General features: G+C 59.9%; 53 protein-coding genes, 12 pseudogenes and 1 riboswitch. Of the genes and pseudogenes, 47 read left to right on the top strand and 18 right to left on the bottom strand.

Annotated elements, in window-relative coordinates; genetic code table 11:
* Positions 1 to 1,508, top strand: a 1,508-nt coding sequence (locus JCM21793_RS08025; protein ID WP_025030035.1) for a heavy metal translocating P-type ATPase, incomplete at its 5' end; no start/stop codon positions are given.
* Positions 1,509 to 1,776: 268 nt separating this feature from the next.
* The gene (locus tag JCM21793_RS08030; protein ID WP_025030036.1) at positions 1,777 to 2,010 is read left to right on the top strand and encodes a hypothetical protein; all 234 of its coding nucleotides are present in this window, start codon (positions 1,777 to 1,779) and stop codon (positions 2,008 to 2,010) included.
* 45 nt (positions 2,011 to 2,055) lie between these two features.
* On the opposite strand, the gene JCM21793_RS08035 is transcribed toward JCM21793_RS08030, so the two are convergent.
* Together JCM21793_RS08035 and JCM21793_RS08040 are read right to left on the bottom strand one after the other, a co-directional pair.
* Entirely contained in the window at positions 2,056 to 2,379 is a 324-nt protein-coding gene (locus tag JCM21793_RS08035; protein ID WP_025030037.1) for a YnfA family protein, read from the bottom strand.
* A gap of 2 nt (positions 2,380 to 2,381) precedes the next feature.
* On the bottom strand, positions 2,382 to 2,795 hold the full coding sequence (locus tag JCM21793_RS08040; RefSeq protein WP_025030038.1) for a MerR family transcriptional regulator: 414 nt from the start codon (positions 2,793 to 2,795) through the stop codon (positions 2,382 to 2,384).
* Positions 2,796 to 2,871: 76 nt separating this feature from the next.
* On the opposite strand from JCM21793_RS08040, the gene JCM21793_RS08045 reads away from it, so the two are divergent.
* The 6 genes and pseudogenes from JCM21793_RS08045 (at position 2,872) to JCM21793_RS08065 (ending at position 6,482) form a co-directional block, all read left to right on the top strand.
* A complete protein-coding gene (locus tag JCM21793_RS08045; RefSeq protein ID WP_025030039.1) occupies positions 2,872 to 3,270 on the top strand; it encodes a mercuric transporter MerT family protein in 399 nt (132 codons plus the stop codon).
* A 10-nt stretch (positions 3,271 to 3,280) separates the two neighbouring features.
* Positions 3,281 to 3,613 carry a heavy-metal-associated domain-containing protein gene (locus JCM21793_RS08050; RefSeq protein WP_025030040.1) on the top strand — a complete coding sequence of 111 codons (333 nt, stop codon included), beginning with the start codon at positions 3,281 to 3,283 and terminating at the stop codon, positions 3,611 to 3,613.
* Between the two features lie 5 nt (positions 3,614 to 3,618).
* A complete protein-coding gene (locus JCM21793_RS30900; RefSeq protein ID WP_081784666.1) occupies positions 3,619 to 3,852 on the top strand; it encodes a GDCCVxC domain-containing (seleno)protein in 234 nt (77 codons plus the stop codon).
* Positions 3,853 to 4,164: 312 nt separating this feature from the next.
* Positions 4,165 to 4,833, top strand: coding sequence for a DUF6088 family protein (locus JCM21793_RS08055; protein WP_025030041.1), 669 nt, complete (start codon positions 4,165 to 4,167; stop codon positions 4,831 to 4,833).
* Positions 4,830 to 5,875: pseudogene (locus JCM21793_RS24805) on the top strand (nucleotidyl transferase AbiEii/AbiGii toxin family protein). The gene JCM21793_RS08055 and the pseudogene JCM21793_RS24805 overlap by 4 nt, the downstream one beginning before the upstream one ends.
* Positions 5,876 to 6,041: 166 nt before the next feature.
* Entirely contained in the window at positions 6,042 to 6,482 is a 441-nt protein-coding gene (locus JCM21793_RS08065; protein WP_025030042.1) for a hypothetical protein, read from the top strand.
* A gap of 317 nt (positions 6,483 to 6,799) precedes the next feature.
* On the opposite strand, the pseudogene JCM21793_RS31415 reads toward JCM21793_RS08065, so the two are convergent.
* A pseudogene (locus tag JCM21793_RS31415) lies at positions 6,800 to 7,168 on the bottom strand (transposase family protein); the annotation flags it as partial.
* 4 nt (positions 7,169 to 7,172) lie between these two features.
* Positions 7,173 to 7,416 (bottom strand): annotated as a pseudogene (locus tag JCM21793_RS28655) (transposase); the annotation flags it as partial.
* A 149-nt stretch (positions 7,417 to 7,565) separates the two neighbouring features.
* On the opposite strand from JCM21793_RS28655, the gene JCM21793_RS28660 reads away from it, so the two are divergent.
* From JCM21793_RS28660 to JCM21793_RS08100, 7 genes and pseudogenes are all read left to right on the top strand, one after another.
* A complete protein-coding gene (locus tag JCM21793_RS28660; protein ID WP_081784662.1) occupies positions 7,566 to 7,880 on the top strand; it encodes a S8 family serine peptidase in 315 nt (104 codons plus the stop codon).
* Between the two features lie 839 nt (positions 7,881 to 8,719).
* The gene (locus JCM21793_RS29170) at positions 8,720 to 8,959 is read left to right on the top strand and encodes a hypothetical protein (RefSeq protein WP_155983397.1); all 240 of its coding nucleotides are present in this window, start codon (positions 8,720 to 8,722) and stop codon (positions 8,957 to 8,959) included.
* A pseudogene (locus JCM21793_RS24810) lies at positions 8,956 to 10,466 on the top strand (TolC family protein); the annotation flags it as partial. The gene JCM21793_RS29170 and the pseudogene JCM21793_RS24810, both read left to right, overlap by 4 nt.
* Positions 10,467 to 10,488: 22 nt before the next feature.
* Positions 10,489 to 11,880 (top strand): multicopper oxidase family protein, encoded by a 1,392-nt coding sequence (locus tag JCM21793_RS08085; protein WP_025030044.1) that lies wholly within the window; start codon positions 10,489 to 10,491, stop codon positions 11,878 to 11,880.
* Between the two features lie 33 nt (positions 11,881 to 11,913).
* On the top strand, positions 11,914 to 12,396 hold the full coding sequence (locus tag JCM21793_RS08090; protein ID WP_025030045.1) for a cupredoxin domain-containing protein: 483 nt from the start codon (positions 11,914 to 11,916) through the stop codon (positions 12,394 to 12,396).
* A 41-nt stretch (positions 12,397 to 12,437) separates the two neighbouring features.
* The gene (locus JCM21793_RS08095) at positions 12,438 to 12,719 is read left to right on the top strand and encodes a copper-binding protein (RefSeq protein WP_025030046.1); all 282 of its coding nucleotides are present in this window, start codon (positions 12,438 to 12,440) and stop codon (positions 12,717 to 12,719) included.
* A gap of 67 nt (positions 12,720 to 12,786) precedes the next feature.
* Positions 12,787 to 13,392: an acyltransferase gene (locus JCM21793_RS08100; protein WP_025030047.1), complete on the top strand. Its 606-nt coding sequence runs from the start codon at positions 12,787 to 12,789 to the stop codon at positions 13,390 to 13,392.
* Between the two features lie 18 nt (positions 13,393 to 13,410).
* Here the strand turns inward: JCM21793_RS08100 and JCM21793_RS08105 are convergent, their stop codons facing one another.
* Entirely contained in the window at positions 13,411 to 14,133 is a 723-nt protein-coding gene (locus JCM21793_RS08105; protein WP_025030048.1) for a CbtA family protein, read from the bottom strand.
* Positions 14,134 to 14,144: 11 nt separating this feature from the next.
* Positions 14,145 to 14,351: a CbtB domain-containing protein gene (locus tag JCM21793_RS08110; protein WP_025030049.1), complete on the bottom strand. Its 207-nt coding sequence runs from the start codon at positions 14,349 to 14,351 to the stop codon at positions 14,145 to 14,147.
* A 26-nt stretch (positions 14,352 to 14,377) separates the two neighbouring features.
* A riboswitch (adenosylcobalamin (AdoCbl) riboswitch) is annotated at positions 14,378 to 14,492 on the bottom strand.
* Positions 14,493 to 14,685: 193 nt separating this feature from the next.
* Here JCM21793_RS08110 and JCM21793_RS31420 point away from each other — a divergent pair.
* Positions 14,686 to 15,108 (top strand): histidine phosphatase family protein, encoded by a 423-nt coding sequence (locus JCM21793_RS31420; RefSeq protein WP_370671631.1) that lies wholly within the window; start codon positions 14,686 to 14,688, stop codon positions 15,106 to 15,108.
* Between the two features lie 422 nt (positions 15,109 to 15,530).
* Here JCM21793_RS31420 and JCM21793_RS31425 read toward each other — a convergent pair whose 3' ends face one another.
* The 3 genes from JCM21793_RS31425 to JCM21793_RS08135 all read right to left on the bottom strand — a co-directional run bounded on the left by JCM21793_RS31425 (position 15,531) and on the right by JCM21793_RS08135 (position 18,056).
* Positions 15,531 to 15,758, bottom strand: a complete 228-nt coding sequence (locus JCM21793_RS31425) for a cyclic nucleotide-binding domain-containing protein (protein ID WP_370671629.1) — start codon at positions 15,756 to 15,758, stop codon at positions 15,531 to 15,533.
* Positions 15,755 to 16,866, bottom strand: a protein-coding gene (locus JCM21793_RS08125; RefSeq protein ID WP_155983398.1) for an IS3 family transposase whose coding sequence is annotated in 2 segments (ribosomal slippage) — positions 15,755 to 16,611 and positions 16,611 to 16,866 — 1,113 coding nt in all. Because the reading frame shifts where the segments join, the coding sequence is not laid out codon by codon here. The genes JCM21793_RS31425 and JCM21793_RS08125 overlap by 4 nt, the downstream gene beginning before the upstream one ends.
* Positions 16,867 to 17,204: 338 nt before the next feature.
* Positions 17,205 to 18,056 carry a DUF6692 family protein gene (locus JCM21793_RS08135; RefSeq protein WP_025030054.1) on the bottom strand — a complete coding sequence of 284 codons (852 nt, stop codon included), beginning with the start codon at positions 18,054 to 18,056 and terminating at the stop codon, positions 17,205 to 17,207.
* 337 nt (positions 18,057 to 18,393) lie between these two features.
* On the opposite strand from JCM21793_RS08135, the pseudogene JCM21793_RS24815 reads away from it, so the two are divergent.
* From JCM21793_RS24815 to JCM21793_RS08205, 16 genes and pseudogenes are all read left to right on the top strand, one after another.
* Positions 18,394 to 20,663: pseudogene (locus JCM21793_RS24815) on the top strand (heavy metal translocating P-type ATPase).
* 202 nt (positions 20,664 to 20,865) lie between these two features.
* Positions 20,866 to 21,260, top strand: a pseudogene (gene cueR / locus JCM21793_RS24820) (Cu(I)-responsive transcriptional regulator).
* On the top strand, positions 21,257 to 21,643 hold the full coding sequence (locus JCM21793_RS24825) for a c-type cytochrome (protein WP_306306737.1): 387 nt from the start codon (positions 21,257 to 21,259) through the stop codon (positions 21,641 to 21,643). Before cueR ends, JCM21793_RS24825 begins: the two are co-directional and overlap by 4 nt.
* A 51-nt stretch (positions 21,644 to 21,694) precedes the next feature.
* Positions 21,695 to 22,057, top strand: coding sequence for a hypothetical protein (locus JCM21793_RS08150; RefSeq protein WP_025030056.1), 363 nt, complete (start codon positions 21,695 to 21,697; stop codon positions 22,055 to 22,057).
* A 153-nt stretch (positions 22,058 to 22,210) separates the two neighbouring features.
* Positions 22,211 to 22,708: a c-type cytochrome gene (locus tag JCM21793_RS08155; RefSeq protein WP_081784667.1), complete on the top strand. Its 498-nt coding sequence runs from the start codon at positions 22,211 to 22,213 to the stop codon at positions 22,706 to 22,708.
* Between the two features lie 3 nt (positions 22,709 to 22,711).
* The gene (locus JCM21793_RS08160; protein ID WP_025030058.1) at positions 22,712 to 23,605 is read left to right on the top strand and encodes a cytochrome c; all 894 of its coding nucleotides are present in this window, start codon (positions 22,712 to 22,714) and stop codon (positions 23,603 to 23,605) included.
* Positions 23,598 to 24,983 (top strand): multicopper oxidase family protein, encoded by a 1,386-nt coding sequence (locus JCM21793_RS08165; RefSeq protein WP_025030059.1) that lies wholly within the window; start codon positions 23,598 to 23,600, stop codon positions 24,981 to 24,983. The genes JCM21793_RS08160 and JCM21793_RS08165 overlap by 8 nt, the downstream gene beginning before the upstream one ends.
* A gap of 67 nt (positions 24,984 to 25,050) precedes the next feature.
* The gene (locus JCM21793_RS08170) at positions 25,051 to 25,365 is read left to right on the top strand and encodes a hypothetical protein (protein WP_155983399.1); all 315 of its coding nucleotides are present in this window, start codon (positions 25,051 to 25,053) and stop codon (positions 25,363 to 25,365) included.
* 58 nt (positions 25,366 to 25,423) lie between these two features.
* Positions 25,424 to 25,981, top strand: a complete 558-nt coding sequence (locus JCM21793_RS08175) for a L,D-transpeptidase (protein WP_370671630.1) — start codon at positions 25,424 to 25,426, stop codon at positions 25,979 to 25,981.
* On the top strand, positions 25,981 to 26,292 hold the full coding sequence (locus tag JCM21793_RS08180; protein WP_025030062.1) for a hypothetical protein: 312 nt from the start codon (positions 25,981 to 25,983) through the stop codon (positions 26,290 to 26,292). Before JCM21793_RS08175 ends, JCM21793_RS08180 begins: the two co-directional genes overlap by 1 nt.
* Positions 26,289 to 26,765 (top strand): DUF411 domain-containing protein, encoded by a 477-nt coding sequence (locus JCM21793_RS08185; protein WP_025030063.1) that lies wholly within the window; start codon positions 26,289 to 26,291, stop codon positions 26,763 to 26,765. Before JCM21793_RS08180 ends, JCM21793_RS08185 begins: the two co-directional genes overlap by 4 nt.
* Positions 26,762 to 27,427, top strand: a complete 666-nt coding sequence (locus JCM21793_RS08190) for a L,D-transpeptidase (RefSeq protein WP_025030064.1) — start codon at positions 26,762 to 26,764, stop codon at positions 27,425 to 27,427. Before JCM21793_RS08185 ends, JCM21793_RS08190 begins: the two co-directional genes overlap by 4 nt.
* Positions 27,428 to 27,504: 77 nt before the next feature.
* Positions 27,505 to 27,621: pseudogene (locus tag JCM21793_RS31430) on the top strand (c-type cytochrome); the annotation flags it as partial.
* A 26-nt stretch (positions 27,622 to 27,647) separates the two neighbouring features.
* A complete protein-coding gene (locus JCM21793_RS30190) occupies positions 27,648 to 27,938 on the top strand; it encodes a c-type cytochrome (RefSeq protein WP_244439698.1) in 291 nt (96 codons plus the stop codon).
* A gap of 37 nt (positions 27,939 to 27,975) precedes the next feature.
* On the top strand, positions 27,976 to 29,469 hold the full coding sequence (locus JCM21793_RS08200) for a multicopper oxidase family protein (RefSeq protein WP_025030065.1): 1,494 nt from the start codon (positions 27,976 to 27,978) through the stop codon (positions 29,467 to 29,469).
* Positions 29,470 to 29,500: 31 nt separating this feature from the next.
* Positions 29,501 to 30,427 carry a cation diffusion facilitator family transporter gene (locus JCM21793_RS08205; protein ID WP_025030066.1) on the top strand — a complete coding sequence of 309 codons (927 nt, stop codon included), beginning with the start codon at positions 29,501 to 29,503 and terminating at the stop codon, positions 30,425 to 30,427.
* 119 nt (positions 30,428 to 30,546) lie between these two features.
* On the opposite strand, the gene JCM21793_RS08215 is transcribed toward JCM21793_RS08205, so the two are convergent.
* Positions 30,547 to 31,011 carry a hypothetical protein gene (locus JCM21793_RS08215; RefSeq protein WP_025030067.1) on the bottom strand — a complete coding sequence of 155 codons (465 nt, stop codon included), beginning with the start codon at positions 31,009 to 31,011 and terminating at the stop codon, positions 30,547 to 30,549.
* A gap of 218 nt (positions 31,012 to 31,229) precedes the next feature.
* On the bottom strand, positions 31,230 to 32,015 hold the full coding sequence (locus JCM21793_RS08220; RefSeq protein ID WP_025030068.1) for an HNH endonuclease signature motif containing protein: 786 nt from the start codon (positions 32,013 to 32,015) through the stop codon (positions 31,230 to 31,232).
* Between the two features lie 352 nt (positions 32,016 to 32,367).
* Here JCM21793_RS08220 and JCM21793_RS08225 point away from each other — a divergent pair, with 352 nt between their 5' ends.
* From JCM21793_RS08225 to JCM21793_RS24835, 6 genes and pseudogenes are all read left to right on the top strand, one after another.
* Entirely contained in the window at positions 32,368 to 32,616 is a 249-nt protein-coding gene (locus JCM21793_RS08225) for a hypothetical protein (RefSeq protein WP_155983400.1), read from the top strand.
* A gap of 8 nt (positions 32,617 to 32,624) precedes the next feature.
* Entirely contained in the window at positions 32,625 to 33,224 is a 600-nt protein-coding gene (locus JCM21793_RS08230; protein WP_244439699.1) for a cytochrome b, read from the top strand.
* A 431-nt stretch (positions 33,225 to 33,655) separates the two neighbouring features.
* Positions 33,656 to 34,630 (top strand): DUF3991 and toprim domain-containing protein, encoded by a 975-nt coding sequence (locus tag JCM21793_RS08235; RefSeq protein ID WP_025030071.1) that lies wholly within the window; start codon positions 33,656 to 33,658, stop codon positions 34,628 to 34,630.
* 127 nt (positions 34,631 to 34,757) lie between these two features.
* A complete protein-coding gene (locus tag JCM21793_RS08240) occupies positions 34,758 to 35,354 on the top strand; it encodes a DUF1419 domain-containing protein (protein WP_025030072.1) in 597 nt (198 codons plus the stop codon).
* A gap of 8 nt (positions 35,355 to 35,362) precedes the next feature.
* Positions 35,363 to 35,761 carry a DUF3085 domain-containing protein gene (locus JCM21793_RS08245; RefSeq protein ID WP_025030073.1) on the top strand — a complete coding sequence of 133 codons (399 nt, stop codon included), beginning with the start codon at positions 35,363 to 35,365 and terminating at the stop codon, positions 35,759 to 35,761.
* An 86-nt stretch (positions 35,762 to 35,847) separates the two neighbouring features.
* A pseudogene (locus JCM21793_RS24835) lies at positions 35,848 to 40,948 on the top strand (helicase-like domain-containing protein).
* A 5-nt stretch (positions 40,949 to 40,953) separates the two neighbouring features.
* Here the strand turns inward: JCM21793_RS24835 and JCM21793_RS08255 are convergent.
* Positions 40,954 to 41,778, bottom strand: coding sequence for a hypothetical protein (locus JCM21793_RS08255; protein WP_025030074.1), 825 nt, complete (start codon positions 41,776 to 41,778; stop codon positions 40,954 to 40,956).
* A gap of 313 nt (positions 41,779 to 42,091) precedes the next feature.
* On the opposite strand from JCM21793_RS08255, the gene JCM21793_RS08260 reads away from it, so the two are divergent.
* From JCM21793_RS08260 to JCM21793_RS24840, 4 genes and pseudogenes are all read left to right on the top strand, one after another.
* On the top strand, positions 42,092 to 43,756 hold the full coding sequence (locus JCM21793_RS08260; protein ID WP_025030075.1) for a ParB/RepB/Spo0J family partition protein: 1,665 nt from the start codon (positions 42,092 to 42,094) through the stop codon (positions 43,754 to 43,756).
* A gap of 87 nt (positions 43,757 to 43,843) precedes the next feature.
* The gene (locus JCM21793_RS08265; protein ID WP_025030076.1) at positions 43,844 to 44,305 is read left to right on the top strand and encodes a UCP036055 family protein; all 462 of its coding nucleotides are present in this window, start codon (positions 43,844 to 43,846) and stop codon (positions 44,303 to 44,305) included.
* The gene (locus tag JCM21793_RS08270; RefSeq protein WP_025030077.1) at positions 44,302 to 44,649 is read left to right on the top strand and encodes a hypothetical protein; all 348 of its coding nucleotides are present in this window, start codon (positions 44,302 to 44,304) and stop codon (positions 44,647 to 44,649) included. The genes JCM21793_RS08265 and JCM21793_RS08270 overlap by 4 nt, the downstream gene beginning before the upstream one ends.
* Positions 44,650 to 45,007: 358 nt before the next feature.
* Positions 45,008 to 45,594: pseudogene (locus JCM21793_RS24840) on the top strand (hypothetical protein).
* Positions 45,595 to 45,659: 65 nt separating this feature from the next.
* On the opposite strand, the gene JCM21793_RS08280 reads toward JCM21793_RS24840, so the two are convergent.
* Positions 45,660 to 46,325, bottom strand: a complete 666-nt coding sequence (locus tag JCM21793_RS08280) for a hypothetical protein (RefSeq protein WP_025030078.1) — start codon at positions 46,323 to 46,325, stop codon at positions 45,660 to 45,662.
* 390 nt (positions 46,326 to 46,715) lie between these two features.
* Between JCM21793_RS08280 and JCM21793_RS08285 the strand changes: the two genes are divergently transcribed.
* From JCM21793_RS08285 to JCM21793_RS08300, 4 genes and pseudogenes are all read left to right on the top strand, one after another.
* Positions 46,716 to 46,901, top strand: coding sequence for a hypothetical protein (locus tag JCM21793_RS08285; RefSeq protein WP_025030079.1), 186 nt, complete (start codon positions 46,716 to 46,718; stop codon positions 46,899 to 46,901).
* Positions 46,902 to 47,177: 276 nt separating this feature from the next.
* Positions 47,178 to 48,107: an ArdC family protein gene (locus tag JCM21793_RS08290; RefSeq protein ID WP_025030080.1), complete on the top strand. Its 930-nt coding sequence runs from the start codon at positions 47,178 to 47,180 to the stop codon at positions 48,105 to 48,107.
* Positions 48,107 to 48,972: pseudogene (locus tag JCM21793_RS24845) on the top strand (hypothetical protein). The gene JCM21793_RS08290 and the pseudogene JCM21793_RS24845 overlap by 1 nt, the downstream one beginning before the upstream one ends.
* A 622-nt stretch (positions 48,973 to 49,594) precedes the next feature.
* Entirely contained in the window at positions 49,595 to 49,912 is a 318-nt protein-coding gene (locus tag JCM21793_RS08300; protein WP_025030081.1) for a DUF736 domain-containing protein, read from the top strand.
* Between the two features lie 68 nt (positions 49,913 to 49,980).
* On the opposite strand, the gene JCM21793_RS08305 is transcribed toward JCM21793_RS08300, so the two are convergent.
* The 5 genes and pseudogenes from JCM21793_RS08305 to traC all read right to left on the bottom strand — a co-directional run bounded on the left by JCM21793_RS08305 (position 49,981) and on the right by traC (position 53,926).
* Positions 49,981 to 50,241 (bottom strand): WGR domain-containing protein, encoded by a 261-nt coding sequence (locus JCM21793_RS08305; RefSeq protein WP_025030082.1) that lies wholly within the window; start codon positions 50,239 to 50,241, stop codon positions 49,981 to 49,983.
* An 83-nt stretch (positions 50,242 to 50,324) separates the two neighbouring features.
* Positions 50,325 to 51,401 (bottom strand): hypothetical protein, encoded by a 1,077-nt coding sequence (locus JCM21793_RS28170; protein ID WP_051556140.1) that lies wholly within the window; start codon positions 51,399 to 51,401, stop codon positions 50,325 to 50,327.
* Positions 51,402 to 51,528: 127 nt separating this feature from the next.
* Positions 51,529 to 53,456: pseudogene (gene traG, locus JCM21793_RS24855) on the bottom strand (Ti-type conjugative transfer system protein TraG).
* A complete protein-coding gene (gene traD, locus JCM21793_RS08320; protein WP_025030084.1) occupies positions 53,443 to 53,658 on the bottom strand; it encodes a type IV conjugative transfer system coupling protein TraD in 216 nt (71 codons plus the stop codon). The pseudogene traG and the gene traD overlap by 14 nt, the downstream one beginning before the upstream one ends.
* Before the next feature lie 4 nt (positions 53,659 to 53,662).
* Entirely contained in the window at positions 53,663 to 53,926 is a 264-nt protein-coding gene (gene traC, locus JCM21793_RS08325; protein ID WP_025030085.1) for a conjugal transfer protein TraC, read from the bottom strand.
* Positions 53,927 to 54,180: 254 nt separating this feature from the next.
* Between traC and JCM21793_RS08330 the strand changes: the two are divergent.
* Positions 54,181 to 55,476, top strand: a pseudogene (locus JCM21793_RS08330) (MobA/MobL family protein); the annotation flags it as partial.

A 55,476-nucleotide genomic window follows, 5' to 3' on the forward strand; every position in this document is an offset into this window, starting at 1 on the left:
CGACGGAGGTGCCCGCCGATGAGCTCGCCATTGACGATCTCGTCGTTGTCCGGCCCGGCGACCGCGTGCCGTCTGACGGAGAGGTGGTCGAGGGCAGTTCCGAGCTGGATGAGGCGCCGGTCACCGGCGAGTCGGTGCCGGTGCTGAAGGAGGCGGGCAGCACCGTCTATGCCGGCAGCATCAACGCCAATGGCGTGCTTCGGGTGCGGATCACCCGCACGGCCGCCGACAACACGATCGCCCGCATCATCCATCTGGTCGAGGAAGCGCAGGGCTCGAAGGCACCGACCGCCCGCTTCATCGACCGCTTCAGCGCATACTACACGCCCGCCGCCATGGTGGTATCCGCTCTTATCATAGTCGTGCCACCGCTGCTCTTCGGCGCCGAATGGTCGACGTGGATCTATCGCGGGCTGGCGACGCTGCTCATTGCCTGCCCGTGCGCGCTGGTCATCTCCACCCCGGCGGCGATCGCCTCGGGCCTTGCCGCCGGGGCGCGGCACGGGTTGCTGGTCAAGGGTGGCGCGGCGCTCGAAACGCTCGGCAAGGTGCGCACCGTCGCCTTCGACAAGACGGGCACGCTGACGGTTGGCAAGCCGCGGGTGACCGATATCATCCCGCTCGAAGGCGAGGAGGCAGACATCCTGGCAAGGGCGGCTGCGGTCGAATGCGGCTCCAGCCATCCGCTTGGCGAGGCGATTGTCGAGGCAGCCGAGCAGCGCGATCTCGAACTGCCAAAAATGTTCGGTGGGGCGATGGCGATACCCGGCAAGGCCGTCACCGCGCGGCTGCGTGAAGGCTTCGTCTCCGTCGGCTCGCCGCGCTATGCGGCCGAGCAGGGTAACCTCTCGCCGGAACTCAATGCCAGGCTTGAAGCGCTGGAGGCTGCGGGCAAAACAGCCGTGGTCGTGCTGTCCGGCAAGCGAGCCGTGGGGGTCATAGCGCTCCGCGACGAGCCGCGCGAGGATGCCGCGACCGGAGTTGCGCGCCTCAATGCCCTCGGTATCCGCACAGTGATGTTGACGGGCGACAATCGACGCACAGCAGACGCGATCGCCGGCAGTCTCGGCCTGGAGGCCAGGGCGGAGCTGTTGCCCGACGCCAAGCTTTCGGAAATCGCCGCGCTCAGGGAACATGGCGGTATCGCCATGGTCGGCGACGGGATCAATGACGCCCCGGCGCTCGCGGCATCCTCGGTCGGCATCGCCATGGGTGGAGGCACCGACGTCGCTCTGGAGACGGCCGATGCGGCTCTGCTCAAGAACCGCGTGACGGGCGTTGCCGAACTGATCCGGCTCTCGCGGGCAACACTCGGCAACATCCGGCAGAACATCGCGCTGGCGCTCGGGCTGAAAGCGGTCTTCCTGATCACGACCCTGACCGGCGTGACGACGCTGTGGATGGCGATCCTCGCCGATACCGGTGCGACTGTGCTTGTCACAATCAACGCATTGCGTCTTCTGCGTTTCCAGGGTGATCACTTGACCGATCCGGGTGACGAGCGTTGAGAAAATCTTGGTGGATTGTGAAGTGCGCGGAGCCTGATCGTGTCTTTCCATCACCTTGGAGGGGACAAGGGCAAGTGCCGGGGCGGGCTGGCACAAGTCGAATTGGCGATTGCCGCGGGACCTAGACTTTCAGAACTGCGGCTGTCTTTCCGAATTCGCGTTTTCGCCTCTTTGTACCGTTCTGATCCTGTCGTCGATCGACCGAGTGCTGCCCGAGGAACGTTGAAGAATTAGTGACTTGACCTTCCCATCGCTGGATAGCGCAGGCTTGAATGAAGGCAAGGAGCCCACCGCGATGCCCTTAGATTCCGGTCAGTTGGAGCGTGATATTCTGCAAGTGTTCAGGTGTGCCTGTCAGCAAGACCGGCCAGACATCGCGGAATTCATGCTGGCGGCGTTGGAGAAACTGGACGATGAATGGGGGAGCTCTGTCGCGAGCGATCGTCCGCTGATCGATGGCTATCGCGATCTGATCGGGACCTGCGGTTATAGGAAGTCCTGAATTCCTCGGGCCGGCGGCGCTGGCCATCGATTTGGGTTCCAAGCGTCAAATGGATCGCGGGCCCCACAGAATGAGTGCGGCGCCCAGAAGACATGCCGCAGCACCTGTGACGTCCCAGCGGTCCGGTCGTTGGGACTCGATTACCCAGAGCCAGACAAGCGATGCGGCAATGTAGACGCCGCCATAGGCTGCATAGGCACGACCGGCGAAGTCGCTGTCGATGCGCGTCAAAAGCCAGGCGAAGACGGCAAGACTTGCCATGCCCGGAATGAGCCAGAGCGGCGAGCGATCCAGGCGCAGCCAGGCCCAGAAAGTGAAACAGCCGGCGATTTCCGCAATTGCCGCGCCGATATAAACCGCCAACGTCATCGTCACGATGCCAACGCCTCCAGAACAGGACATTCCGGCACGTCCTCGCCGGAACACTGCGCGGCGGTCGCAGCCAGCACCTGCTCGATCCGTTTCAGGTCGGCGATCTTGGCCCGGATATCGGCGAGGTGTCGCTCTGTCCGCTCCTTCACTTCGGCGCAGGTCTGCGTACCGCCATCGACGAGGTCGAGCAGGCCGCGAATCTCATCGATGGAAAAGCCGAGCTCGCGGGCGCGCAGGATGAATTGCAGCCGCGCGACGTGGGCTTCGTCGTAGACGCGGTAACCCGACGCCGTGCGCGGCGGATCGGGTATCATGCCCGTCTTCTCGTAGTAGCGGATGGTTTCGAGATTGCAGCCCGTGCGCCTTGCCAGTTCGGCGCGCTGCAATCGCTTCCCGGAAACGTGATCGGCCATTGTTCGGATTCTTCCTTGAGTCTGTAGCTACTACAGACCTTAACTTGCCCTGGAATGAAATTCGAGGGTGAACCGCATGAGCGAGACCAAAATCGAAACCGCGACGTTAGGCGGACCAACGCACGTGGCGGATCGAAAGAAGGAATGGTTTGCCGCCGGCGGTGTCGTCGGCGCGATTCTGGCGTCCACCTGCTGTATCGCGCCGCTCGTCCTGTTGTTGCTCGGCGTATCGGGGGCCTGGATCGGCAATCTGACCGCGCTCGAGCCCTACAAGCCGATCTTTGCCGGCGTGGCGCTTGTTTTCATCGGGCTCGGGTTCCGGCAGGTCTATTTCAAGGCCAAGCCCGCCTGCGCGGACGGATCCTACTGCGCCCATCCCGAATCCGCCCTCATCACCAAATCGGCCCTGTGGCTTTCGACGGTTCTGGTCGTCGTCGCGCTGACCATCAACTGGTGGGCGCCGCTTTTCTACTAGGAGAATTGACATGAAACGACTTCTCATCGCTACGGCGGGATTGCTGGTTATCGGCGTGTCCGGTCTTCCCCTGATCGGCCTGGTTTCCTCACCGGTTCTCGTGTCGGTCGCGCAGGCGGCGAACGTCGAACAGACCGCCACCTTTGATGTGCCGGGTATGACCTGCGCGCTCTGCCCCGTCACCGTTAGAAAGGCGATGGAAGGTGTTGAAGGCGTAAGGTCCGTGGTGGTCGACTTCGATTCCAGGACAGCGACCGTGACATTCGATCCGTCGGTCACGACTGTCGTAGCCATTGCCGCCGCCTCGGCCAATGCCGGTTACCCCGCAAAGCGAGCTTTGTGATAGTCGTGACCTGCGCTCTCAAGACGGTCTCGACAATTACCTGCCCGGTTTGCGGACACCGTGCGACGGAGACGATGCCGACGGATGCCTGTCAGTATTTCTATGAATGCAACAGTTGTGGAAACACGATCAAACCCAGAGCCGGAGACTGTTGCGTGTTCTGCTCCTATGGCGATGTTCCCTGTCCGCCGGTCCAGAGCTCGGAGAACGGCGTCGATTGCTGCGCCAATCGAACTTGATTGTAGCAAGCCTGCGAGACAATAGGCCGTTGTGTCTTGTTCGCCGGCCATCGCGGCTCAAGCTGACCTGGGCCGACGGCTTGCCATAGTCTTTGACGGCATCCCCAGGGGAGAATATGGCTCGCGCATGTCGGAACCTCTCCGATCCAATCGGTCTGCGATGCACGGAGATACCGTGCTGCCGTTCTTGGCTTCCTGGCGTTCGTAGGTTGCTTCGGTCTGTAGTTAATTGCCATTGCTTGGCTTGTCCGAAGAGTGCCGCATTTTTCGGACTCACTTGCCGGTGTCCGAAAAATGTAGCATATTTCGGACATGACGGATCCAAATCAAGATACAGATCTGCGTTCCAAACTGCTTGCTCGGGTTGCGTCTCAGCCCGACGAGGTCTGGACGCCTGCCGATTTCGCCGATCTCGGCGGGCGTGCCGCCATAGACAAAACCCTGCAGCGGCTCGCCGCCGCCGGCGAGCTTCGCCGTATTGATCGCGGTCTCTATGATCGTCCGCGCAAAAACTCCCTGACGGGACGGCCCACCGTTCCTGACTATCGGGCCGTGATCCGTGCTGTCACCCGTCGCGAACAGGCGCGGGCCGTTGTCGACGGCATGACCGCCGCAAACGATCTCGGTCTTACCACAGCCGTCCCGGCGCGCATCGAAGTGCTGGTTGATGCACGGCTGAAGCCGATCAAACTCGGCAAGCAGGAAATTCATTTCAAGTTCGCCGCCCCGAGCCGGCTCTACTGGGCCGACCGACCGGCCATGCGCGTCGTCCAGGCCCTGTACTGGATGCAGGACATGCTGTCCCATGACGACGAGCGAGACCGGGTAGGGGATGTGCTGCGCCGTTTGTTCGCTGATCCGAAACACGGAAAAGCGATCCGTGACGACCTTCGCGCCGGCCTTTCAGCCCTGCCGATCTGGATGCAGGAATTCCTGCGCGACCTTGTCACTCCCGTCGATACCAACGAGGCCGAGCAATGAGCACGACCGCCTACAAGCAGGTCGTCGAGACCCCCGCGCGGGACCGGCTCGATCTATTCCTGGCAACCGCTAACCGTCTCGGAGCACCTGTGGGTAATATCGAGAAGGACTTCCGGGTGTGCTGGACCCTGAACGCGCTCTATCATGAGCGGCCTGCCGGAGCACCGCGCCTCCTCTTCAAAGGGGGAACATCGCTGTCGAAGGCTTACGGACTGATCCAACGCTTCTCTGAAGATATCGATATCACCGTTTTCCGCGATGATCTCGACGAACCAGCATCGGTCGAAGAACTCGAAGCCCTCTCGAACAAGAAACGTCGTGCCAGACTGGATGCGATCCTGGACGCGTGCCGCGCGTATATCACCGGCCCGCTTCGAGAGCTTCTTGCCGAGCAACTGGCCGACCTAACCGGTGGTGTAGGGCGCATCGAGATCGACGAGGCCGATCCCGACGGACAGACACTTCTGGTCTGGTATCCGGAGGTTGAGCCGCGCGACGGCGCATATGTGCGCCCAGCCGTTCGAATCGAATCCGGCGCAAAGTCAGCCCTTGATCCTAACCGGCCAGTCACGATCCGCCCCTATATCGCCGACGAGGCGTCATCATTGGATTTGGCAGTAGCTGACGTAACCACTGTCGAGGCAACACGGACCTTCTGGGACAAGGTTGTCATCGCGCATGGCTTGCGCCGCTGGTATGAGCGGCGTGGCGTCCTTCGCCAAGAAGGTCAACGCGTGTCGCGGCACTATTACGATCTTCATTGCCTCCTACACTCAGACGTGGGTCTGGCTGCCCTCGGAGATTTTGATCTCGGTGCAGATTGCGTCCGACATGCGCGGATGTTCTTCAACCGACCTGACATGGACCTCGCCTCGGCCATGCCGGTACATTCGCCATTGAGCCTGTCGACGGCATGGTGGCGGCGCTCAAGGAAGACTACGCCAACACGACCGCAATGATCTTCGGAACGGCGCCTGAATTTGAGGACGTGCTTGCATCCGCAGCAGCGATCGAACATCAATTGAACAAGGTCGCAACCTGATGCGAGAACAAGGACGTAAAACGCCAGAATACAGAGGTGAGAGCTGCGTTGATATTCTGGTGATACGTTCATTGGGAGCAGGACAGACGGAACCATCGGGCGTTGGCAATCCGGAGCGCTAGAATTAGTCCCGTGTCCTGCGTTCTGAGACAAGCTGAGGCAGATGATGGATCAGCTCACCCTCTCCTACGTCTGGAAGCAGAAGCAAATACCTGTTGTGCTGCGCCGTACGGGGCGAGGCGAGCGCATTCGCGTGCGACTACCATTCGCCGACGACAATCGGCACTGGCTTCAGAACGGGCGGCGAACTGCTCCCGAATGGATCGGCGGCACAGAAGCTTACTGGGAGTTGCCGAAATCCTGGTTCAATGACCTCGTCGATCGAGCGCTGGTCAGATATGGCAAGATCTACATCATTCAGCCCTACCGCGAGCAGGAGATCTGCGCGAGAGCATGCCAGGAAGCGCTCGGTCATGAGTGCCAATGTTCATGCATGGGCGCTAACCACGGTGCCGGCAACGACGGAAGCTGGTTCGAAGTCTCCGATACCTTTTCGACACGTTGGGGCGACCGGGAACTGGCCTGCCGTTTGTTGACGGCACGATAGGCAGCTACTGACAAAGATTAAATACAATCTTTGGTCAGTAGCCAGAACACACGGGCTATTAACAGGCCTGGCCCGACAGAGCGCTGGCGATTGCTACGCGCTTTTGAGGCCCTGATAATTCTCAGTTATCGTAACCGAGTTTCGCTGAGCATGATTGGAAGGTGGGCCGAAACCCTCGCCGCGAGCCGTTCGCCTTTGACGAGACCTATCTGTTCAAGCGACCCTCGGAGGTCATTATCAATGTCGTGAGTTAGGAGGGAATCATGACGAAACGAAGCGTCCGGCCCGATCGAAGCGATACTCTGTTCCTCATTGTCGCGCTCCTTGAAGAGCCGGACGAAGGCTTCGATGACCGGCCGCTCCTTCGTGCTTTCGAGAGCTTCGCACGCGAGGATCATGCGCGAGGCCTGGTCGGTCACCGTCAGGGGGTAACAGTAGCGGCTGTCGCCCGTCTTGAACTCGCCCTTGAAATCGGCGCACCACAGATCGTTGGGGCGGGCGGCCTGCGACAGCGGCGTGCCCTCGGCCTTGTTCGCCCTGCGCCTCTTGCGGGCCTGGCTCACAAGGCCGTGCTGGTCGAGCACGGCGTGGACCGTCGACCTGGCCGGAATGCGCACGTCGCCGGCCAGCCTGCGCACCAGCAATTCCCTGATCTTGCGCGCGCCCCAGTGCGGCTTGTCGCGCCTGGTCTCGCGCCGTGTCGCCCGCCAGCCGACGCTTGCCAGCTTCCAGGAATTCCTTCGACCAGGTGTAGTAGAGGCTCTGGGCAATGCCTTCCTTGCGGCACAGCATCGGCGATGCTGTCCTCGCCACGCAGGCCGTCCAGCACGATCCTGATCTTGTCTTCCGATGAAAAGTGCCGCCGTGTCGCCCGGCGGATGTCCTTGACCACATGTTCGGCGGAGCGTTTGCCGCCAGTCGACTTCGTATTCATGTTCGTTCCTTCGTCTGCGACGAGAACCGAACACTCCTTAAATCAAACCCTCATTTCTGGGCCATAGGCGCTGATCCCGGACAGTTCCTCCATTGCCGAACACTCTCTCCACGGCATCAACACCTCCCGCAAAGCGAAAAGTGTTACCCATGTGTCCGGAACGTTCCGTCACCTATGTCTCGGGTCGCTCATTCCAGAACATCGTCGGCGACGACGTGACCTTCAATGATCAGATCAAGAGTGACGGCTGGGCTGCTTTTTCGGGCACTTCCGCAGCAGCCCCGCAAGTTGCCGGCATATGTGCGCTATTGTTGCAGGCAGAACCAAACCTCAAACCACACGAAGTCAAAAGCATTCTACTCAGATCTGCCGATCCGGTTTGGAACGCTGCAACTGGCTCTCCGGAGGAGGGAGCTGCCGCTGGTCTCGCGAATGCATTGCGTGTTTTGCGGGCACTCGGTTGATCAGAATCTTACGCGGCGGAACCCATAATTGCTAGACCTGATTGGATCAGCAGCCTCGTGGAACACTTTGGGCTGGTCGCGCGAAGGCGAGCCTGTACGTACGTTTCACGACGCCGTTTCCCGGGCACAAATCGCTGGTGCGAGTTGATAACGTTGCTCGAATTGCCGTGAGCGGACTCTCGGCCAGCGAGGAAAAAGGTGCTTGTCTCCAATGCATTCCAGCCTCCTGCCTGGACGCGACCCACACTGATTTTTATTGGCATCACACCCTCGGACGCAGTGAATGGTCAAGGCCCGAATTTTGCTGAGCTTTCACAGCGAACGGACAACGCTTTTGTGATTTGCCGTCTGAGCCGCGGGGTATATAAGAACCCCGTCATCGTTGTTGAGTCGACCGGCTTGCGATCAGTTTTACATCTTCTGCTGATATTGGGGATCTTGTTTTCCTCCGTTCTTGGATCTCATGCGGGGAGCGTGAAGGGAAAAGACCAGTCGTCTCTGCCAGCAACTGAACACGCTCATGGAATGGCGGAGAAGACTTATTCCCACTCCCTGTTGGGCGAAAATGGAACGAATTGCCTGAGTTCCAATAGTGCGACAGCCGAAATGGATCACGTGGCAGACTGTTGTATCGCCGCTTGTAATAGTTTCGGCGTACCGGAAAGTGGCTTTTCGTTTGCCTCGCGATTGCGTGTCCCGGTGATCTCGTCTTGGACCGTTAGCGCTGCCGGCGGTATGCAACCCGAAGGCCTTTACAGGCCCCCCGAAGCGTAAGATCGATCCCTGAATTGGCGGGCCTCGCCCGCCGCAGATGATTAGATTCTTCGGGAAATCCCAAAATGTTGAAAAAATTATCGCCGGTGGCTTTGCCACTGGTTCTGGCCGCATGCCAAACCGCGCAAACTGACATCCTTGCAGACATGTCGGCGTTGACCAGTGCCGCCAATCCAACTGTGTCGATACGCAACGTGAGCGCACGTCCGGTCGTGACGGAATACACCCATCGACAACCTGTTGATCCCAAACCGTGGCGTTCGCTGAACCAGGGTCGGGCACCGACTACAGGCGGTGGTTCATGACCGGCGGCGGAAAAATGTTCCTGGCGTGCTTGACCCCGCTTGTCCTTTCCGGGTGCGTTTCGTCGGCCGAGCTGGTAGATCAGACCACGCCGTATAAGAATCCGGTAGCGGGCTTCCAGACTGTTTCCGCGAGAACCGCCTTGGCAACGGGAAAACGCACGGCCTGGGCCCAGTCGCAGGAGGAAAATCGCACGCTTGCAGCTGACGTCCATGCCCTCGTGGACAGAAAGACGATCAGCGCTGATACGGCAGTTCAGGTCGCCCTCTTGAATAATAAGGGCCTGCAGGCGGCCTACGCGGATATCGGCATCAACGCCGCCGACGTCTGGCAGCAAATGCTACCGGAAAATCCGAAAGTTTCGATCGGGATTTTCGGGATCGGCGCGCCAGAGTTGATCCTCTTCAGGGCGCTTGAAAGCATGGTGGCCACCAATCTTCAGACCATGATGACCCGCGAACGGCGTGTGGATCTTGCAAGAACCCGTTTCGAACAGACCCAGCTCAAGGCAGTCGAAGATTCACTTCGTCTGGCTGTCGATACGCGAAGGGCTTGGATCAGGGCGGTTTCAGCTTTCGAAACGGTTGCCTATCTCAAGCAGGGCCAGATCGCAGCGGACGCGGCCTCGGAACTCGCCAAGAAGCTTGGCGAGTCTGGCGCATTGCCAAAGGCGGGACAGGCGCGTGAGCACGCATTCTACGCGGAATTGACCGGACAACTGGCCGAAGCACGACTCAACGCTGAACTCGCGAAGGAAGAGCTGACCCGGCTCATGGGATTGTGGGGGGCAGAAGTCGACTATTTCGTGCCCGACAGACTTCCGCAATTGCCGCAAGACCTGAAAACCGGTTCTGCCATTGAAGCGGAGGCACTTCGAAATCGAGTTGATTTGCAAATCGCGCGCCTGGAATTGCAACTGGCGGCCAAGGCTTTCGGCTGACAGAGGCTACTCGGTATGTGACGGACCTTGAACTCTTTACCGGCATAGAAGCCGAACAGGAAATCGAGACAGAGTATGAGCTGGTCTCGGGCGACCTGGAGGAATCCAAGTCCCGAAAAGTTGTGGTCACACCGCAACTCGAAGTCGAGTTCGCCATCCCGATTTACGACACCGGCAAAGCCCGCCTCCGAAAAGCCGAACTCACCTATTTGCGGGGCGCGAACTTGCTTGCCGAAAAGGCGGTCAACATTCGTTCGGAAGCGCGGTCGGCCTTCAAGAACTATCGCGCGCGTCATGAAATCGGACGTCACTACAGGCGCAACGTCCTACCCCTTCGCGAGAAGATCGAAGAGGAGAGCCTGCTCACCTATAACGGGATGATCACCAACACGTTTGAATTGCTCGCCGATACCCGGGCCAAGATCAGCACACTGTTAATGTCAGTTAACGCCAAACGCGACTTCTGGTTGGCGGATGCAGACCTGAACGCAGCGATTTACGGGCCTGGTTTCGGAGGTCGAGGTAGCAGTGAAACCGCGCCCGCCATGACTGAGGCCGGCGGTAGCCGCATTGACCGGAAAGGACAAGATCATGATGAACAGACGACAAATGCTCGGCATGGGTGCTGCAGGTGCGGCTCTCGTTTCAGCGCAGGCCTGGGCCAAGACATCGAACATGGGACTGCCGGAAGCTGCGGTGATGAATACGGCTGCAACGCAGAATCCGCTCAGTCCTACCGCAGGCCCGGACTACAATCCTGTGGTCACATTGAACAGCTGGACGCTGCCTTTCCGCATGAACAAAGGCGTGAAGGAATTCCATCTCGTTGCCGAGCCGGTGGAACGTGAAATGGCGGAAGGTATGACGGCCTATCTCTGGGGCTATAACGGCCAGTCACCGGGACCGACCATCGAGGCAGTGGAAGGCGATCGCGTTCGCATTTTTGTAACGAACAAGTTGCCGGAGCACACAACCATCCACTGGCACGGTCAAATCCTGCCGTCAGGCATGGACGGGGTAGGCGGTCTTTCACAGGAACATATCAAGCCGGGAAAAACCTTCGTCTATGAGTTCGAGCTGAAAAAGTCCGGCACTTTCATGTACCACCCGCACTCTGATGAGATGGTCCAGATGGCCATGGGTATGATGGGTTTTTTCGTGGTTCATCCCAAGGATCCCCAGTTCATGCGGGTGGATCGAGATTTCTGCTTCCTGCTCAACGCATTCGACATCGATCCCGGCTCCTATGTGCCGAAGATCATGACAATGACCGACTTCAATCTGTGGTGCTGGAACAGTCGGGTATTTCCGGGCATCGATCCCCTGGTGGTGGCGCAGAACGACCGTGTGCGTGTCCGGGTCGGCAACCTCACTATGACGAACCATCCGATCCACATGCATGGATATGACTTTGAAGTGACCTGCACGGATGGCGGTTGGGTGCGGCCGGAAGCGCGCTGGCCGGAAGTGTCAATCGATATTCCGGTTGGAGCCATGCGGGCCTACGAATTCGATGCCGTGCATGAGGGAGACTGGGCAATTCATTGCCACAAATCTCACCACACCATGAATGCAATGGGACACGATGTGCCGACCTTCATTGGCGTGGACAAGTCGCAGGTCACAAGACAAATCCGGCGGTTGCAGCCGGAATATATGCCGATGGGAACCGCGGGCATGGCCGACATGGGCGAGATGTCCATGGAAATTCCAGAGAACACAGTCCCGATGATGACCGGGTGGGGGCCACACGGCCCTATTGAGATGGGTGGCATGTTCTCGGTTGTCAAAGTGCGCGAAGGCATTTCCGCCGGCGATTACGCCGATCCTGGTTGGTATGAAAACCCTCCGGGCACTCAGGCTTATGAGTGGACCGGAGAGCTTCCCGAATTTGCGACCAACGTGAATTCTTCGACGCAGGTGCCCCCTGTGCCGGAGGGCGTTACTGGCGGGCATGGTGCTCACCAGATGAAAAAGGGCTGAACAGATAACTCAGCCAGGTTGGAGAAGACTGAAATGAGATTGGCACTATTGGCATGCGCAATAGCGCTCAACAGCACCGCAGCCTTGGCAGGTGGCACCCATTCGGGCGGTCACGGGCAAGTTGCGATGACTGTCGGGGAAGCTGGCAAAGCAACCGAGGTGAACCGCACCATCGAAATTGCGATGGTCGAGAAAGACGATGGCTCCATGGTCTTCGAACCGGCATCGCTGTCCGTCAAGGAAGGTGAAACCATAAAGTTCGTCGTGAAAAACGCCGGAGAAATCGAACACGAATTTGTACTCGATCATCATGAAAAGATGATGGAGCACAAGGCCTTGATGGAGAAGTTCCCTGAGATGGAGCACGACGATCCAAATGCCATTCGCTTGGCCGAGAAAGGTGATGGCGAGGTCATCTGGAAATTCACGAACGCAGGCGAGTTCGAATTCGGATGCCTTGTTCCCGGACACTACGAAGCCGGGATGAAAGGCGCCATCACGGTCGCCGCACACTGACTCTCCAATTAACAGCACACAAACGACTAAGGAACAGACCCATGAAAAAACTCGTTATCGCATTCACCGTCGCTTGCATCGCGTTGGTCGCCAATGCCGCCATGGCGACCGAATACACCAAGGGCACCGTTAAGAAGCTCGACATGAAGAGCAAGAAAATTACGATCATCCACGAGGAACTGAAGGATCTCGATATGCCAGCGATGACCATGGTTTTCTATCCAGCCGATGAAGCGATGCTCGCGAATTTGAAGGAGGGGCAATCGATTGAATTTGTCGCGGACCGTATCAATGGCAAGTTGATGGTAGTCGAGTTGAAATAATCGCATACCGCGATCGTGGGTTCGCCGGGCGCATGCGAAGCGTTCGGCGAACTGCTAAGGAAGCTGGATGGCTGGTAGAGATGTTTTCAAGAAGGCCAGACCTGTCATCATCCTGACAAGTCGCCTGCTGGGGTTGCTGCCTCGATTCATATTCGCGGCGACATGGCCGGTGCTCGAACTTGTACCTTGGAAGTTCGGCATCGCTCTTCGATATCTGTGGGCAAAACGTCTGGCAAAAACTTGCGGGGACAATGTGGTGTTCGAAACCGGTGTGCGTGTGACCTTTTGGGAGCAGATCGAGCTTGGCGAGAACGTTTCGATCTTCGAGACCTGCTATCTCGACGGAAAAGGTGGGATAAGGATAGGCGATGATGTCTCCATCGCTCACCAGTGTTCTCTCATCAGTTTCGATTTCGATCTTGCGGCGGGTCCGGGTGCGATGAAATACTGTCCCATGCGCCGCGAGAAGATTGTTATCGGCAATGACAGCATGATCTTTTCTGGTGTTCGTATCTTCGCCGGCGCTGAACTTGCGCCTCGTACGGTCATTGGTGCCAATTCGGTCGTACGGAAAGGGAACTATGAGCCAGGACTCTATGCCGGTGCGCCGGCCGTGCTCAAAAAAGCTTTGCCAGCTCGAAGGGATCGATTGCCCGATCCAAAATCGGGTTAAATCCAGCCGAATTGACTGTCATCGGTGCTGGTGATCCGGCATTGTACGTTCGATGAGCCACGCGAAACAGAGGCTGATCGCCGCCCAGAGTGTCGCATGGACCGCGAGATTGGACGCCCGGAAGGTCCACAGAACCGTGGACGGGAAGCCTGAGGACATATCGCCGGTCGATGGCGCAAGGACGAAGGCCAAAGCCATCAATAGCGCATAGAGTACGCCACCGCGGAGCCACTTGGCTCGAGTGGTTTTTGCGCCGCGCACCATCGCAATGGCACCTGTTATGGAACCGATCGAAAACAGCATGAAAATGAAATAAAGCGCAGTGCGGGCCCCAATCGTTTCAGGATTACCGATAGCCGGCGGATTGCCGGGGTATTTTAGCATTGGCAACAGTGCGACTGATACAAATCCGAGAGATCCCAATACCGCAATGGTTTGCCTTGGCGATTGGACAGTCAGGCGGCCTTGAGCAACAGCGAAAACGATCGAAAAGAGCCCGCCCAGTGCGGCGCCAAACAAGGCTAGCCCAATAAACAATCCTGAACTTTTCTGTGCCGCGCGTGAAATGTCTGTATTCTGACCAACACTCGTTGCCATGTCCAAGTGATGATTGGTAGATGCTTGTTCCTCCAAAGCGATTGCAGCTTCAATTGAAGGCTCACCGGTAAGTGTTGCTACGACAAACGCAAGCACGGCTGCGAACAGACCGGCGAGCAAGCCGAGTGTAATGTAGCGTGCCATATCTCGCGCCCCTAGTGACAGGGGAAGCCTAGGAGATGTCGGGCGTCATGCACGAACTCATGCACGTTCGTGCCGTCAAAGACCGCAATGCCTCCTTGCTCGGAGCTGACAAAATAGATTGCGATCAAGGAGAGCAGCCCTGCCACGGTCGCCCATGGCAAGATATCTTTCAGCGGAATCACGGACAGCTGAGATTGTACAGATGATGTGTGGGACATATGCTTTTACCTCTGGATTGCGCGTCCATTCGGATAGGGGAACAGCAATCGAGGTCTGACTTCCGCCGATGGCGGTTACAGTGGCGCGACCGTGCCGGATTCTCACCGGCTTCCACGGATCGCTGTTCAAAGTGAGTAAACGACATCGTTGAAAATCTGTAAAGCAAGAATTCTGAACCGCCGCGTGAAAACATAGCAAATGCTCCGACTGATCATGATCGCCGCGCCCCTCTCGGCTGGTGTCAGATTTTCAACATCTGGTTCCTTGAGAAAGGGCGACATTGTTCGCGCAAAGAAGTTGTCCCTCTCGCTTCCACGCTGTGCAAGTTCCTTCATGGCGCCTTCGCATTCAGCGAAGGAGCTTGCTGCGGCATTGTCCCTGACTGCGTCAACCGAGCCGGCCTTGGCCGAAGCCGATTATGGCGCATGGACCGGGAAGACCCTGGATCACATCTTGAGAGAAGACCCCAGTGGAATAGCGCGCTGGATGAGCGATCCAGAGGCGTGTCCTGGAGGGGGTACATCGCTGGCGAAGCTCTGCGATTCCGTCGGCCATTGGATGGAGAGGCTCGTGACCGGTTCATCGGGTACGATAATTGCCGTCAGTCACGTCGGACCGGCGAGGGCGGCCATTGTCAATGCAATCGGCGGCACTCCGTCTATCGGACTTCGCATAGACGTTACTCCGCTCAAACCCGTATTGCTAACGCATGATACTAACAGATGGGCTTGGCGCTCCGCGGGTCCGGAGACCTGAACAATGCAGACCAAACCAATTCAGAGGCGGAAGACATAAGCTGTGAAAATTCAAATCTTTGCTTACGGGGTAGCGGCAAGCCTACAAGCGACAAGCACAATTGCCCGTCGAGGTTCTGACGGGGCTTGACAATCTACCGGTATACTAGACTCTGTACCGGCCTCTGCCGAGTTTTCTAAGCCGTCCATCCTTTACCAACTGGGCAAGGGATCGGTTCGTGGCCTCGGGCGTGAGATGGACTTGCGCAGCCAGCTCCCGGATCGTGCCGGTGTGCAATCCCTCCGTCAGGCCCGCAAATACACGCTCCTTTGCGGATGTTATTGCAACCAGCTCCAGACGTGTGCGAAGCGAAATAATCTGATGGCAAAGATGCGCAATGAAGTCCTGGGCGAAGCCCTGATCCTTGCGTATAGCATTTCTTATCACAGCCGAAGGCAACAGCACCAACTCAGTTTCCTCGCCCGCTTTGCAGTCGCAATGATAGTGATCGGTAAAAGGCGCAGCTCGGCAAGGGTCTCACCTGATCGCGCTGTGTGCACGATCACCTCTTCACCGTCGCTCGTATGCCGCAGCAGGACAAGAGCGCCGGAAAGCACATAGACGAGATACCGGGTCGCATCTGACCTGCTCCCCTGAATGTACCCATTCATAGGCTAGCCCTGTTCACGTTGTGGCCCGTTTTGGACCGGGTTGCAAATTCATTTGGTGTGAGCCCGTCGAGGCTCGTGTGTGGGCGATGCAGATTGTAGTCGATGCGCCATTCCTCGATGATCTCCCGGGCATGCCGGTAGCTGCGGAACAGATGCTCGTTGAGGCATTCGTCCCTTAGGCGTCCATTGAAGCTCTCCACGAAGCCATTTTGCATTGGCTTGCCCGGGGCGATGTAGTGCCATTCGACACCACGATCCTGCTGCCAGGCAAGCATGGCGTTCGATGTGAGCTCGGTGCCATTGTCGCTGACCACCATGCAGGGATAACCGCGTCGTTCTGCGATGGCATCCAGCTCCCGTGCCACACGTTCGCCCGATAGCGAGTTGTCGACGATGGTCGCCAGACACTCGCGGCTGAAGTCGTCGATCACGCACAGGATGCGGAAGCGGCGTCCATCGACAAGTGCATCAGAGACGAAGTCGAGTGACCATCTCTGGTTTGCGTCCTGCGGTATCGCCATCGGTGCCCGCGTGCCCAAAGCCCTCTTTCGGCCGCCTCGCTTGCGAACCGTCAGCCGCTCTTCCTTGTAGATCCGGTATAGACGCTTCCAGTTCACTTCGACCCCCTCACGCTTCAAGAGCAGGTGCAGACGCCGATACCCGAACCGACGACGCTCTGACGACAGCTCTCTCAAGCGCTGACGAAGGCCTGCGTCGTCCGACCGGCTCGACTGATAGCGGTAGACACGCGGCGCAATGCCCGCCAGGGCACAGGCACGGCGCTGCGAGTAACTCTTCTCTTCAATGGCCCAGTTCACGGCATTTCTCCTCGAACCGGGCGTCAGAAGTTTTTTCCGAGCATCTCGCGGAGTGTCGCCACATCCATCATCTGCTCTGCCAAAAGCCTCTTCAGCTTCGCGTTCTCTTCCTCAAGCGCCTTCAGCCGCTTCGCCTCCGACACTTCCATGCCGCCATACTTCTTGCGCCAAGTGTAGAACGTGGCATCGCTGATGCCGTGCTTGCGACACAGATCAGTGGCCGTGATGCCAGCCTGATGCTCTTTCAAAATGCCGATGATCTGTTCTTCTGAAAACCGTGATCGCTTCATTGCCTGTCTCCTTCGTTGAGGAACAGGCTAACCCAAAATCGGGGACATCTCAGGGGAGCAGGTCATCAGGTTTTCGGTCGGTGAGACAAAGCCGAGCGGTACGTTTGAACTGCCGCCGACGCAGGTGCATTTCAGTTCTCGCCGGTCGATGTAGACCGCCTTGAAACGGAAACCGCGCTTATCGTCCCTATGAACAGGGCGACCCTTCCTTTTCGAGCAGGTGTTTCGACTTGAGACCGTAAGGGCAAACGTGATCTCCCGTCACGATGCGGTAGAGTTTGGCTGGCTTCTCCATTTCGTTCTCCGGTCTTGCCTTGTTTCGCGCCGTTTGCTGCCGCTCACGCAGGACAGTCGGAAAACCCGTCATACCCTGCGGTCAAACCTTGCCGAAGTTCGATGACGAACCTTGCATCTGCACGGAAGCGGCTATTGCCGAGTTTTGAGAGGAATGCGCTCAGTCCATCGATTTGGAACAGACCTTCCTCGCTGCCGGCCTCCAGTTTCACAAGATCACCGTCGATTTTCACGAGACCAGTGCGCGCACCTTCAACATCGCCGACAGCAAAGGATGGCAGGCTCTGTGTCGTGAACCTGAACACGCAGGATGGACCGTTCGCAAAGAGTTGGGAGATATCGTCATCGGTTAGGAAGCCCGCATCCATCGTCTCGACATTGGGGGAAGCGAGAGCTTCGTCGAGACTCACGATCCGAGGCGCCGCTTCCGTCTCGCCGCTGCGGACCTCTCCGTTCTCCTCGATCTGCGAGATCATATAGCGCATCTCTGCGATTTCCTTGTCTTGCCCATAGATGATCTCATCGGCCAGCTTCCGCACCCGGACGTCATCGATCTTGGCTCGACTCGAGGTCATGATGGCGATGGAATGGTGCGGGATCATCGCACGCATGAAGCTGACGTCACCCACGGTGACTTGGCTGCGGACGAGCCAGAGTGATCCGGCGAAGACGAATGCGGCACCGACGAAGATGACCGTGTTGATCGTCTTGTTCGAATACATCGAGAGCATGAAGGCGAGCATGATAATCGCCATTGCAGCGCCCATTAGGATCGCCATATAGGTGCGTGTCTCGCTGAAGAAGACATGGGTGATCAGGAAAGTGTTGAGATACATGAGGCCGAACATGACCAGCGTGGATGTCGCGATCATTCCGGCAAATCGCCAATAGGACATAAGGTGCCTCCGTTTCTTTCCAATACCGGGAGAACGCCCTTCCAGCGCTGGAAGGTTCCCAACGGAAAAATTTCCGCTTGACCTTCTAGTCACTGGAAGCCCAACCATCCCATGCAGCAAGGAGATTTCCATGAGCGACACTGTTCGAGAAAGCGCGAAAGAGAACTGCTGCGGTGGCCATGGTGGCGATCACGACCATGCGGGCCACATTAGGGCGAAAACAAATGGTGGTGACCGTTCCAGCACCGTATCCGTCGATGCGCAGTCGGCTCCGGCCGATTTGAAGATTGCCGCGACCGTGCCTGTCGATGGCGCCGTGAAGGATCCTGTATGTGGAATGACAGTGACGCTTGGAAAGGGCAAGCCCTCGCTCACATACCGCGGGGACGATTATCATTTCTGCAGCCAGAAATGTCATGATCGTTTCGAGGCCGATCCGTATTATTATCTCTCCGGCAACAAGGCGAAAAAGAATCAGTCCGCGCCGAAGAACACACTCTATACCTGTCCAATGGACCCCGAAATCGTGCAGGAAGGCCCCGGCACCTGCCCGATCTGCGGTATGGCACTGGAGCCGATGGACGGTATGTCCGACGGCCCGAACCACGAACTGATCGATTTCACGCGCCGTCTATGGGTCAGTGCCGGCGCAGCCGTCCCTCTTCTAATACTCGCCATGCGCCGATGCTCGGCTTGCCGATCCGTGAATGGCTGGGCGAAAGGCTCGCTCTCTATCTAGAGTTCGCGCTCGCTACACCCGTTGTCATATGGGCTGCGCGTCCGTTTTTCCATCGTGGTTGGACTTCCATAAAGACCTGGAACCTCAATATGTGGACGCTGATCATGATCGGCGTTGGGACAGCCTATCTTTATTCGACCATTGCAACATTTCTCCCCTGGCTGTTTCCTGCGGGCCTTCATATGGCCGGGGGTCACATGCCGGTCTACTTCGAGGCAGCTGTCGTCATCATTGCCTTGGTGTTTGTAGGACAAGTGCTCGAACTGCGCGCGCGAGAGCGCACGGGCGACGCCATCCGAGCGCTGCTTGATCTTGCTCCCAAGACGGCACGTCGGATAACCCCGGACGGGGACGAATACGATGCGCCCCTGGAGAACATTGTGGAGGGCGACCGGTTGCGGGTGCGTCCTGGCGAAGCTGTTCCTGTGGATGCCAATGTGCTCAGCGGCTCTACAAGCGTAGACGAGAGCATGCTGACCGGAGAACCTTTGCCGGTCGAAAAGCGTGAAGGTGACACGGTAACGGGCGGCACGTTGAACAAGAACGGATCGCTGGTCATAGAGGCCGTGAAAGTGGGTGACGAAACTATGCTCGCACGCATCGTCGCCATGGTTTCATCCGCCCAGAGGTCGCGCGCACCCATACAAGGTTTGGCCGACCGGGTTTCCTCCTACTTTGTACCGACGGTCGTAATCGTTGCGCTGCTCGCTTTTCTCATCTGGATCGTGTTCGGACCGGATCCCGCTTTCGTGTTTGCGATCGTGTCTGCGGTATCGGTATTGATTATCGCCTGCCCATGCGCGTTAGGTCTTGCTACGCCTATGTCGATCATGACGGCAACGGGACGCGGAGCCCAAGCCGGTGTCCTGGTCAAGGATGCTGAAGCGCTCGAGCGCATGGCGAAAGTTGACACGATCGTCGTGGACAAGACGGGAACATTGACCGAAGGCAAGCCGCGGCTCACCGACGTGATCACTGTCGAGGCGTTCGATGAGCGCGAACTGCTCGGTTTGCTCCGGGGGCTTGAGGCCGGTTCGGAACACCCGCTGGCCGAGGCGATTGTCGACGGCATCGCAGAACGCGGAATCGAGGCCAATCCTGTGACCGATTTCAGCGCGGTAACGGGGAAGGGCGTCCAGGGGAAATCGGGCAAAAGGACCATCGCTTTCGGCAATGCAGCTATGATGGACCTGTCCAGCGTTGACCACCAAGCGCTTGATGACACTGCCGACGAACTTCGGTCTGAAGGCAAGACGGCCATGTTCGCTGCAATCGATGGACAGCTGGCCGGCCTGATCGCGGTGTCCGATCCGATCAAAGCCAACACAAAAGCGGCGATCGATGCGCTTCATGAAGCGGGCCTGACCATCATCATGGCGACCGGTGACAACGAGCGGACCGCAAGAGCTGTGGCGGATAAACTTGGCATCGACCAGGTGCGGGCAGGCGTTTTACCGGAGGACAAGAAGGCTCTGGTTGATGAACTCCATCGAAATGGCCGCAAGGTGGCAATGGCGGGTGATGGCGTCAACGATGCGCCGGCGCTGGCTTCGGCCGAAGTCGGGATTGCGATGGGGACGGGCGCCGACGTTGCCGTCGAAAGCGCCGGCATCACCCTGTTGAAAGGCGATCTGGGTGGTATCGTCCGCGCGCGCAAGCTTTCACAGGCGACGTTGCGGAATATCAAGCAGAACCTGTTCTTCGCCTTTGCCTATAATGCCGCGGGCGTACCGGTTGCTGCCGGTATCCTTTATCCCGTTACCGGTACTTTACTCTCCCCGATGATCGCGGCGGCAGCCATGAGCCTGTCTTCGGTTTCGGTGATTTCAAATGCATTGAGGCTGCGCCGTGTCGATCTCGATGCTTGACCTTCCACTTACTGGAACGTGTAGCTGTACCGGATGACGGAATTGTCATGATCGGAATCGATACGCCTTTTGACCATGCAAACCTTGAGGTCGTGACGGCATTCGGAACCGTGTCGCAGACACGTGGACAGTGGAGAAGCGTGGAGCGCCACACACAGGAGTTTTCGACAACGAGAATGAGGTGGCGAAGGGAGACAAGAAAATGAATATCGGGGAGGTGGCACAGGCGACCGGACTGCCTGCCAAGACCATCCGCTACTACGAGGATATCAGCCTTGTAACGCCCGCAAGGCACGCAATGGCTATCGCGACTACGCGGACGCGGATGTTCACCGTCTGGCCTTCATCCAGCGCGCGCGCAGTCTCGGTTTTTCCATCGATGAATGTCGGCAGCTTCTCTCACTCTATAACGACAAGGATCGCGCAAGCGCGGACGTCAAAGAGCTTGCTCTGGGAAAAATCGAAGAGGTGAATCGAAAGATTGGCGAGCTTCGCGCGTTGCGCGCGACATTGGAAGCACTTGCCGATCATTGTCATGGTGATTCGAGGCCCGACTGTCCCATTTTGGAGGAAATTGCCGGGGGTCTTGCGCAATGAATCCAAAATACTTTGTGTTGGCGTTTTTCGCCTTCGGGCTCGCCGTCTTTGCCTACAACTCCTTCGCGCCACGACCGCAGGATCCGCACACGATTCAAACAACATCCGGTAAAGCAGGTGCACCTCTTGCCAACGTCGATGTGCCGGAACTTTCGGGTCTCGTGGCTGAAGGAAGGACCGCGTTCGAAGCGAACTGCGCGTCATGCCACGGTGTCAATGCGGCGGGGCAGGACGGAATAGCTCCGCCCCTCGTTCACAGGATCTATGAGCCGAACCACCATGCGATGCCGCTTTTCAGCTTGCGGCAAAAAACGGAGTGCGCGCCATCACTGGCGTTTTGGGAACATGCCGCCGGTACCGGGTGTCAGCGAACAAGACGTTGACAAGATTATCGCCTACGTCCGAGCCTTGCAAAAGGCGAACGGAATATTCTGATGAGGGGATATGACATCGAGGGCAAGATTGTGTGGATGAAGTGGCCGGTCACTGTACTGGCCGTCTTCATGCTTGTCCTTGCCGGCGGCAGGTTCACGCATTTTGATATGATGCCGCATGAACACGCCGGGCCGATCCAGGCCGTTCTCGCCGACGGCTCACATGATCACACGGAGCGGACTTCGCAAAACCAGTCGGACGGGACGCGCGCAATGCATTGTGGTGCGCCTATCCTTCTGCCGGTCGAGTCCGTCGAAATCAAAAGCCGCTGTCGCACGGAATTGCATGGACCGGCAGGTGCCGCGAACTATGCGGGCATCACACTCGGTTTCGACCCGCCACCTCCGCGGATCCTCTTCTGACGAAACAGCCAGCATTCCTGGCCATCGAAGAGATCATTCAGGAGAGAAATCGTGATAACAAGAATTGCAGCTGCCGCGGCAGCATTCATCATCCTTGCAGGTGGCGTCGCGGCTTATGCCCATGGCGGCGCCACCGGAATATACAAGCAGCGCATGGATGCCATGATGGACATGAGCAAGGTCGTCAAATCCCTTTCGGCGATGATGCGCGGCGAGGTCGATTACGATGCCGCGTCGGTGCAGGCGGGGGCGCTGATCATCAAATCCCACGCCGGCAAAGCCATGACCTCGCTGTTTCCGGAAGGAACGACCGAGGCACCTTCCGAAGCCCGGGCAGAAATCTGGACTGACTGGGAGGCCTTTGAAGCACTGGCCAGTCAGTTGGAAACCTATGCAACCGGGCTGGAAAGCGCCGCTGACAACGGTCTTGCCATGTCTGGCGACGCGCAAGGCTCGATGATGGACAACAACAACTCCATGATGACGGGCAACCAGAACGGCATGATGGGTGGCGGATCGGGTATGATGGGTACTACACAACCGATGATGACCGCCGAGCAATTGGCAACCATGCCCGCCGACAGCGTCTTCAACATGGTGGCCCAGACGTGTTCTTCCTGCCATACCAAATTCCGGCTGGAGAAGAAGTAACACATGAAAACGTTGCTCCTCCTGGGAGCCGCTGCGCTGGCATTGGCCGGCGTGGCGGTTACCGGCCTATATTGGTGGCCTATCGGAAAAACCGTCTCCTTGAACGCAGAACTGGGTAACGCGAACCGTGGTGCCTATCTGGCGCGCATGGCCGGGTGCATAGCCTGTCACACAGATGCCGAGAACGGCGGCGCTCCGCTTGCTGGCGGCCTGGCATTGCCGACCCAGTTCGGCACCTTCCACTCGCCCAACCTCACGACAGACACGACCTACGGGATAGGTGCGTGGTCGGTTGAAGACTTCGCCAAGGCGGTCCGGCAGGGCGTTTCCCGGGAAGGCAAGCCTTACTATCCGGCATTTCCCTACCCGTTTTATTCCCGGCTGACAGACCAGGACATCGCCGATCTCTGGGCGGCTTTCCAGACCGTCCCGCCGGTGGAGGAGCCATCAAAACCACAGGAGATGGCGGTCCCCTTCAACTTCCGCGAGGGTCTGAAGCTTTGGCGCGCCGCATTCGTGGAAAACAAGACATTCGAACCTGATCCGGCGAGATCGGATGCATGGAACCGCGGCAAATATATCGTTGAAGGGCCAGCGCATTGCGGTGCCTGCCACACGCCACGGAACTTCGCGGGTGCCCGACAGGCGGAATTGCGCCTGCATGGATCAGACAGTCTGCCCGATGGCGGTAAGTCCCCTTCGATCAGGAGGGATGTGCTGAAGGAAAAGGGCTGGACTGTGTCCAATCTGGCTTATGCGCTGAAAACAGGCATCCAACCGGACGGCGACGCTTTTGGTGGTTCGATGGGGGAAGTGGTGCGTGACGGAACTTCCTTTCTCAGTCAGGACGATCTGACGGCAATCGCAACCTTTCTGCTGGAGCGGGAGAATGATTGACAGACGCAATTTCCTGGCGGGAACCGGGGTGCTCGTGTCAGCAGGCGTCCTGCCCGGTCTTGCTGTGGCAAAGGCGGGTGCGCAGGAGTTTGATCTGATCGCCGGACCGGTCCAGCAAGCACTTTACGAGCAGCAGCCCTCAGATCTCTGGGCCTATAACGACATTGTACCCGGTCCTGAAATCCGGGTCCGAAAGGGCGAGCGGATACGCGTCAACTTTCGCAACAATCTTGAGGAGCCCACGTCCATCCACTGGCACGGGATCCGCATCGAAAATGCGATGGATGGGGTGTCCGGCTTGACCCAGGAACCCGTGCAGCCCGGAGACAGTTTCGTCTATGAATTCGAGCTGCCGGATTCCGGTACATATTGGTATCACGCGCACAACAAGAGTTGGAATGAGGTCGGGCGTGGCTTGTATGGCCCGTTGATCGTGGAGGAGCGAACCTCCACCTTTGATCGCGACCATGACATCACCCTCATCATTGATGACTGGCGCTTGCGCCAGCCTGGCGTTCTGGACACGGACAGCTTTGGCTCCTTGATGGATTGGAGCCACGGAGGGCGTCTCGGTAACTGGCTCCTTGTGAATGGCAAGTCACGTCCGGTCTTGAAGCTGCGCAGTGGCGACGCCTATCGCCTTAGACTGATCAACGCCTCGAACGCACGTGTTCTGGAACTCGATCCCAATCGGTTCGGCGGAAAGGTAATTGCCTATGACGGACAGGCGCTGCCGGAATCCGTCGTTCTGCCTTATTCCCCTCATCTTCTCGGACCGGCGCAACGGATCGACCTTATGGTTGTTCCGGACGCTGATTTCACGATCGAAGAGATTTCGGGCGATAAGCCATTCCCCCTGGTCGACGGGATCGTCGACGGGATATCGCGTACAGCGCAGTCGACGCCTTCAATTCCGGTAAACCTGATACCGGAGCCCGATGTGACGGGCGCCCGGAAAGTGAAGGTCGTTATGGAAGGTGGCGCCATGGGCGGCTTTGTGAACATCACCTACAAGGGCAAGCGCCTTGAAGGCGAAGATTTCCGTAAAACGGGCCAGTCCTGGGCATTCAACGGCATAGCAAACCTGGCGGAGGCTCCGCTTTTCACGGTTCGGCGCGGCGAAACGGTTCTGCTGGAAACGATAAATCAGACAGGCTGGGTACACGCCATGCATGTCCATGGTCATCACTTCCGTGTTCTCAGCCGATCCGGAGCCGACGTCGATAACGGCAAGCCCTGGCGCGACACATTCCTGATTGGACCTGAGCAGACGACGGAGGTTGCCTTCGTCGCTGACAATCCCGGCAAGTGGCTGTATCATTGCCACATGCTGGAACACGCGGCGGCAGGCATGACCACATGGTTCGAAATCAGCTGAGACGATTGTAGAAAATTTACGGAACCGGCGTTACGTTACTGAAATGCTCAGACTTTTGCCATCGTTGATGATACTGGTTCTGGTCCTCGGGGCCATGATGCCGGCTGTGATCCAATCGCATGCCGACATTACATCAACGAAAGTAACCGGTCAGGTTCATGAGGTTCTGGCCGCTGATAAGACGACCGCGATGAAGTGCTGTCAGAAGTCGAAAAGCGGCATGGATAACCGCCAAGGCAATTGTGCGGCCGATTGCCATTATCTTCCCGAATTCACACCGCTGCAAAATTCGCCTGTCTTGGCGTCGGTTGAAATCCCGGCACAGTCCGAGACGCTTCTGGAAGTGATATATTTCCAGATGAGGCCCCCCATCTCGATCTGATCTTACTTCGCCAGCCATCAATGGCGTTCGTCGAGTAATTGGATTTGAGAGGGAAACCATGCTTTCCAAACGTAGCTTCATGCTTGGCGCTTTGTCGTCGGCATTCCTGCCTGCCTCGTTGGCACATGCACACAAACGCGTCTTCAAACTTGATCCGCGGTTCGAACCGCAGACTGTTCGATTCTCCGGTTACCGTCCCGGCACGCTGGTGGTCGATCCAGGCAACCACTTTCTCTACCTGCAGACAAGCCGGACAACAGCAAGGCGATATGGGGTCGGCGTCGGCCGAGCTGGTCTGGCTTTTCGGGGCTCGGCCACCATCGGGCGGAAGGCAAAGTGGCCAAGTTGGACCCCGACCAAGAACATGATCAGGCGTGAGCCGGGCAAATACGCCAGATATGCAAAAGGCGTTCCCGGCGGACCCGGAAATCCGCTTGGTTCACGCGCGCTGTATTTGTACCGCAGTGGCCGTGACACGATGTATCGGATTCACGGCACCACCCAGCCATCTTCGATCGGGCGCTCCGTTTCGAACGGCTGCATCCGGATGATCAATGCGCATGTCGAGGACCTGTATGAAAAGGTTCCGGTGGGCGCAAAGGTGGTCGTGCTGTGATGGCTCAGGACCCGCAAAAACTATCGCCCTATGCACTTTCCTCCGGGGTGCCGAGAATTCGAGCACATGACGTCACGGGCGTTCCCGAACCGCGGAAATTCGGCACCTGGATCATGATCGCATGCTGCATTCCGATGGTCGGCGGCGCCGGACTGCTGCTTTGGGGCATGGGCACTGGCGCAGGTTGGGCTGAACGCCTCGGCGCATTGGCGCCAATCGGCTTTTGCCTTGGGGCGCACCTCGTCATGCACAAGATCATGGGCCGGACCTGTCACGGCCATCAAACACACAAAGGACAAGACCAGAAATGAAAACACTGATCAAAATCGCGGCCGCATCATGGTTGGCCGGCAACCTGCTGACGCTGCATGCACATGCAGGCGAAACCGATGACAAGCATATCACCGTCTTCAAGACACCCTGGTGCGGGTGCTGTCAGGTCTGGGTCGATGCAGTCGAAAACGCCGGCTACACCGTCGAAACAAAGGACATGGAAGACCTCTCCTCGATCAAGAAGCAGGCGGGCGTGCCGGCAAAACTTGAAGCCTGTCATACGGCCGCCATCGGAGGCGATCGAAAATACGTTCTCGAGGGACACGTCCCGCTTGCAGCGATCAGCAAGCTCATGACTGAACAACCGGATATTCGCGGCATTTCCACGCCGGGTATGCCGATGGGCTCTTTGGGCATGGGAGAAGATCCGAAGGCGAAATACGACGTCCTCGCCTTCACCGGCAAAACCGGAGAGACGCCGACCCTGTATTACCAGGCCGGCAAGCAATGAATCGCAGGCAACTCCTGGGTGGGGCAGGCAGCCTGTCGCTGCTTGCCCTTTCCGGCTGTACAACCACCACACCCGAACAGGCGCTCGAGCCGCAACCGGCACCGAGAATTCCAGGCACGTATGCAACCATGTATGGGCCGATGCCCGGAGAGCGTTTTCCGATACCGGCCGTCGATCTGAACAAGGTCCCGGAGAGGTTCTGGCGTCGTCAGGTCGACTATTCGGGGCCTCATGCGGTCGGCACCCTGATTGTCGATACGCAGACGTTTTACCTTCATTTGATCCAGGAGGGCGGCAAGGCGATGCGGTATGGCGTCGGACTCGGCAGAGCGGGATTTTCGTGGTCGGGCCGCGGGGTCATCCAGTGGAAGCAGGCTTGGCCGAAATGGACTCCGCCCGAGGAAATGATCGCGCGGGAGCCGGACCTCGAAAAATGGAGCGCACGCAATGGCGGCATGCCACCGGGGCTCGATAATCCGCTGGGAGCGAGAGCCCTCTACATTTTTCAGGACGGAGAGGACACGCTGTACCGGATTCACGGTTCGCCGGAATACTGGACCATCGGCAGGGCTGTCTCCAGCGGATGTGTTCGATTGATGAACCAGGACATTATCGATCTCTACAGCCGTGTCCCCAGCGGGTCTTCCCTGGTGGTCGTTTAGGTGAAGCCATGTCGATGAGACGATTGAAGATAATTTCCCTTGCCGGTCTGGCATTACTTGCGATCGGCGTCGTCGCCATGATTGGGGTCGGCCCAGGTAATGGGGAAAGCGCGGCTCTCCTTAGGCCGGATGATCAGGAAAAAGTCGCGCTCGGCCAACAGGTCTACACTACCAACTGTGCGTCCTGTCACGGAGCGGAATTGCAGGGCCAGGCAGAGGATTGGCGTTCCCCGGGACCCGACGGCTTGATGCCGCTCCGCCGCACGATGAAACAGGACACACTTGGCATCATCCCGACGAGTTGCTCTTCAAGATCACCAAACTTGGGGTCGCCGAAGCGGCCAATCTGAAGGATTACACATCCGCGATGCCCGCATACGAGGGCATTCTGTCGGATGAGGAGATCGTCGCCGTCTTGTCCTACATCAAGAGCACCTGGCCCGATGAAATCCGCGCCGGCCATGACGAGATGAACAAGCGCTACGCCTTGGAACCGCGGGACACGAGATGAACGCAGGTTGGGCAGAAAATGTTGAAGGGAGACGCTAATGACAACACGGCGCGGACTGCTTGCAGGAGGTGTGGCTTTGGCCGCTGGCGCCGCCGCCTACGGCGTTTTGGGCGCACGGCCGTCCGTGAACCTTGCCAGGGCAACCGGCTTCCCTCGGCTTCAAATGCCGCCATTGCTCGATACTTCCGAATCGGGGCGTTTCGACGTGACCGCACAGTCCGGCACGACCAGTTTCATCGGCGGCAGGGCGACATCGACAATCGGATTCAACCAGCCTTATCTCGGGCCGGTTGTTCGCGTTCAAAAGGGGCCGTTGCAGCCGAAAGTCGCCAACGCCCTGTCATGGCCGGTTAGTTCCCACTGGCATGGACTGCTCGTACCTGGCGAACACGATGGCGGTCCGCATTTGCCGATCGGCCCGGGTTCCAACTGGACGCCTGATATGCAGATCGACCAGCCGCCTTGCACGGCCTTCTTTCACACACACATACACGGGCGAACGGCACAGGATGTCTATGCCGGGTTGGCCGGAGTGATCCACATCGTTGATGGCCACGATGCGGAGCGTGGATTGCCAGAAACCTATGGCACGGACGATCTCACACTGGTCATTCAGGATCGCAGATTTGCCGGTGACGGGCGGCTGGCCTATGCGAATTCGATGATGGACATCATGCATGGCATGACCGGAGACACGATCCTGGTCAACGGCCAGATTGGAACGGCGGCGCATGTACCGAAGGGAATTGTCAGGCTGCGGATTGTTAACGCTTCCAATGCCCGCATTTATTCGCTGCGCCTGAGCGACTCCCGCCCGATGCATCTCATCGCGACCGATGGCGGGTATCTTGCCCGGCCGATCGCACTCGAAACGCTGCGAATGGGTCCCGGTGAGCGTGCTGAGATCGTGGTCGATTTCACGAGCGGGCATGACGTTTCTCTCGTGAGTGACGGTGATCCCAATCAGGGAATGGGCGGCATGATGGGCCGCGCCCGGGGAATGCTCGATGGTTTGACGGGCGCGCGGCGTTTCGAGGTCCTGCCAATCCTTGTCGATGAACGCCTCCCGGTCGCGGTTGACAAAATCCCCGATACGATAGGAGGCAAAGCGCCCTCACTTGCGGATTTTGAAATTGCCAAAACCAGGCGCTTCTCACTCGACATGGGCATGGGAGGAGGCATGATGGGAGGAGGCATGATGGGCGGGTTTGCCATCAACGGAGATCCGTTCGAGATGGCCGTCGTCAACCAACGCGTGCGTCTTGGCGACACCGAAAAATGGGTCGTCAGCACAACCATGCTGGCCCATCCTTTCCACGTCCATGGCGTGTCGTTTCAGGTCGTCCGCGAAAACGGTCGTGATCCGCTGCCCGAAAGCAGTGGGTGGAAGGATACTGTCGTCATTGATGGCGAAACCGAATTGCTGATGCGCTTCACGCAGCCCGCAGGCGATCGAACGCCCTTCATGTATCACTGCCACATTCTCGAGCATGAGGATGGTGGCATGATGGGGCAGTTTACTGTGACCTAGCTCCGAACTGACCTGAGAGGAGGTAAAACCGATGTCAGAAAACCATGCCGGTCATATGCCATCAAGCGGCCGGGCGCTCTCGATTTCCGCGTGGCTGACGGGCGTCTATTTTATCGTGGAGATCGGCATTGGATTGTGGACCGGCTCGGTCGCAGTCATCTCCGACGCCTTTCATACATTCTCCGCGGTCGGAGGCGTTCTGGTTGCAATCATCGCTGCCCGCATCGCGAAAAGGCCGGCGGACGAACAAAAGTCCTTCGGCTGGTTGCGCGCCGAAATCATTGGCGCGCTCGTGAATGGCGCATTTCTTCTGATCATGGCCTTGGTTGTGATTGTCATGGGCCTGATGCGGCTCGGAAACCCGATCGATCTCCCCACCGGTTCGATGCTGATTGCAGCGGCGGGAGGCCTCGTTACGGAGTTCATTTCGCTGTATCTTTTGTACCGGCAACAGGGCAGTGATTTGAATGTTCGGGGTGCCTATTGGCACATCATACAGACATTCGTCGGCAGTCTCATAATCATTGTCGCTGCACTGGTGATCCGATTCACCAGCTTCCTCGCAATTGATCCCATGTTGGGGATTATCTTCGGGTTTGTGCTTCTGTGGGCCAGCTGGGGGATACTGCGCGACGCCATTCATCTTCTCATGGAGGGAACGCCTGATGAGATTTCGCTTGCCGAAGCCAAGGCCGCTCTCGCGGTAATTCCGGGTGTGAAGAATGTTCATCACGTCCACGCCTGGGCCCTTACAAGCGGCAAATATGTGTTCTCGGCACATGTCATGGTGGATAAACGCGCCGAAATTGATTCGGACGAGGTCTTGACGATTGCACAAGGAAAGCTCGTGGATGAGTTCGGATTTTACTTTACCACAATCCAGGTGGAGACCCGATGTCATGACGAGGAACGAGCGCGCACAATCGATGCGCTCGTTGATCGGTCGATGGCGACGTGAATGCGATCACTTCATCAGATATTTGACCAGGGCCGCAATCGCCAACAGAACGAGGATGCCGATCAGCAGCATCCCGATGCCACCAAATCCCATCATGCCGCTTCCCAGACTGTTGTCCATCATTGCTCGGTTTCCTTGACCTTGATTCCGACGATCTGTCTTCGCGTGATCCACAAGACAACTGTTGGAACGACCAGCCACTGCAACAGAGGGCTCAGACCTGTTCCAAACGGTGGCACCAGAGGCATCAGCTCCGAATAGGTCCAGCGCAGCGAGACCTGCGTGTAGTAATACTCGAAACCGACTGTCAGGCCGATCCCGATGCCGAGATACATCAGATACTGCCAAGCGGCAGGACGGAGAAACCACTGACGCGTCCGCGCTGCCAGGCCTGTGAGACCGAAAGCAACAAGGGCAAAGCCGACATCACCGAATGTCGCTGACATGCAAAGCTTGATGCCGTCCCAATGGTTCATTTCGATCATCCCGGCATAGGTAGGTGCCTGGACGAACTCCCATACGAAATGGAGGAGAAAAGAGAATACGACGATGTTGAATTCGGGCTGGTACGTGATTGCGCGCATGGAAAGACCCTGGCTTTGGTTTTGCGGAAAAGCCTAAACGCTCCGGTGGGTGGAAGGTCAAATCGCGCTGAACTGCGGCACAATCGGCCCTATTCGTTCATCAACTTCGCCAATCTCCATGATTGTGTGCAGAGTTGCCTGCTCGCTTCCCGCGGTCCCTCCTCTGCATTGTATCCGGCGACCACGAGAAGCGCCCGGGCCGAGTTCGTTGACGTCATTCACCCTTTGTCGACTGACTTTTTGCCAAAATCGGCGAAGATCGTGAACGACCTTGCCCCTTTGGAAAGGTTCGATTTTGCGATGCGCGTCTTGCCGATACGTTGCTGGAGATATGCACAAACGGGCTCAAAGTCCTCTATCGCCAGCATCCTCCAAGGCGCTCCGAAAGATTTCTCAACATTTTTCGAGATGGCGCCATAGCTGAATGTTGTTGCACGCGACCTGTCGGCGCTGGCGAACTGGTTATACCTGCTGATCAGGTACTGGACATACCGACTGGCCTCCTGATCGGCGCCGATCGTTCCAGCTGCCGGTTGGATATGTACCGCTTTGCGTGTCGTTCTCACATTGACGGTGTGGGCCTGAACCGCTCCAGGACTGTCGACAATGACATTGCCGCTGTCATTGTTAACGGTGACGCGCCTTAGGTCGCCGAGCAGGATCTTTGCGAAGAAGGCGTCTATCGCCTGTTCGGGCCTACCCATTTCCTTTTCCCGAATTTTCTTGAGTTCTTCCAACGCCTCTGCCGAAAATGCCTCTGGTTGCGAGTCGACAATTCGGTGGTGACGTCGGCACAGCAGGATCAGGTTGTCGAATCCGTGGCGATCTTCCTCGGTTTGGGTGCTGTCAAATCGAGGTCCGCCTGCTTTCTGCGCATGAATGTGACAGATCTCGCCGGTGATCGTGCCGGCGCTTTCCACGATGGGAAGGGAACAACCTGGAAACGCACAAAGATTGCCCGATAGGGCGAACAGCCTCTTGATTGTTTTTTCTGTCGGCCCCAAAAACGCACACTCCTGTTGTCCTAGATCTCTGCCGCTTCGGACAAGCCTTGCCGACCGGCTCGCTTGAGTTTGTTCCATGCTAGTCCGGAATCCTGATCTTACTCGGTCGACGCGTGATGCAAAACTCCGTTCGGATCTATCCAATCCGGCGCCCTCATCATTTGGCGACTTGATGGCACGCGTCTTCGGCAAGCGGGAATGGGATTAAACCTCGGTCAGCATCAGGTCCGCGTCGCAGGACCCATCTCGTGAAACCGGCCTGGTCGGTGTCCCGCGCGTTTGTTGGCGCTTGCCGCTTGACCTTTCCTGCGCTGGAAGGCGTAGGCTTTGATATGGCAAGGAGGCGATGCGCATGAGATCAGAGACAGAGCAGATGGAACGGGACATTCTTCGCGTCTATCGTTGTGCCCGCGGGCAGGAACGTCCGGATATTGCCGAATTCATGTTGGCCGCGCTGGAAAAGCTCGATCGAGAACGGGAAGGTTTCCCGCTGACGGAGCGGCCCCTGATGGAAGCCTATCAGGACATCGCCAGTCGCCCTGGCGAACCGAGATGTGCGGCGCAGCGACTTTCCACCTCGAAGTCCGAGCCGCACAGTTAGAAACGCCCGTGTCGTCGATCATCGGAGGCCATTGGCGAGGAGCCAAATACACACGGTTGCAGATCGCCGTTCACTGGTCTGTGGTTCTGTTGCTGATCGGGCAATGGTATACCTCCGAGGCCATACCCCGAACGCATAATCCGCTGCTGCCTCCGTCCGAACCCGACCTGTTCCAGCATGCTGTCCACAATTATGCCGGGCTGCTGATCGGTGCGTTGGTGCTGTTGAGGATCGGGCTTCGAATGTTCCTGCCACAATCGCTGCTGCCGCGACTGGCGAACTGGCGGGACCGCGCCTCGCAGGCAGTCCATTGGGCGCTGTATTTCTCTCTTCTCGGACAGGTTGCTGCCGGGTTTGTAACTTCCTATCTCTGGGCGCCTGCCGCGCGCTTTCATGTACTCTTCTGGAATGTCACGTTGATCCTGGTGGGGCTCCACATCGCCGCAGCCGCTTATCACGCGTTTCGGGGAGACGGTGTGGTCTGGCGCATGATCCCGAGCACCCTCGAACTGCTTATCCGCCCGACTTTACGAAGTGAGGAACGGAACGCAGCTCGCGGTTCCGATGCCTCTCGCACCGGACAATCCGGCACATCCTCCTCGGAGTAGCGCGGGACAGTCGTCACTCCCTTTTCTCCGTTTATGATCTGCGATCTTCACATGCGCGTTCTTGGGGCACGGATAGTCTTCACTTACTGGTACGCTGGCATTGGATTTACGTTTGGGCGTCGCCCTGTGGGCCGGGCTGTTGGCAAGGCTGAAGCCCGTAAGCGGTCTTCCCCCATCCGGGCTGCCATCCCTGACGCCGGGGGCGGCCGGAAGGATTGGAGAGTTGCGAGAGCACCTTGGTGCCGCTCGCGAGCGGCGGCCGGCAAGGGAGGCTTCGCCGCTTCTGGCCCCGAAAACTGCGACCCGGCACAAATGCCGGCTTGCCAGACGCGCCCTTGTCCTGCCTTGCTCTTCGCGGCTCTGTGGGATCCGCCCCGAAAAGATCGGAGGCGGAATCCCGGACAGAGGACCGCGCGAAACGCGGAGAGTAAATGGAAAAAGCAGACCTGGAAGAGCTGAGGGGAAAGGTCGCCTGCGGCGCGGTGCTCGAAACCGCCGGCTTTGCCGTCGACCCCAAGGAAAGCACCCGCCGCGCGGTCAAGTACCGCCGCGGCGAGGAGATCATCATCGTCATCCATGATGGCCAGGGGTGGTTCGATCCCCTGTCCGACGCCAAGGGCGACGTCTTTCGTCTCGTCGAACATCTCGACGGCCTTCCCTTTGCGGCGGCGCTTTACGTCGTCGCCGACCTGGTCGGTTTCGTGCCATCGGAGCCGCAATGGCAGCGGCAATCGCGTGAGCGCATGCCCGACCTCTCGGTTCCCGAGCGCTGGTCGGCACGCCGCAAGCCATGGCCCGGCTCGGCGACCTGGCGCTACCTGCAGGACGCGCGGGCGCTTCCGGACAGCGTTCTGCGCGGGGCCGTCGCCCAGGACCTTCTCCGCGAGGGCCCGCAGGGCAGCATGTGGGCCGCACACCGGAATCCGTCCGGAACAGTGACCGGTTGGGAAGAGCGCGGGCCGGACTGGCGCGGTTTTGCCTCCGGCGGTGCCAAACTGCTCTTTGCACTCGGCGCGGAAACGTCGCTGCGCCTATGCATCGCCGAGGCGGCGATCGACGCCATGAGCCTTGCCGCACTCGAGCAACAGCGTCCTGACACGCGCTATTTGAGCACCGGAGGCGGTTGGTCGCCGGCGAGTTCCGAGGCCTTGCTCGATCTCGCCGTTCGGGCAGACGCCCTTCTGGTCGCGGCCACCGACAACAATGCGCAAGGGGAGAGCTTTGCCGAAAGGCTGGAGGCGCTCGCCACCGATGCCGGTTGCGGTTTCGTGCGGCTGCGGCCGGAGCTGGAGGATTGGAACGAGGATCTCAAGGCAAAAAGAAGAAGGAAGGATGCAAGGGAGGAGGAGAGGGATGGCTGCCGCATGCCCGCCGTCCGCCTCAAGGGTGAAGCTCCGCCCGGCTGACGCCGGCCCTTGACCCGGCCGGACGGAGAGGCGGCCGCAGGGAGGGGTCCGGAAGGCTGAAGAGGATGGTGATGCCGATGAGGGTGCGCCGCGCTCCAGCCCGGGACAGGCCTCAAAGGAGCCCGCCATGACCTCTCCCATCCGCAAGATCTATTTCGGAATCGCCGACCGCCACCAGATGTTCAGATTATTCGACCGCCATGCGCAGCGACCCGATCGCTGGCAGACCGACGGAGCCAAGCTTTGCGCCGGCGAGTGGTTCGAGATCGCGCAAGCCCAGCATGACTACATGCTCGAAATCCTGCCGCCGCTCTGGATGCGCGGCGAGATGTTCGCCATGCGCGAATTCCTGACCGGCAGCATCACCAGCGTCTTCTACATGCTCTCCATCAATGGTGTGACGCGGTTCTTTCATGCCTATTGCGATCTGTCCGATCCGCGCTCGCCCTATGACATGCGCGACGCCATCGTCGAGCGCGAACGGCAGCCGGTCAAGGCGATGACCCGCGAAGAGCGGATCGAGCATATCTGGAGCGCCGCCCACGACAAGTATCGCGGCTATGCCGGCGAGGACTTCCGGCCCGAACATCGCCGCAAGCGCACCGTCATCGTCTACGGCAAGCCGGGCACGCGGTTCGAACTGCTCGAGGCGCTGACCGATCAACAGATCTCCGACAAGCTGCCGGTGCACCTTCGTCACCTCCCGCTGCCAGAAGCCGCGTGAGGTCCGTCATGTTCACATTTCCGATTCTTGCGGTGCGCAAGGTCATCGCGCGCGGCGAAGAAGATGCCGCCGCCAATGGCGGTTTTCGCAATCCCTATTATGGCACCCGCCCGGGAGAGGGCGAGAAGCCGGGATTCTGGCTCGTTGGCGACGAGGGCGTCTACATCATTTCCAATGGCAAGCTCGCCGAGGGCCAGAAACCACTCGTCGTCTATTCGACCGAATGCCATCCGAAGGGCGATACCGACTGGTGGGATTACAAGCGCCGGCACTTCGGCGGCGATGACGGCGTCGAGTTCATCGATGCCGATCTGCTGGTGCCAAGCTTCAACCGCAGCTTCGGGATCACGCATCTCGGCATCCAGCTCACCGAGAACGACATCTCGTTCTCGCTGATCACCCGCTAACCCCTTTTTCAAATCCGCACGTGGCGAACGCTGCCGGGTCTCCCGGCGGCGCGGCTCCGTGCGCCCGCATCACAGGAGACATCACCATGTCAGACCACGATCCCTTCACCCTCGACATATTCGGCCGCTCGGCCTTGTCCTCCGGGCTCGGCCTTGGCGTCACCGCCTTTTCCGAGAGCCCGAAAGCAGAACCAGAGGAAACCGAACCTGCGCCGGTGGCGAATTCATCCGGTTCGCCAGCGCGCGAGGAGTCCGCAAAACGACAGCCGGCCGAAACGCCCGAGCGCGGCAGCAATTTCCATCTTTCCGGAAGCCGAGCTTTGGCAAAGGGCTGGAAGGCCCGCGCCCGTGTCAATCTCGAAGCGATTGCCCTTGCCGCGGCGATCGCGGGGGAGGACCGGCCCGCGACGTCCGAAGAGCAGGCACGCCTCATCCGGTTCACCGGCTTCGGTGCGTCCGATCTTGCCAATGCGATCTTCACCCGGCCCGGCGAGGAGGGATTTCGCAAGGGGTGGGAAGACCTTGGCGAAGAGCTGCAGGCATCCGTGAACGAGGCCGATTACGCCTCGCTAGCCCGCTGCACGCAATATGCGCATTTCACCCCCGAGTTCATCATCCGGGCGATCTGGAAGGGTCTCGAACGGCTCGGCTGGCGCGGCGGCCGTGTGCTCGAACCGGGCATCGGCACGGGGCTTTTTCCGGCCCTGATGCCGGAGGCACTAAGGGATGCGTCTTTCGTCACCGGCGTCGAGCTCGATCCGGTCACCGCGCGCATCGCTCGCCTTCTGCAGCCGGTCGCCCGCATCGTCGAGGGCGATTTCGCGCGCACCGATCTGCCGGCGCATTTCGATCTCGCCATCGGCAATCCGCCGTTTTCCGACCGGACTGTCCGCTCGGATCGTGCCTACCGGTCGATGGGCTTGCGTCTGCATGACTATTTCATCGCCCGGTCCATCGATCTCCTGAAACCCGGCGCGCTGGCCGCCTTCGTCACATCGGCGGGGACGTTGGACAAGGCGGACGCCACGGCCCGCGAGCACATCGCCAAATCCGCCGATCTGATCGCCGCGATCCGGCTGCCCGAAGGCAGCTTTCGCGCCGATGCCGGCACCGATGTCGTCGTCGACATCCTTTTCTTCCGCAAGCGCAAGCCGGGCGAGCCGCAGGGCGACGCAAGCTGGCTGGACCTTGCCGAGGTCGTTCCCGCGAGCGAAGACAGCGACGCCATCCGCGTCAACCGCTGGTTCGCCGACCACCCCGATCATGTCCTTGGCCGCCACGCGACCACATCCGGTCCCTTCGGCCAGACCTACACCTGCCTCGCCGGTGAGGGCGATCTCGAAGCCCACCTGGACGATGCCATTCTCTCTCTTCCGGACGCCCTCTATGACGGCGAGCCCGACGCGATCGATGTCGATCTCGAACTTGGGGCGAGCCTGACGGATATCGTCAGACCCGAGGATGCGCATGTGCGCGAGGGCAGCTTTGTCTTCGATGCCTCGAGGGGCCTCATGCAGGTGCTCGATGGCAAGCCCGCTCCGGTTTCTGTCCGTAAGGGACGGTCGGGCGAAGGGTTTTCGGAGAAACAGATCGCCATCGTCAGGAAACTGATCCCGGTGCGGGACGCGGTGCGGGCGGTCCTCAAGGCCCAGGAGACTGATCAGCATGGCGCGATTGCCAAGTTAAGCTGCGCATCGCCTGGTCGAGCTTCGTCCGCGATTTCGGGCCGATCAATCACACCAGGGTGTCGATCACGGAGAACGATGCGACGGGCGAGACCCGCGAGACGCATCGCCGCCCCAACCTGCAGCCCTTCCTCGACGATCCGGATTGCTGGCTGGTCGCCTCCATCGAGACTTACGACCTCGATACGGACACCGCCAAGACCGGCCCGATTTTCTCCGAACGGGTGATTGCCCCACCGTCGTCGCCGGTGATCACGAGCGCCGCCGACGCTTTGGCCGTCGTCTTGAACGAGCGCGGCCATGTCGATATCGACCATATCGCCGAGATTCTGCATGAAGACCAAGATACCCTCGTCGAGGAGCTGGGTAGTGCGATCTATCGCGATCCGGCTGACGGGACGTGGCAGACATCCGATGCTTATCTCTCCGGCCCAGTCCGCGACAAGCTGGCGGTCGCCGAGGCGGCCGCGGAGCTCGATCCGGCTTTCAACCGCAATGTCGAGGCGCTCGAAGGAGTGCAGCCGGCCGATCTCAGCCCCTCCGAGATCACGGCGCGGCTGGGTGCCCCGTGGATTCCCGCCTCCGATGTCGTCGATTTCGTGAAGGAGACGATGGGCACGGAGATCACGATCCGACACATGCCGGAACTCGCCTCCTGGACGGTCGATGCCCGCATGCTCGCCTATCGCGCCGAGGGCACCTCCGAATGGGGCACCAAGCGCCGGCATGCCGGCGAACTGCTCGCCGATGCCCTCAATAGCCGGATCCCGCAGATCTTCGACACGGTGAAGGACGGGGACAGCGAACGGCGTGTCCTCAATGTCGTCGACACGGAGGCGGCCAAGGAGAAGCTCACCAAGATCAAGACCGCTTTCCAGACATGGGTCTGGTCCGATCCGGATCGCACCGACCGGCTGGCGGGGGTCTACAACGACACCTTCAACAATATCGCGCCCCGATCCTTCAACGGGGACCATCTGAAACTCCCGGGCGCCTCTGGCGCCTTTGTTCTTTATGGCCACCAGAAACGGGGCATCTGGCGGATCATCTCGTCGGGCGCAACCTATCTCGCCCACGCCGTCGGCGCCGGCAAGACCATGACGATGGCGGCCGCGATCATGGAGCAACGCCGGCTCGGCCTGATCTCGAAAGCCATGCTGGTCGTGCCCGGTCATTGCCTGGCGCAGGCCGCCCGCGAGTTCCTGGCGCTTTATCCGACGGCGCGGATCCTCGTTGCCGATGAGACCAACTTCACCAAAGACAGACGCCATCGCTTCCTGTCGCGCGCCGCGACGGCCAATTGGGACGCGATCATCATCACCCACTCGGCCTTCAAGTTCATCGCCGTCCCGGCCGAATTCGAAAGGCAGATGATCGAGGATGAGCTCACGCTCTATGAGGAGCTGCTCACCCGGGTCGAGAGCGACGACCGGGTGTCGCGCAAGCGGCTCGAGCGGCTGAAAGAGGGATTGCGGGACCGGCTCGAGGCGCTCGGTTCGGTCAAGGACGATCTCCTGACGATTTCCGAGATTGGCGTCGACCAGATCATCGTCGACGAGGCGCAGGAGTTCCGAAAACTCTCCTTCGCCACCAACATGTCGACGCTCAAGGGCGTCGATCCGAACGGCTCGCAGCGCGCCTGGGACCTCTATGTCAAATCGCGTTTCATCGAGACGAAAAACCCGGGCCGGGCGCTTGTGCTGGCCTCCGGAACGCCGATCACCAACACACTCGGCGAGATGTTCTCCGTCCAGCGCTTCCTCGGTCTGGGGGCGCTGAAGGAACGGGGTCTGCACGAATTCGACGCTTGGGCCTCGACCTTCGGCGATGTGGCGACCGAGCTCGAATTGCAGCCCTCGGGCAAATACAAGCCCGTTTCGCGCTTTGCCACCTTCGTCAACGTGCCGGAACTGATCGCCATGTTCCGCTCCTTCGCCGATGTCGTGCTGCCGGAGGACCTGAAGCAATATGTGAAAATCCCCGCCGTCTCGACCGGCAAGCGCCAGATCGTCACCGCCAAGCGACAGACGACTTCAAGCTCTATCAGCAGGTGCTAGAGGCCCGCATCAAGGCTATCGAAAAGCGCGAGGGCCCGGCGCAGCCAGGTGACGATATCCTGCTTTCGGTCATCACGGATGGACGCCATGCGGCGATCGATCTTCGGCTGGTCGATCCCGACAATGACAATGAGCCGGACAACAAGCTCAACAAGCTGATCGAGAACAGCTTCCGCATCTGGCGCGAGACGGGTCAGAACGAATATCTGAGCCGCGACGGAAAACCCTTCGATCTGCCGGGCGCGGCGCAAATGATCTTTTCCGATCTCGGCACGATCAGCGTCGAGAAATCCCGTGGCTTTTCCGCCTATCGCTGGATCCGCGACGAGCTGGTTCGCCTCGGCGTACCGCCTTCGGAAATCGCCTTCATGCAGGACTACAAGAAGACCGAGGCCAAGCATCGGCTCTTTGCCGACGTCAATGCCGGCAAGGTCCGTTTCCTGATCGGGTCGTCGGAGACCATGGGCACCGGCGTCAACGCCCAGCTTCGCCTCAAGGCGCTGCATCATCTGGACGTCCCCTGGCTTCCCTCGCAGATCGAACAGCGCGAGGGCCGCATCGAGCGGCAGGGCAATCAGCACGACGAGATCGACATCTTCGCCTACGCCACCGAAGGCTCGATGGACGCGCAGATGTGGCAGAACAACGAGCGCAAGGCCCGGTTCATCGCCGCGGCCCTTTCCGGCGACACCTCCGTGCGCCGGCTCGAGGATCTGGGCGAGGGCCAGGCCAACCAGTTCGCCATGGCCAAAGCGATCGCTTCCGGCGATCAGCGCCTGATGCAGAAGGCGGGGTTGGAAGCCGACATTGCCCGGCTCGAACGCTTACGCGCGGCGCATCGCGACGATCTCTTCGCCGTTCGCCGCCAGATCCGTAACGCCGAACGCGATATCGAACATGATACGCGGCGGATCGCCGAGATCGGCAAGGACATCGAGCGCCGGAATCCAACGTCAGGCGATGCCTTCACCATGACAACTGCCGGGCAGTCCTTTTCCGACCGCAAGCCCGCCGGTCGCGCCATGATGAAGGAAATCATGACCCTCGTGCATCTGCGGGAGGAGGAGGAGATGACTCTCGGGAAGATCGGCGGCTTCGATCTGATCTTCTCCGGCCAGCGCTTCGGCAACGACGAATTCCAGTACGGTGTCGCACTCGCACGGACCGGCGCGGAGACCGATATCGATCTGGCCCTGACCGTCACCCCGCTCGGCGCCGTCTCGCGCATCGAGCATGTGCTTGCCGGGTTCGAGGACGAGCGGTCGCAATACCGGTTCCGGCTCGATGACGCCAGGCGCCGGTTGGCGTCCTACCAGTCCCGCCAGGGCGGCGAATTCGGCTTCGAGGAGGAGCTTGCCGACAAACGCCGGCAGCTCGATGTCATCGAGGCCGATCTGGCGGATGAGGTTCTGAAGGAGGGGAAGAAGGCGATGGAGGCGGCCTGAGCGCTTCAGGCCCCGTTACCCTCAGCCTGCTGCACGATATGTTCGAGCATATCCCGGATATACACACTCGGATAGACAGCGAAGCGGTCGCCATTGGCATGTGTGACGATTCCGTCGAACCGAAGATGCCGATCATTGTCTTTGTCTTTGATGATGGAGAAGACGGGTGAGCCGCTCAGCCCGTCAGGTTCCACGCTTTCCCTAGTCGACCGATCGTGCTTCACGAAGATCGCCCGGTGTTCGACGTCTAACGGCCGGGGCTCGTCTTCCTCGAGGTCTTGTCGGATCCAGCGCATCGTGAAGTTGGAGAGCTTGCTGTGGTCATCGCCATCGAGCTCAATGATCGCGGATGATGAGGGATAGCCGATCAGAAACGAGTAGTCGGCGGTGATATCCACCGCATCGGACCAGAACATACTCGAGAGATCGAGGTGCTCAGTTTTCGCCGAGCTTCCGCTGTAGTCAAAGAAGGTGAGGTCCTTTAGCGACTGGCGGTCTTCGTCGTCGATGACGGGGCGATGAAGACTGCTGGGCGGAACCGCCAGATTACGGTTTTCGCTATTGACCACCACGCGGAATTGATCGGCCGCAGGCGCGCCCTTCGCTACGTCTGTTTGATGCGCGGTCACGAGCGCAAAATTCCACCCATGAAAAGTCGCAAGAAATGCGGTCCCGAATAGACGAAGTTCCCACACGTCGTCTTCGGTTGCGAACAACGCCGGGCGAACGAAGCGACGCATCGAGTCCGGCGCGGACTTGAACGGCACATAGGTACCGTTGATCCCCACGCTCATTTTTGCCTGGGCCGTCGTCCATGTCGGTATTGCCATCGAACACAAAACTCTCGTGAAAAAATACCCCCGCAGGGAGTGAAGAAAGATCGACGAAAAAAGTGATGTCGGAAAGGGGACCGGTCGCAGACCGGTTGGACCGGTGACGCTGACGCTCAACCGCCGCCTGCGCCATCCCGGCCCGTCGTCCTTCGCAGGGCTTGTGAGCCCCGCTCGTCCGGCCAGGCAGGGACGCTCGGCCGCAGTTGCACCGGTCCGCCCGCTCCGCGGTCCCCGGGGGATGTCTTCGAGAAGAAGACGAGAAAGGGAGCCGGCGGCATGCCGGACCCGCAACCGTGAACAGGAGCTTCCCATGCATATCATCAAGATCGATCCGCGCGCGCTGAAGGACAATCCCGACGACGCCCGCAAGTCCAAATCCACTCCGCAGGGCGATGCGCTGCTCGCCGCGACCATCAAGGCCGTCGGCATCATCCAGCCGCCCGTCGTCTCTCCCGAAGCCGATGGCGGCAATGGCTTCATCATCCAGGCCGGCCATCGCCGCACCAGGGGCGCGATCGCGGCCGAGCTCGAGGAGATCGAGGTCATCGTGACCGATCCCGCCGATGACGGCGGCGCCATGCGTTCCATGGTCGAAAACATCGCCCGCGAACCGCTCAACCCGGTCGATCAGTGGCGCGCGATCGAGCGGCTCGTCGCGCTCGGCTGGACCGAGGAAGGCATCGCCGCGGCGCTGTCGCTTTCGGTGCGCCAGATCAAGAAGCTCCGGCTGCTCGCCAATGTGCTTCCCGCCATGCTGGACCAAATGGCGAAGGGCGACATGCCCGACGAGCGGCAGCTCCGGACCATTGCGGCTGCGTCGATTGCCGAGCAGAAGGAGGTCTGGAAGGCCCACAAGCCGAAGAAGAGCGAGACAACGACCTGGTGGTCGGTCGCCAACGGCCTGTCCAAGACGCGCATGTATGCCCGTGACGCCAGCTTCGACGACGAGCTGGCACAAGCCTACGGAATCGCCTGGGTCGAGGATCTCTTTGCGCCTGCCGACGAAGACAGCCGCTATACGACCGATGTCGAGGCGTTCCTCGGCGCCCAGCAGGAGTGGATGACCAACAATCTGCCCAAGAACGGCATGATCACCGAGTCCAACAATTGGGGTCAGCCGGAATTGCCGAAGAAGGCCGAGCGGGTCTACGGCAAGCCGAAGAAGTCCGATTGCACGGCGATGTATCTCGACCGCGATGGCAAGGTGCAGTCGGTCGTTTACCGGATGCCCGAGCCGAAGGCGGCGAAAGGAAAGGGTGGCGATGGCGGCGCCGTCGCGCCGGCGCAGCGCCCCGATGTCACCCAGAAGGGCCAGGACATGATCGGCGATTTTCGCACGGACGCGCTTCACGAGGCGCTTCAACGCGCGCCGATCGAGGATGACACGCTGATGGCGCTGCTCGTCATCGCCTTTGCCGGTCAGAATGTCCGCGTCGATAGCGGGTCAGGCAATACGGGGTCGTTCCGCAGCCAGATCGCACCCCATGCTGCCAACCTGGTCGACGAGACCGGTAATCTCGCGTTCGACACGGACATGCTGCGCATCGCGGTCCGCTCGGTGCTGATCGAGGTGCTGTCGTGCCGCCGCAACATGTCGAACAGCGGCATCGTCTCGCGGATCGCCGGCGCCGTCGTCGGTGCCGATAGCTTCCTGCCCAACATGGGAACGGAGGACTTCCTCCTTTGCCTCTCGCGCCAGGCGCTCGAGGCGGCATGTGCGGACACATCGGTGCTGCCGCGCAACAAAGTTCGCGATACCCGCGCCGCACTCGTCGAGCATTTCCAGGAGGAGCGCTTCGTCCATGCCTCGGCGCTGTTCGCGCCCGACGCCAACGAACTCGCCGACTGGAAGGCCCACAACGAGATCGTCGAGGACGAAGACGCGGCGGATACCGATGGTTCCGTCGACGAGCCGGATGAGAGCGACATCGACCCGGATGCCGTCTCCGAGGGTTTCCGCGAAGCCGCCGAATAGCGGCCTTCTTCCTTCCGAACGCATATCGTGCCGCCGGCTTCGTCCGGCGGCGCTTTCGTTTCCAATCAACAAAACGAGGAGCACACCATGTCCGCCAAACTCATCTTCGACCACGCACCGATCGGCGCGATCATTGCCTATTCGGATGGCACGCCGCGGCCGCCGGAGCGTTACCGCAGGAAACTTGCCGACTGGAAGAACCGCAACGGGGCCGGGCGGCTGATTTGCAAACGTGCCGCCGTCGAGCGGGGCACGCACACGATCCCCGCTTCCTTCACCCTGCATGAGGGTGATTTCGGTTCGAACGGCATGATCGTCATGCGGGTCCACAAGACCTTCGACGTAACCTCACCACGGGACTTCACGGAGCGCGAGCAGCCGGAACCCGGGTCGGTCCTCGTCATGAGCCGGCCGGGCGACCTCGGGGAGCTCGTCCATCTCGCCGCAAACCGCAGCGAGGCGGAAAACTGGCTCACCCGGCACGGCTATCCCGAAGCGGTGCTGCAGGAGGTCACGGTGCCGGCGCCGGACACCGGGAGGGCGGCGTGAGTGTCTCCGGGGGAATATCCCTGCTCTCCCGGATGGAAGCAGCGCACCGCCAGACGAAGGCGCATCTCGAACGGATCGAACGCCAGATATTGGCGAGGGCTGAACGCATGACGACGACCGCCAAGGCGAAAGCCCGAAGACATCCCCGTGGAGGATCGCGCTGGACACGGTCGGATGAAACCATGTTCAGGGCCTGCGTCGACCAGCTGAGCTTCGAGCGGCGCGGCGAAATCGATGCCCTCAACCGGAAGCTCTCCCGGCAGGAGCGTGCAATTCTCGCCGTCAGGGCAAAGACCATCAGCAACGGACCGACCTCCAAAGCGGATGCGCAAGCCGTATTGTGATGGCAGGAGCATATGCGAACCGGCCACGGTCATTTCCTTCACATTGGGCGCCGGTGGAAAGCCACCCCTTCCGGCCTCCCTTCGGTTCTGGTCGCGGTCGTAAACCGGCTGCCGGGGCCTTCAAGGCCGCTGACGCGCCGCGAGGCGGCCGCACGCACCATCCTCGCCAAACCGGCCCCGCGGGACTGCGCGAGGGCTTGATAAGCCCTGCTGGCCCGCAGGACAGGTTCGCTCGTCCCGGTCCGTGCGGACCCTGAAGCCCCCGTCTTTCCGCCGGTTTCTTTTGCCCGCGCCCGAAGGGAGGGCCGGCAGGGGCCGGCTCGAGCCTTCGGTCAAATCGTGAAGGAAAGGACCTCACATGACCAGCAACGCTCGTTCCTCCCGTCAATCCGGCAAGATCGTCCAGCTCCGCAAGGGCGCTTCCCTCGAAATGGTCCGGCTCGCCTGCCCTGACAGCGCCCAGGCCTCCCTCATCTCCGAAAGCTTCGGTCTTCCCGTCATCGACAGCGACGGCATCCGCGATCTCCACCACAAGATCATCGTCGACACGGCCGACTCCCTGAACGAAGGCCTCGGCGACCGCGCCATGCAGATCCATCTGCAGCGTATCGTCGGTTCCTATGTCGGCTCCGCCCATGGGGCCGGCCAGTTCTATTCCCGGGCGTCTCGGAAGCCCGAGACGCGACCGCGAAGTCTGCCAACGATGCACGCGACGAGGATCTCGACGGCCCAGTCGGGTTCGACAGCAATGCTCAACGCAAGCGAGAGTTCGCAGCCGATATGGGCATTCAGGCCCATGCGCTTCGCTGCGCGGCCGAAGGCGTCGTCACCGCCTACGAAGAAGTTGTCGGCGAAGCGTGGAAGCCCTTCCAACGTCAGGTCGAAAGTCCCGGCCAGACCGTCGACCGAAAGGCGGCCGAACTGCAGATGGCGGCGCTTGGCTGATCCGCTCGGGCGGAGCTTCGGCTCCGCCCTATATCGCCTTTAGATTGGCGACTCTGAGCCGGACATCAGCCCATTTTCATCGGACCAAACATCCCGCTCTCCGCCATCGCCATATAGATTTTCTTCATCGCGAGGGCCGTGTCCTGACCGACGAAAAGTGATGACCTGCTGCCATGGGGCGCGCCCAGCATGTAGGGCCGCATGGTCTCCCAGTTTTCGGCGCGGGACGACCAACGCCATACCGGAAGTTCCTTCTCCAGCATCAGCGGTACGGCCAACTTCTTTGGAATCATATGTCCCGGATCGAGCAACGATTCCCATTCACAACTCACCAGCACCGGCTGCGTATTTGTATTGTAGAAGGGCACGTCCAGGATATCCGCGCTGACCGTAGCGCACGGGTGCGAGGGAAGCTCCTCCACCGACCGGACGACTTCCTCGCCGCTCACATAGGGGCAGGTCAGGAAGGCGTGGGCGAAGTAGATCGTGTGATCAAGCCCCCGGTATCCGCAGCGGTCGCTGGGATATGTTTCTGGATTGCGGTCGTCGTGATTGACCACCAAGGGATGCCAAGTCGGATAGCCTTCCACCACTGGGCCGTGTTCGTCGATGATGTCCAATAACGCCTTTTCGCTTCGTTCGCGCTCTTCCGGCGAGAAGTTTCTCGAAACGAGGTAATTCCTGGCGCGCTCAAATCCGTTGGTTGCCGCTTCGTCTGCTCGAAAAGCCATGATCATAGGTCCTGCAATGTCGCTGTGATGCATCAAATATAGATATTACGCATGAAAATGCAATATCATGCGTGACGTACCAATCGTGTGCAAATATGTGCCTTCTCCGACCTTGGCCCGGACCTAGTCATTCCGCACGGCCGCCGAGAGGGTTTCGCCTATTTGCGCGTCCCAATCTGTGCACCAGGCATCCATCATGGCCGATCCACTCCCGCTCTTTGAGGATGGCATTCCTGGTGCGGCGCGGACTTCCACGATCAACCCGTAAAGGGTCCGCTCGCAAGCGGCGGCCGCTTGGCTTTGGCCTGCGCGGTGATCGCGTCCGCTAAGCCGCACACTGACGGAGCCATCAAGAGCGGGATTGGCCCGCTCCAACGATGGAGCCTTCAGATGCAGCACGATCTTTCCCTCGCCCAGAAACACGCCTGGAACCTGGCCCGCACCCTCATGACCCCGATCGTCCTCTTCAAGTCCGACGACGAATACGGCGTCCTTCCCGCCGACGAAGTCGAAGAGGCCGAGATCGTCATCCTGTTCGAATACGACCCCTATACCGGCGGTCAATCGGTCCACTGACCACCGATCCTCTCACTCCTCAAAGGCGGCGCCTGGCGCCGCCTTTTCCGCTGCGCGGATGCCCCGACCGAGGTCCGTCCCGAGCAAGGTCCGGGCGGAGCCGGCAGCACCGGCAACGGCTTCGCCGTCCTCCTCTTCGTTCCGGCCCTACGCCACCCCGCCGCGCTGCGCACACCGGGATCCGGCTCGGGTGCCGCTCCTGCCTTCAGCTCCGCCGTGATCGGACCTCGTGACGGACCGCGATCGGCGCGGTCCTGGAAATCAGGAGGTTTGAAAATGAAGAGGAAAGAGAAAAACCCGCGGGTCGACATCTATGCGCGGATCACCGAGACGATCGTCGCCGATCTGGAAAACGGCGTCCGGCCCTGGATGAAGCCCTGGAGTGCGGGCGGGCTCGAAGGCCGGATTACACGTCCCCTCCGGCACACCGGCGAGCCATATACCGGCATCAACGTGCTGCTCCTCTGGTCGGAGAGTATCGCGCGGGGTTTCGAGGCACCGCTCTGGATGACCTATCGGCAGGCCGGTCAGATCGGAGCCCAGGTGCGCAAGGGCGAAACTGGCGCGACCGTCGTCTATGCCAGCCGCTTCACCAAGACCGAAACCGACTCACGCGGTGACGAGGTCGAGCGGGATATCCCGTTTCTCAAAACCTACACCGTCTTCAATTGCGATCAGATCGATGGGCTGCCGGATCACTATTATCACCGGCCAGACCGGATCATCGATCCGGTGTCACGGATCGACCATGCCGACCACTTCTTTGAGAACACCGGCGCGGTAATCCGCCATGGCGGCAGCAAAGCCTTCTTCGCTTCCGCGAGCGACCACATCCAGATGCCGCCATTCGAGAGCTTCCGGGATGCGGAATCGTACGTCGCCGTTCTCAGCCATGAGGCCACCCACTGGACAGCGCCAGCACACCGCGTCGGGCGCGATCTTTCCCGCTATCACAAGGATCGCTCCGAACGTGCCCGCGAAGAACTCATTGCCGAGCTCGGGAGCTGCTTCCTATGTGCCGATCTCGGCATCGTGCCGGAACTCGAGCCCCGACCCGATCACGCAAGCTACCTTCACTCATGGTTGCGTGTGCTCAAAGACGACAAGCGGGCGATCTTTCAGGCGGCGGCGCATGCACAGCGGGCGGTCGCCTACCTCCATGGGCTCCAACCAGCCGCAGCAATCGAAGAGCGGGAGGCGGCCTGATGCCCTCCCTTTCGAATGCGACTGCGGAGGGCGACCAGCCCTCCGCAATTCGGCTGCGCGCGCTATCGCTCGGCGCCGGCGTACAGTCGACGACGCTCGCCTGATGGCAGCGCATGGCGCGGTCGGGCCCATGCCGGACTGCGCGATTTTTGCCGATACCGGCTGGGAGCCGAGAGCCGTCTACGAGCATCTCGACTGGCTCATGTCGCCGAACGTGCTACCATTCCCGGTCTTCATCGTCGGGTCCGGCAACATGCGGGACAATCTGCTCGCCGCCGGTCGCGGCGAACGGTGGGCGTCGATCCCCGCATTCGCGCGGTCGGTCGACCGTCGCGGCAATGTCTCCATCGGCATGATCCGCCGCCAATGTACGGGCGATTACAAGATCGAGCCGATCCGCCGCAAGGTCCGCGAGCTGGTCGAGCTCACCCGCAAACGCTCGCCAACCTTCGCGGTCGTCGAGCAATGGATCAGGATTTCCTTCGACGAGGTGATGCGCATGAAGCCGAGCCGCGAGGCCTGGCAGCGCAACCGCTGGCCGCTGATCGAGGAGCGGATGACCCGCCGCGATTGCCTAGTCTGGCTGCGGGATCGCGGCTATCCCGACCCGCCGAAATCGGCCTGCATCGGTTGTCCGTTCCATGACAATTCCCGATGGCGCGCCATGCGCGACCATGACGAGGAGGCCTGGCGCGATGCGATTGATGTCGACCGTGCGATCCGAACCGGGATCCGGGGTATTCGCGGCGAGGTCTATCTGCACCGGTCCGGTGTTCCTCTCGAGGAGGCCGATCTTTCGACGCTGGCCGATCATGGCCAGCTCGATCTCTGGCCAAACGAGTGCGAGGGGATGTGCGGCGTTTGATGTCAGGCCGCTTCGGCGGCGCGTTCTCGCCATCAGAGTTCGGTCCGATGGCCCGGGACGACGGAGCACCTGCGAAACCTGCCTCCCCGCATCACGCCGTGCCAAAGCGGAGCCCCGGCAACAGCCGCACAGCTTGTCAGCGGAAGGCCACATTCGGACGCATGCCTGTTCTCTCTTTTCCGGTCGCACGTTCGGTCACCGGAGATAGATAGATCGTTGGCCGATAGTGCGGGAGATCCCGAACCGGCAATTGGGCCGCCTTAAACCGTGACGAGATCGATCTGCCGATTGTGCGCCTGTAACGGGTGGCGGTGAGCCTGTTCGCCACGTCACGGCCTATTCCTTTTTCCGTCGTCTCTCACGGAGCTCGCCCAACGCGGTCTCGATTTGGCATGTCTGACCGGCAAACGGCTTCGCCTCGCCCGGCTTGTCGCAACGGCGTGCCGGAACTTTCTTCCCCTGGCGGCTGCGCCACCATTCCTCGCGAGACAAGAAAGCCCCGGACCGCCGTCCTCCATTTCATTGCGGTCCCTTCGGGATGCGCGCCGATCGTTACCGGTCTCTTCGACAGCCATCGAGGCCGCGATGGGCGCGGCCCGAAACATCGAAAAGGAATAGGACAATGGCAAACATCGGCACTTTCACCACCACCAAGAACGGCTTCACCGGTCAGATCAACACCCTCGCGCTCAACATCAAGGCCCGCTTCGAGCGCGTCGAGAACCCCTCAGACAATGGCCCGCAGTTCCGCATCTTCTCGGGCAACGTCGAACTGGGCGCCGGCTGGCAGAAGCAGGCCAAGGGAACCGAACGCGACTATGTCTCAGTCAAGCTGGACGACCCGAGCTTCGCGGCTCCGATCTACGCCACCCTGGTCGAGGTGGAAGGCCAGGATGGCATGCAGCTGATCTGGTCGCGCCCGAACACAAACCGCGACTGATCTCCCCGGAAGACAAGGGCCTCGCCGCAAGGCGGGGCCTTTTTCATGTTCACGCTTATCGATCGCATCTAGCGATGCCGTTTGACAAGAAACGCATCACAATAACCGCGGCGGCGCTTGCGGCGCTCCAGCCGGTCGAATGCCAGATCGGCATCATCGGCGGTGTCGAATGTCTCCATCATGGTTTGCCCGCGCGTGCCGATCCTCCCCCAATCGCGAATGAGAGAGGCGCCTCCGAACAGCGTCGGCTGTATCGAAAGGCTGTAGAACCGCCGCATATTCTGTGCAGGGTCCACACGCCTGAGGTGAACGGGACCGGAATTGCTCATGGCCCAGAGTCTCGCTTCCTGTGGAAGCGACGTCCAACGAATTTCTTGAATCGTTGGATACGGATCGATTCATGGAATTGATGCTAGCCCGGGATCGCACCCGTCTTCTTCGCCCGCTCCACAAGCTTCGCATAGGTGGTCCCGTTCCCTGATGGGAAGTGCTTGCACCACGCTGCGAGAAAACGCTTCTCCCGCTCGAAATCCTTCTCTTTATGCAGCAAGACAGCGACCCTCATTGGATAGTGCGGTGCCGGAATTTCCCCAGAGGTAAGATACCGCCTGAACGCATCGGAAACAGTGTCGCACTGCCATCCAAGATCTTGGTCTGCGGTCTTCATGAAGGCGCGGAACGAGCTTTCGTCCTGGTTCAGGAAGTCCGGTCCATTTGACGCTTGGCCATAGGTGATCCCTTCCTCCAGCATTCTGTCTGTCGTTGCTCTTATTGAGTTCCGTTGAAGTCGCTCCTGCTTTTCGGCATCGACCTCCTCCTGCTTCGCGAGTAAGCCGATGACGTCATCAACCTTTCCAGCCAGATCGGGCGACAACTGGCTGTCCGAGACGGGCGGCTTGCGAGCCGGGCGCTGCGCCTGCTTTGCCTTTATCCGTTCGCCGATCTCGTCGGCAAGTCCGGAAAGAACAGCCTCTTGGCGCTCAGACTGAGCAATCATGGCAGCCGACACGCCAGCGCGATGGTACTCGGCGATCTGCCATTTCAGCTGTTTGAGGTGGCTTGACACCTTGGCTTCCGGCTTACGCAAGGCGGTAATGCCAAGCTCGGGGTTCTCCGAAAGAAGCTCCTGTATTTCCTCAATTAGAACTGATCGAGCGCGAATATGGGCCTCCCATTGATCGCGACGATCTTCAGTGCGTGATGCAGAAAGCGACTCATGGACGGTAGGCTCACCGCGGAGATGCGCCAGCGCTTCCTCCTTCGCAGCTACTTCACTGGAATAGACATCGGAGAAATACGGGTCATTCCGGTCATCGACATCGGCAATACAAAACTTCCAACCACGGTCCTGAGGAAAGACGGTGATGCGAATTTGCCCATCGACCATCGTCGGGTTGCCGTTCTCAGAAATCGCCCAGCCTTCTGCACTCGGCCGAGCGTCTCCATCTCTCGTACTCGATTTGCCAAACAGCCATTTGAGAAACGACATGGTCCCCTCCAGTTGCAATCCATTGTCGACAGATTGCGATCTCTGACAAGCAGGGGATCAGAGTATTGGGTTCAGCGGCACAGAAGTTGATCCAATTCTTGCCGTTCGCGACGGGTGACTTCATTCTCTACATCACCGGGGATTGTACTTTGTGGAACCGGTTCTGAGCCACGACCGATTTCATGTCCTCCCGTCGGAACCAGATCGCGCGCCCGCATCGGAGCGGCGGATTGCCCGACGTGAACACGATCTGCTCGTCACCGCGCATGCGCAGCACTTCTTCCGGCAGGATCAGCGGCCGAGCGGCCAACTGCTTTGATCGCGTTCGCGACGATCCCGACATCTGCGATGTCCGGCTCAGCTGGTCGACCTCAACCGTCGTTTTGCCGCATCGCCGCGAGATGTATTCGGCGGTTTCCGGATCGTTGATTGCGGCGAAGGACACCCAGGACGCGCTCTCGAACCATTTCGATGTGGCGTCCCGCCCGCCATAGGTCTCGCGCATCTGCCCGATCGACTGAAACAAGAGGAGCAGGCTGATCCCGTATTTGCGGCCGGCGTCCCGGGCGGTCTCCAGGATGCGCAGGTAGCCAAGACGTGCCACCTCATCGAGGAGGAACAGCGTCCGGCCTTTCGTCTCTCCATTTCGATTGTAGATCGCGTTCAGCAATGCGCCGATGATGGTACGCGCGAGACCCGGATGGGCCTCAAGGGTTTTCAGGTCGAGATTGACGAAGATATCGGTTTTGCCGTTCGCGAGATCGTCGGTCGACAGGCTCGACCCGGACACCAGAGCCGCATAGTTCGGATAGCTCAGCCAGTGGGTTTCCTTGATCGCGTTCGCATAAACGCCGGAGAAGGTTTCGGGCGTCATGTTGACGAAGGCGGCGACGTTTTCCCGCACGAACGCGGACTCCGACTTATCGTGGATTGTCTGCAGGCGCTCGCGCAGTTTCGGCTCGGGCTCGGACAGGTTCATGCGCACCTGGCGCAGCGTCTGGCTTTCTTTTGCCGTGTGCCCCGAGAGGCAGACATCGGCGATCAGCGCGGTGATCAACTGCAGGGCGGAGGCGCGGAAGAAGTCGTCGCGCATGGACGTCTGCCGGCCGACATCGGTGACGACCCAGCTCGCAACGGCAACCACGTCCTCTTCCTTAGTCCCGCCATAGCGCCCGATCCAGTCGAGCACATTGAAGCCGACGGAGGCATCCTTCGGGCTGAGCACGAAAACCTCGCGGCCCGCCTTGCGCCGATGATCGATGACCATGGGTGCGACTTCATTGGATGGGTCAAGCGCCACCAGTCCGCCGCCCCATTTGAGCACCGTCGGAATCGTGACGGACGTCGTCTTGAAACCGCCCGACCCCGCGAAGACAAGTCCGTGGGTCGATCCGAAAGATGCATCGAAGCACAGGAGCGGCGACTTGCCTCCGGCCCCCCAGGACTGTTTGTCGTCGGCGCGGAACGTGTGGCTCGCGACGCTGTCCCTGTCGACGCGATAAGCCTCGCCCACAACGATGCCGCCGTCTCTGCCAAACATCCGTTTGGCCTCGCCGAGCAACATCCAGTCCGCCGATCCGTGGATGGCGCGCTTGCCCGTCAGACGGCGTGGTTTCATGCTTGCGAAAGCGGTATCGCCGCGCAACGCAACACGCAGGGCGAACATGCTGGCGATGAAGCAGACCATCGCGCCGATGCCCGTCGAAGGATCGGCATATTCGATCAGCCGGTGACCATCGGGGACCACGTCCGAGAAACCGCTGAGGCGCGAAAGCTCGCGCATTCCCGCGATGCCGATCACGCCGATCGCACCCACCAGAACACCAAGGCCAGCGGATTTGATCGCCATGGCGCCACGCGCGGCGAAGAGGAAAATAACCCCAATGATCGCGGCGACAACATAGGCAGGGCAATGCCGATCCGCCCCAGCGTCAGTTGTGCCTCCGGCGAATTGCCGAACCGTGCCAACCACGTTTCGGAGCCGGTGAGTCCAAGACACGCAGCGATCATCAAGCCGACCGGAGCGATCACGAGGAGGAACTTATTCAGGGGCACTGGAAAACGCCTCCGCTCCGATCGCCGTCAGCCGTTCCCGCTCCGCTTCGTCGGCTGCTATCCGGCTGGCGCCGTCGATCAGCAATCCGAGCAGCAGCGCCCGCTTCTCATAGCGAAGCCCCGCCTTGGCGATTAGACCGCCAAGCTGGATTTTCTCGCGCGTGTCCTTCTTGCGCGCGTCGGACTGGCTTGCCTGTCGCATGCGCTCAAGCCTCGTTATTTGCGCCCGAAGACGCTCCAGACGGGTTTTGCGTGGGCGGTGATTTCCGGGCCTCGCTACTTCCGCCGCGAAACCGTTTCTCCAGATCCTCGAAGGCTTCGACGAGCTTGGCGTCGTCGATCTCGATTTCTCCGAGACCGGCCTTGAGCGCGAGCCGTCCGATACGTTCGGCCTCGCGCGTTTCGGCGACTCTGAGCTGCTCCTGCAGCCTGGCGATGTCTTCCTTGATCTTCGATGAAGGTTTTCTCATTCCGTGTGCTCCCGGTTCTGGCGAATGGCGAAAAGCCATGAGCAGAATCGCCCGGGTGCGCCTTCAGCGCATCCCGGCAGAAATGCCGGGTCGAGAGACCCGTCTCAATGAGAGATCATCCCAGCGTTCCGAAGGAATGCGTCCAAGGGCGCAGTAATACGTCGCTGGCGCGACGTGCTGCTGGCGGCCCCTGATGGGGTAGGCCGCCGTCCTTCGGAACAAGTTGGACTTGTTTCTCAGGAGCTTGATGGCCCGTGGCGATCACGCATTTCACACCTCAGCTCATTTCGCGCGGAAATGGCCGCAGCGCCGTGCTGTCCGCCGCCTATCGCCATTGCGCGAAGATGAGCCACGAGGCGGAAGCGCGCACCGTCGACTATTCGAACAAGAAGAACCTCGCCCACGAGGAGTTCCTGCTGCCGCCCGATGCTCCGAAATGGGCCCGCGACATGATGGCCGACCGGTCCGTTGCCGGCGCCGCCGAGGCCTTTTGGAATGCGGTCGAAGCCTTCGAGAAACGCAGCGACGCCCAGCTCGCCAAGGAATTCATCATCGCTTTGCCGGTCGAGCTCAGCCGGGACCAGAACATCGCCCTGGTCCGGCAGTTCGTCTCCGCGCAGGTGCTTTCGAGAGGGCAGGTCGCCGACTGGGTCTTCCACGACGACAGCATTCCCGGTGGCGCCAATTCCTCAGGTTCCGATCAGGATCGGAACCGGATTGGCGCGCGCAATCCGCATATTCACCTGATGACCACGCTGCGCCCGCTAACAGAGGACGGGTTTGGGTCCAAGAAGGTCGCGGTCATCGGCCCGGACGGGCAGCCGCTTCGGACCACGACCGGGAAGATCCAGTACAAGCTCTGGTCCGGTGAGAAGCCTGAATTCCTCGAGCAACGGCAAAGATGGCTTGATCTCCAGAACCACCATCTGGCACTTGCCGGGTTGGAGGTACGGGTCGATGGCCGGTCCTATGCCGAGCGCGGCATCGACATCGAACCGACAACCCATATCGGTGTTGGCGCCAAGGCGCTGCAGCGCAAGGCCGAGGCCAAGGCGAGCGCCATCGATCTCGAACGGCTCGCCCTTCACGAGGCGCAACGGCAGAAGAACGCTGCACGGATAGAGGCCCGTCCGGAGCTGGTGCTCGACATTCTCACCTCGGAAAAGAGCGTCTTCGATCAGCGCGACATCGCCAAGGTCCTGCATCGCTATATCGACGATCCGGAGAACTTCCAGCGGCTTCTGGCGCGGATCACGGAGAGCCCGGAATGCCTGAAGCTCGCCGATGAGACCATTGACTTCGCGACAGGTGCGCGTGTCCCGGCGCGCTGACCACACGGGCGATGATCAGGCTCGAGGCCGAAATGGTCAGCCGCGCGGACTGGCTTTCGGGAAAGAGCGGGTTTGCGGTCCGGGCAAAGGTTTTGGAAGCCGTCTTCGGCCGGCACGAGCGGCTGTCGGAGGAGCAGCGGACGGCCATCGAGCATGTGGCGGGCGGGGAGCGGATCGCAACGGTCGTCGGCCGGGCCGGGGCCGGCAAGACCACAATGA

Origin of the sequence: Nitratireductor aquibiodomus NL21 = JCM 21793, from assembly GCF_000615975.1 — a bacterium.
GTDB classification, from domain to species: domain Bacteria; phylum Pseudomonadota; class Alphaproteobacteria; order Rhizobiales; family Rhizobiaceae; genus Nitratireductor; species Nitratireductor aquibiodomus.

What these genes read in the sequence shown, in the direction of transcription:
- JCM21793_RS08040 (WP_025030038.1), bottom strand. Translation starts at nt 2,795, where the DNA reads ATGGCCGATCACGTTTCCGGGAAGCGATTGCAGCGCGCCGAACTGGCA.
- JCM21793_RS08245 (WP_025030073.1), top strand. Translation starts at nt 35,363, where the DNA reads ATGTTCACATTTCCGATTCTTGCGGTGCGCAAGGTCATCGCGCGCGGC.
- JCM21793_RS08300 (WP_025030081.1), top strand. Translation starts at nt 49,595, where the DNA reads ATGGCAAACATCGGCACTTTCACCACCACCAAGAACGGCTTCACCGGT.
- traC (WP_025030085.1), bottom strand. Translation starts at nt 53,926, where the DNA reads ATGAGAAAACCTTCATCGAAGATCAAGGAAGACATCGCCAGGCTGCAG.
- JCM21793_RS08055 (WP_025030041.1), top strand. Translation starts at nt 4,165, where the DNA reads ATGACGGATCCAAATCAAGATACAGATCTGCGTTCCAAACTGCTTGCT.
- JCM21793_RS08215 (WP_025030067.1), bottom strand. Translation starts at nt 31,011, where the DNA reads ATGCGCGCAATCACGTACCAGCCCGAATTCAACATCGTCGTATTCTCT.
- JCM21793_RS08035 (WP_025030037.1), bottom strand. Translation starts at nt 2,379, where the DNA reads ATGACGTTGGCGGTTTATATCGGCGCGGCAATTGCGGAAATCGCCGGC.
- JCM21793_RS08265 (WP_025030076.1), top strand. Translation starts at nt 43,844, where the DNA reads ATGTCCGCCAAACTCATCTTCGACCACGCACCGATCGGCGCGATCATT.
- JCM21793_RS08240 (WP_025030072.1), top strand. Translation starts at nt 34,758, where the DNA reads ATGACCTCTCCCATCCGCAAGATCTATTTCGGAATCGCCGACCGCCAC.
- JCM21793_RS31425 (WP_370671629.1), bottom strand. Translation starts at nt 15,758, where the DNA reads ATGAATGGGTACATTCAGGGGAGCAGGTCAGATGCGACCCGGTATCTC.
- JCM21793_RS08150 (WP_025030056.1), top strand. Translation starts at nt 21,695, where the DNA reads ATGAGGGGATATGACATCGAGGGCAAGATTGTGTGGATGAAGTGGCCG.
- JCM21793_RS08255 (WP_025030074.1), bottom strand. Translation starts at nt 41,778, where the DNA reads ATGGCAATACCGACATGGACGACGGCCCAGGCAAAAATGAGCGTGGGG.
- JCM21793_RS08110 (WP_025030049.1), bottom strand. Translation starts at nt 14,351, where the DNA reads ATGTCCCACACATCATCTGTACAATCTCAGCTGTCCGTGATTCCGCTG.
- JCM21793_RS08280 (WP_025030078.1), bottom strand. Translation starts at nt 46,325, where the DNA reads ATGGCTTTTCGAGCAGACGAAGCGGCAACCAACGGATTTGAGCGCGCC.
- JCM21793_RS08235 (WP_025030071.1), top strand. Translation starts at nt 33,656, where the DNA reads ATGGAAAAAGCAGACCTGGAAGAGCTGAGGGGAAAGGTCGCCTGCGGC.
- JCM21793_RS08045 (WP_025030039.1), top strand. Translation starts at nt 2,872, where the DNA reads ATGAGCGAGACCAAAATCGAAACCGCGACGTTAGGCGGACCAACGCAC.
- JCM21793_RS28170 (WP_051556140.1), bottom strand. Translation starts at nt 51,401, where the DNA reads ATGTCGTTTCTCAAATGGCTGTTTGGCAAATCGAGTACGAGAGATGGA.
- JCM21793_RS08095 (WP_025030046.1), top strand. Translation starts at nt 12,438, where the DNA reads ATGAAAAAACTCGTTATCGCATTCACCGTCGCTTGCATCGCGTTGGTC.
- JCM21793_RS08105 (WP_025030048.1), bottom strand. Translation starts at nt 14,133, where the DNA reads ATGGCACGCTACATTACACTCGGCTTGCTCGCCGGTCTGTTCGCAGCC.
- JCM21793_RS08085 (WP_025030044.1), top strand. Translation starts at nt 10,489, where the DNA reads ATGATGAACAGACGACAAATGCTCGGCATGGGTGCTGCAGGTGCGGCT.
- JCM21793_RS28660 (WP_081784662.1), top strand. Translation starts at nt 7,566, where the DNA reads ATGTGTCCGGAACGTTCCGTCACCTATGTCTCGGGTCGCTCATTCCAG.
- JCM21793_RS08200 (WP_025030065.1), top strand. Translation starts at nt 27,976, where the DNA reads ATGACAACACGGCGCGGACTGCTTGCAGGAGGTGTGGCTTTGGCCGCT.
- JCM21793_RS08155 (WP_081784667.1), top strand. Translation starts at nt 22,211, where the DNA reads ATGGATGCCATGATGGACATGAGCAAGGTCGTCAAATCCCTTTCGGCG.
- JCM21793_RS08090 (WP_025030045.1), top strand. Translation starts at nt 11,914, where the DNA reads ATGAGATTGGCACTATTGGCATGCGCAATAGCGCTCAACAGCACCGCA.
- JCM21793_RS08100 (WP_025030047.1), top strand. Translation starts at nt 12,787, where the DNA reads ATGGCTGGTAGAGATGTTTTCAAGAAGGCCAGACCTGTCATCATCCTG.
- JCM21793_RS08205 (WP_025030066.1), top strand. Translation starts at nt 29,501, where the DNA reads ATGTCAGAAAACCATGCCGGTCATATGCCATCAAGCGGCCGGGCGCTC.
- JCM21793_RS08225 (WP_155983400.1), top strand. Translation starts at nt 32,368, where the DNA reads ATGAGATCAGAGACAGAGCAGATGGAACGGGACATTCTTCGCGTCTAT.
- JCM21793_RS08065 (WP_025030042.1), top strand. Translation starts at nt 6,042, where the DNA reads ATGGATCAGCTCACCCTCTCCTACGTCTGGAAGCAGAAGCAAATACCT.
- JCM21793_RS08160 (WP_025030058.1), top strand. Translation starts at nt 22,712, where the DNA reads ATGAAAACGTTGCTCCTCCTGGGAGCCGCTGCGCTGGCATTGGCCGGC.
- JCM21793_RS24825 (WP_306306737.1), top strand. Translation starts at nt 21,257, where the DNA reads ATGAATCCAAAATACTTTGTGTTGGCGTTTTTCGCCTTCGGGCTCGCC.
- JCM21793_RS08185 (WP_025030063.1), top strand. Translation starts at nt 26,289, where the DNA reads ATGAAAACACTGATCAAAATCGCGGCCGCATCATGGTTGGCCGGCAAC.
- JCM21793_RS08170 (WP_155983399.1), top strand. Translation starts at nt 25,051, where the DNA reads ATGATACTGGTTCTGGTCCTCGGGGCCATGATGCCGGCTGTGATCCAA.
- JCM21793_RS08290 (WP_025030080.1), top strand. Translation starts at nt 47,178, where the DNA reads ATGAAGAGGAAAGAGAAAAACCCGCGGGTCGACATCTATGCGCGGATC.
- JCM21793_RS08305 (WP_025030082.1), bottom strand. Translation starts at nt 50,241, where the DNA reads ATGAGCAATTCCGGTCCCGTTCACCTCAGGCGTGTGGACCCTGCACAG.
- JCM21793_RS08165 (WP_025030059.1), top strand. Translation starts at nt 23,598, where the DNA reads ATGATTGACAGACGCAATTTCCTGGCGGGAACCGGGGTGCTCGTGTCA.
- JCM21793_RS08285 (WP_025030079.1), top strand. Translation starts at nt 46,716, where the DNA reads ATGCAGCACGATCTTTCCCTCGCCCAGAAACACGCCTGGAACCTGGCC.
- JCM21793_RS08175 (WP_370671630.1), top strand. Translation starts at nt 25,424, where the DNA reads ATGCTTTCCAAACGTAGCTTCATGCTTGGCGCTTTGTCGTCGGCATTC.
- JCM21793_RS08135 (WP_025030054.1), bottom strand. Translation starts at nt 18,056, where the DNA reads ATGTCCTATTGGCGATTTGCCGGAATGATCGCGACATCCACGCTGGTC.
- JCM21793_RS08050 (WP_025030040.1), top strand. Translation starts at nt 3,281, where the DNA reads ATGAAACGACTTCTCATCGCTACGGCGGGATTGCTGGTTATCGGCGTG.
- JCM21793_RS08180 (WP_025030062.1), top strand. Translation starts at nt 25,981, where the DNA reads ATGGCTCAGGACCCGCAAAAACTATCGCCCTATGCACTTTCCTCCGGG.
- traD (WP_025030084.1), bottom strand. Translation starts at nt 53,658, where the DNA reads ATGCGACAGGCAAGCCAGTCCGACGCGCGCAAGAAGGACACGCGCGAG.
- JCM21793_RS31420 (WP_370671631.1), top strand. Translation starts at nt 14,686, where the DNA reads ATGGCGCCTTCGCATTCAGCGAAGGAGCTTGCTGCGGCATTGTCCCTG.
- JCM21793_RS08190 (WP_025030064.1), top strand. Translation starts at nt 26,762, where the DNA reads ATGAATCGCAGGCAACTCCTGGGTGGGGCAGGCAGCCTGTCGCTGCTT.
- JCM21793_RS08260 (WP_025030075.1), top strand. Translation starts at nt 42,092, where the DNA reads ATGCATATCATCAAGATCGATCCGCGCGCGCTGAAGGACAATCCCGAC.
- JCM21793_RS29170 (WP_155983397.1), top strand. Translation starts at nt 8,720, where the DNA reads ATGTTGAAAAAATTATCGCCGGTGGCTTTGCCACTGGTTCTGGCCGCA.